The following is a 57671-nucleotide window of genomic DNA, read 5'->3' on the forward strand; positions in this document are numbered from 1 at the left end:
GGGGCGCATCGGCCATAGGCTCGGGGAATGACCACCGAGACCCCCGAAACCGACGGGCCCCAGGAAGGTGCCGCGCAGCGGCTTTCCTTCCCTCGGCAGCACGCCCGAACGCAGCGCTTCTCCCTCGGAGCGCCCCGAGCCTTCACCGTGGCTCCCGACGGTTCCCGCGTCGTCTTCGTACGCTCCGCCTCAGGCACCGACCGGACCGGCCGGCTGTGGGTCCTCGACCTCGCGGACGGGGACGCGGCCGAACGCGTCGCCGCCGATCCGCAGGTGCTCCTCGACGGCTCGGAGGAGCATCTGTCGGCGGCGGAGCGGGCGCGGCGCGAACGCAGCCGCGAGGGCGGCGCGGGCATCGTCGGGTACGCCACCGACGCGGCCGTGGAACTGGCCGCCTTCGCGCTGTCCGGCAAGCTGTTCGCCGCGGAGCTGCGCGCGGGCACGGCGCGCGAACTGCCCGTGCCAGGACCGGTGATCGACCCGCGGCCCTCGCCCGACGGCCGTCACATCGCGTACGTCTCCGGGGGCGCCCTGCGCGTCACGGGCGCCGACGGCGGGGACGACAGGGCGCTCGCGGCACCGGACGCGGTGGAGGCGGACACGGTGACGTACGGGCTCGCGGAGTTCATCGCGGCCGAGGAGATGCAGCGCTTCCGCGGCTTCTGGTGGTCGCCCGAGTCCGACCGGCTCCTGGTCGCGCGGGTGGACGACGCGCCCGTACAGCGCTGGTGGATCGCGGACCCCGCGCACCCGGACCGGGAGCCGACGAAGGTCGCGTATCCGGCGGCGGGCACGGCCAACGCGGACGTACGGTTCTTCGTGGTCGGTCTGGACGGCGTGCGCACGGAAGTCGCGTGGGACCGCGCCCGCTACCCGTACCTGGCGCGGGTGCACTGGTCGTCGGAGGGCGCGCCGCTGCTCCTGGTGCAGTCCCGCGACCAGCGCAGCACCCTCTACCTCGCGGTGGACCCCGAGATCGGCTCGACGCGGATGGTGCACGCCGACGAGGACGACGACTGGCTCGAACTCTTCCCCGGCTCGCCCTGCTGGTCGCCGAGCGGGCGGCTCGTGCGGATCGCGGACGAGGGCGGCGCGCGGGTCCTCGCCTGGGGCGAGCGGCCGCTGACGAGTTCGTCGCTCCATGTGCGCGCGGTGCTCGACGTGACCGAGGACTCCGCGCTGATCTCGGCGTCCGCGGGTCCGGGGGCCGCCGATCCGGAGCTCGGCGAGGTGCACGTCTACCGCGTCAACGAACTCGGCGTGGAGCGGGTCTCGCAGGAGCCCGGGGTGCATTCGGCCGTGCGGGCGGGCGATGTCACCGTGCTGGTTTCGGCCACTCTCGACCGTCCCGGCTCACGGGTGTCCGTGCTGCGCGACGGCAAGCAGGTGGCCACCGTCGCCTCGCACGCCCAACGGCCGGGGCTCACCCCGCGCGTGACGCTCACCGAAGGGGGCGCGCGGCAGATTCCGTGCGCCGTGCTGCTCCCCACGGGGTACGACCCGGCGGACGGGCCGCTTCCGGTACTCATGGATCCGTATGGCGGTCCGCACGCGCAGCGCGTCCTCAAGGCGCAGAACGTCTACCTCACCTCGCAGTGGTTCGCCGACCAGGGCTTCGCCGTCGTGGTCGCCGACGGGCGGGGCACCCCAGGCCGTTCCCCCGCCTGGGAGAAGTCGATCAACGGAGACCTGACCCGCACCCTCGACGACCAGGTCGAGGCGCTGCACGCCCTCGCCGGGCGCTTCCCCCTCGACCTGAACCGCGTCGCCATGCGCGGCTGGTCCTTCGGCGGCTATCTCTCCGCCATGGCCGTCCTGCGCCGTCCCGACGTCTTCCACGCGGCGGTGGCCGGCGCGCCCGTGACGGACCTCCGCCTCTACGACACCCACTATCAGGAGCGGTACCTGGGCGACCCGTCCACCTCCCCCGACGCCTACCGCAACAGCTCCCTCGTCACCGACGACGGGCTCGTCGACCCCGGCGAACCGCACCGGCCGATGCTGATCATCCACGGCCTCGCCGACGACAACGTGGTCGTCGCGCACGCGTTGCGGCTGTCCTCGGCGCTGCTCGCCGCGGGGCGCCCCCACGAAGTCCTGCCCTTGTCCGGGGTCACGCACATGACCCCCCAGGAACAGGTCGCCGAAAACCTGCTCCTCCTCCAAGTCGACTTCCTCAACCGGGCGTTGCGGCTTACCTAGCCGCGCCGTCGCCCTCACAGCACGACCGGCCGGGGTGATATGGCGCACCCCGGCCGGTCCAACGGCACCCGCACGGCCGTACGCCCCCAGGATGGCGCGCCCTCATATCAGCCCCGGGTCGCCGAGGTTGCCGCCCTGTTTCCTGCACGCCGCCGCGCACCGCCTCCTCACGGCACCACGTGCTTCTCCTCCGCGAAATGGCAAGCCGAATCATGCGCCGCAGGCCCACTCACGCCCCGGAACTCCGCCGGAACGGCAAGCGCCGGGACCTCAAGGGCGCACCGCTCCCGCGCCTTCCAGCAGCGGGTCCGAAACCGGCACCCCGAGGGCGGATTCGCGGGCGAGGGCACATCCCCGCTCAGAATGATCCGTTCGCGGTGCTCCCGCGCCCCGGGATCGGGCACCGGCACGGCCGACAGCAGCGCCTGCGTGTACGGATGCGTCGGATGCTCGTAGATCTCCGCGTCCGACCCGGTCTCGACGATCCGCCCGAGGTACATGACCCCCACGCGGTCGGAGATGTGCCGGACGATCGACAGATCGTGGGCGATGAAGACGTACGACAGCTCGAATTCGCTCTGCAGCCGCTCCAGCAGGTTCACGACCTGCGCCTGCACCGACACATCGAGCGCGGACACCGGCTCGTCCGCGACGATGACCTCGGGCCGCAGCGCGAGCCCCCGCGCGATGCCGATGCGCTGCCGCTGCCCGCCGGAGAACTGGTGGGGATAGCGGTTGATGTATTCGGGGTTGAGGCCCACCACGTCCAGGAGGTCCTGGACCTTCTGGCGGCGCGAGCCCTTCGGGGCCACCTCGGGGTGGATCTCGTACGGCTCCCCGATGATGTCCCCGACCGTCATACGGGGGTTCAACGACGTGTACGGGTCCTGGAACACCATCTGGATGTTCCGGCGGACGGCCTTCAGGGCGCGCCCGGACAGCCTGGTGATGTCCTCTCCCTTGTAGCGGATTTCGCCGGCGGTCGGCCGCTCCAGGTTGACCAGCATCTTCGCGACCGTGGACTTCCCGCAGCCGGACTCCCCGACGATGCCGAGCGTCTCGCCGGTGCCGAGGTCGAAGTCCACGCCGTCGACGGCCTTCACCGCACCGATCTGACGCTTGATCAGGATCCCCTGCGTGAGCGGGTAGTGCTTCACGAGCCCGCGCACTTGAAGGATGGGCTCAGCCACGGAGGGTCTCCTTCCAGAAGTGGCAGGCGCTGCGCCGCTCGGCCGTCAGTCCCTCGTACGTGACCTTGGCCAGCGGCGGGACGTCGGTGCGGCACACGTCCTGGGCCATCGGGCAGCGCGGGTGGAAGGCGCAGCCTGACGGGATGTTCATGAGGTTGGGCGGCAGGCCCTTGATGGCGAAGAGGTCCTGGCCCTTCTGGTCGACGCGCGGGATCGATTCGAGCAGGGCCTTGGTGTACGGGTGCGCGGGGGCCTTGTAGATCTCGTGGACGGGGGCCTTCTCGACGATGCGGCCGGCGTACATGACGGCGATGGTGTCGGCCACGTCGGCGACCACGCCCAGGTCGTGGGTGATCAGGATGAGGCCCATGTTCAGCTCGCGCTGGAGCTCGGCGAGCAGGTCCATGACCTGGGCCTGGACCGTGACGTCCAGGGCGGTCGTCGGCTCGTCGGCGATGATCAGGGACGGTTCGAGCGCCATCGCCATCGCGATCATGATGCGCTGGCGCATGCCGCCGCTGAACTGGTGCGGGTACTGGGTGACGCGCTCCCTGGCGGCCGGGATGCGCACCCGGTCCATCAGCTCGATCGCCTGGGCCCGCGCGTCCTTGCGGGACATCCCCCGGTGCACGGTGAACATCTCGCCGAGCTGGTCGCCGACGCTGAGCACCGGGTTCAGGGAGCTCAGCGCGTCCTGGAAGATCATGGCCATCTCGGCGCCGCGGATCTTGCGCCGCTCGTCCTCCTTGAGCTTCAGCAGGTCCTGGCCCTGGAAGAGGATCTGACCGGAGGTGATGCGGCCGGGCGGGACGTCGAGGATGCCCATGATCGCCTGGGCGGTGACGGACTTGCCCGACCCGGACTCGCCGAGCACGGCGAGCGTCTCGCCCGCCCGCACGCCGTAGTCGACGCCGTTCACGGCCTTGGCGACGCCGTCGCGGGTCCTGAACTCCACGTGCAGGTCCCGCACTTCGAGCAGCATGGGGGCCGGGGTTGCCGTGGGTGCCTCGGTTGCCATGGGCGCCTACCTCAGCTTCGGGTCGAGGGCGTCGCGCACCGCGTCGCCGAGCATGATGAACGCGAGGACGGTGATCGCCAGGGCGCCGGCGGGCCAGAGCAGCATGTGCGGGGCGTTGCGGATGTACTGGGACGCGGCGGAGATGTCGATGCCCCAGCTCACCGTCGGGGGTTTCAGGCCGACGCCGAGGTACGACAGGGTCGCTTCGAGCGCGATGTACGTACCGAGCGCGATGGTCGCGACGACGATGACCGGCGCGACGGCGTTGGGCGCGATGTGCCGGAGCAGCATCCGCGAGTTGGAGGCGCCGAGGGCGCGGGCGGCCTGCACGTAGTCGTTCTGTTTCGCGGTGATCACCGAGCCGCGGGCGATGCGGGAGATCTGCGGCCAGCCGAGCAGCACCATGAAGCCGATCACCGGCCAGACGGTGTTGCTGGTGACGACCGAGAGCAGCACCAGACCGCCGAGGACGACCGGGATCGCGAAGAAGACGTCGGTGATGCGGGAGAGGATCGCGTCCCACACCCCGCCGAAGAACCCGGCGAGCCCGCCGAGCACGCTGCCGAGCACGGCGACGCCGAGGGTGGCGCACACGCCGACGGTGACGGAGGCGCGGGCGCCGTGCACGGTCCTCGTGTAGACGTCGCAGCCCTGCCCGTCGTAGCCGAAGGGATGACCGGGCGAGGAGCCCTTCTGGGCGTTGGCGAGGTCGCAGTCCAGCGGGTCGCCGGAGGCGATCGCGGAGGGCCACAGCGCGATGAACACCAGAAACAGAATGATCAGGCCCGAGATGATGAAGATCGGGTTGCGGCGCAGGTCGCGCCAGGCGTCGGACCACAGGCTGCGGGCGGGGGTGCCGGGTCCGGTGCCGCCCGGGCCGCCGGGGGCGGCGGGCTCCGCCGGCGCCAGCGTCGTCGCCTCGCTCGCGGCGAGATCCATCGCGCCGCCCGCGCCGGTCCCGGCGATGACCCCCTCGGTGGGCTCATGGGGTTCAGGCATAGCGGATCCTCGGGTCGAGTACGGCGTACAGCAGGTCGACGATCAGGTTCGCCACCAGGAAGACCAGGACGAGCACCGTCACGAACCCGACCACGGTCTGGGTGCTCTGCCGCAGAATCCCCTGGTAGAGCTGGAAGCCGACGCCGTGGATGTTGAAGATCCGCTCGGTGACGATGGCGCCGCCCATCAGCGCGCCGACGTCCGTGCCGATGAAGGTGACCACCGGGATGAGTGAATTCCGCAGCAGGTGCTTGGTGATGACGCGCCGCCGCGGCAGCCCCTTGGCCACGGCGGTGCGTACGTAGTCGGCGCGCCGGTTCTCGGCGATGGACGTCCGCGTGAGCCGCGTGACGTACGCGAGCGAGACGGAGGCGAGCACGAGCCCCGGCACGATCAGCTCGTCGACGGTCGCCTCGGAGGACACCGACGGCTTGATGACGTCCCACTTCACGCCGAGCAGCAGCTGGAGCAGCAGACCGGTCACGAACGTCGGTACGGAGATGACGATCAGGGTGAGGAGCAGCACCCCCGTGTCGATGGGCTTGCCGCGCCGCAGCCCCGTGACGACGCCGAGCGTGATGCCGATGACGATCTCGAAGACGATGGCGACGAGGGTGAGCCGGATGGTCACCGGGAACGCCGTCGACATCAGCTCGGTGACCTTCTGCCCGTTGAAGGCGGTGCCGAAGTCCCCCGTGAAGACGTTGCCCATGTACGTCGCGTATTGCTGCCACACGGGCTTGTCGAGGCCGAACTCCCTCTTGAGCTGGGCGGCCGTCGCGGGATCGCACTTGCGGTCGCCGCACAGGCCCGCGATGGGGTCACCCATCACGTTCACCATCAGGAAGATCAGCAGCGTGGCGCCGAAGAAGACCGGGATCATCTGCAGCAGACGCCGGATCACATAACGACCCATGGGGCTCGCTCCGGGAGTAGAGGGAGCGGCCGCCCGGCGCGGGGGCCGAACGGCCGCTCCACCGACGTCAGTTGACCTTGATCGCCTCGTACACCGGCACGCTGAACTGGTTCAGCGAGACGTCGGAGACCCGGTCGGAATAGCCGGCGCTGCCGTTCTGGTACCAGAGCGGGATGGCGGGCATGTCCTTGGCGAGGATCTTCTCGGCGTCCTGGAACTTGGTGACGGCCTTGGCGGTGTCCGTCTCTCCGTTGGCCTCGTTGATGAGCTTGTCGAAGTCCTCGTTGGAGTACTTGCCGTCGTTCGACGAGGCGTCCGTGAAGTAGTTCGGCTCCAGGAAGTTCTGGATCAGCGGGTAGTCCATCTGCCAGCCCGCGCGCCAGGCACCGTCCAGCTTCTGCTGCGAGGCCTGGCTCCTGAAGTCGGCGAAGGTGCCGATCGGGTTGCCGACGCACGCGTTGCCCTTGCCGAGCGCCTTGTTGATGGAGTTGCAGACGGCGTCCACCCACTCCTTGTGCGAGCCGGTGTCCGCGTTGTACGAGATCTTCAGGGTGCCGCCGGGGATGCCGCCGCCCTCCTCGACCAGCTTCTTGGCCTCGTCGGCGTCGTACTCGCACCACTCGCCGCACAGGCTGTCGCTGTAGCCGCCGTCCTTGCCGAGCACCGGCGAGGTCCAGTCCTTGGCGGGCGTGCGGGTCTTCTGGAAGATCGTGTCGGTGATCTGCTCGCGGTTGATGGCCCGGGAGAGCCCCTGCCGGACCTTCTCCGCGCCCGGCTTGTCCCACTTCTTGTCGTAGAAGGGGAAGGCGAGGGTCTGGATGATCCCGGCGGGGGTGTTGATGTACCGGTCCCCGAGGTCGCTCTTCACGTTCTTGAGCTGGGAAGCCGGAACATCATCGACAAGATCCAGATTCCCCGCCATCAGGTCCGTGTACGCGGTGTTGTTGTCGGTGTAGACCTTCAGGTCCACGCCGCCGTTCTGCGCCTTGTCGTCCCCGCTGTAGCCGTCCCACTTCCTGAGCTCCATCTTGGAGCCCTTCTGGTACGACTTCACGGTGTACGGGCCGTTGCCGATCGGCTTGGAGAGCCAGGCCGCGCGGTCGTCGAAGAAGGCCTTGGGCAGGGGGGCGAAGGACGGGTAGCCGAGGGTGTCGGGCCAGGTGGAGAACTTCTGCGTGAGCTTCACGGTGAAGGTCTTGTCGTCGACGACCTTCAGTCCGGACAGGGTCTCGGCCGTCGCGTCCCCCTTCTCCGGGTGGACCTTGTCGTATCCCTCGATGTACCCGAAGAAGTAGGCGTTCTTCTGGTTGTTCTTGAGATGCGCCCCGTAGTTCCAGGCGTCGACGAACGACTTGGCGGTGACCGGCTCTCCATTGCTGAACTTCCACCCGTCCTTGATCTTGACGGTGAAGTTCTGCGAGTCCTTCGTGTCGATCGACTCGGCGATCATGTCCTGCGCCTCGCCGGTCTTCGGGTCGTACCGCTTCAGCCCGCGCACGATCATGTCGAGGACCTTGCCGCCCTGCACCTCGTTCGTGTTCGCCGGCTCCAGCGGGTTCTGCGGATCTCCCCAGGAGGACCCCACGATCCCGGAGCCGTCGCCACCGCCGCCGTCGCTCCCACCCCCACAGGCCGTCGCCGCGAGCGCGACGGCCACCGCACATCCGGCCCACTTGGCCCGCGTGGCTCCACGCATGCCCTGCCTCCTCGAGTGCTCTGCGCGCCTGCTGTACGCGCGATACCGCCAAATATCGCGGCAGAGGGCATGAACCGCACATTTAGCCCGGCCGTATGAGGAGGAGGCCATCCGGATGTACGTACGTCGCGTGGCGCCGGGGGCGGACCCGAGCACCCGAACGGATGTGCCGACAGCCGGGCGCGCGTGGCCGGACTTCGCCGGTCCCGTCGGCAGCAGTCGTGACAGGTTCAACCTCGCACTGCGACCCTGACGGCACCTCCAAGTCGAGGACGGGAGCCGTACGTTGACCAGTTCGTCCAGCCCCACCGAACCGGCCGGTTCGGCCGCGGAGACCACCGCACCCGGCCCCGAGGACGCCATCGCCCTGATGGGGCTCGTCTTCGGCTCGGTCTTCTCCTCCGCGCTGCGCACCGTCACGGTGCACCGCGTCGCCGACCATCTCGCGCAGGGCCCGCTGCCCGTGGACGAGCTCGCCCGGCGGGCCGAGGTGCACGCGGACTCGCTGCGGCGGGTGCTGCGGCTGCTCGCGAGCCGGGGTGTCTTCCGCGAGCGGGAGCCCGGCGTGTTCGAGCTGACGCCCGCGGCGCAGGGCCTGCGGGAGGGGCCCGGTTCCCTGCGGGACGGGGTTCTCTTCGGTACGGGAGAGTCCATGACGCGTGCGTTCGGCGCGCTCGAAGACGCCATCCGGACGGGGACGCCCGGCTTCGAGGTCGCCCACGGGGCGCCCTTCTTCGAGTACCTGGCGGGTCACCCCGAGGCACAGGAGAGCTTCGACAAGGGCATGTCGTCCTTCTCCGGTCCGCTCGACGACATCATCGCCACGACCTACCCATTCCCCAACAGCGGCACCGTCGTGGACGTGGCCGGCGGCCGGGGCGGGCTCCTGCGGGCCGTGCTCCGGCACCACCCGGGGCTCTCCGGCATCCTCTTCGACCAGGAGCAGACCGTCGCCGGGCACCTGCTCGACGTCAAGGAACTCGCGGGCCGCTGGCGCGTGGAGAACGGCGACTTCTTCCGGGCCGTCCCCGAGGGCGGCGACCTCTACGTCCTCAAGCACATCCTCCACGACTGGAACGACGAGCACAGCCTGCGCATCCTGGCCTCCATCCGCGCCGTCGTCCCGCCCACCGGCCGCCTCCTGGTCGTCGACACCGTCATGCCCGAAGGCAACGACCCCGACCTCAGCAAGGTCATGGACGTCATCATGCTGAACGTCCTCACCGGCCGCGAACGCACGGAGGACGAGTTCAACTCCCTGTTCCAGCAAGCCGGTTTCACCCTGACCCGCATCATCGAGACAGGGGCGTTCCCCGCGCTCATCGAGGCCGTGCCGGTCTGACGCGGACAGGGGACAGGTACGAATGGATACGCGCATGGGGGCGCCCCCGGCCTTTTCCGGCCGGGGGCGCCCCCATGTACGTACGACGACCTCGCGGCGCTACGCCGCGTGCACCACGTTCTTCTCCTCCGCGAAGTGGCACGCCGACTCGTGGGCGGCAGGGGTGTCCTCGCCCGCGAAGCGCTCCGGGATCGCGAGCAGCGGGACCTCCTCCGCGCACTTGTCCTGCGCCTTCCAGCAGCGGGTGCGGAAGCGGCAGCCGGACGGCGGGTTCGCCGGGGACGGGACGTCGCCGGTGAGGATGATGCGCTCGCGGCCCTCGCGGGCCTCCGGGTCCGGGACGGGGACCGCGGAGAGCAGCGCCTGCGTGTACGGGTGCGTCGGGTGGTCGTAGATCTGCTCGTCGGAGCCGATCTCGGCCATCTTGCCCAGGTACATCACGCCCACGCGGTCCGAGATGTGCCGGACGATCGACAGGTCGTGCGCGATGAAGATGTAGGACAGGTTGAACTCGTCCTGGAGCTTCTCCATCAGGTTGATGACCTGGGCCTGGACGGACACGTCCAGGGCCGAGACCGGCTCGTCGCAGATGATGATCTCGGGGTTGAGCGCCAGGCCGCGCGCGATGCCGATGCGCTGGCGCTGACCGCCCGAGAACTGGTGCGGGTAGCGGTTGATGTACTCGGGGTTGAGGCCAACCACGTCCAGGAGGTCCTGGACCTTCTGGCGGCGCGAGCCCTTCGGGGCCACCTCGGGGTGGATCTCGAACGGCTCCCCGATGATGTCGCCCACCGTCATACGGGGGTTGAGCGACGTGTAGGGGTCCTGGAACACCATCTGGATGTTCCGGCGGACGGCCTTCAGGGCGCGGCCCGACAGCTTGGTGATGTCCTGGCCCTTGTAGAAGACCTCGCCCGCCGTGGCCCGTTCCAGGGTCATGAGCAGCTTCGCGACCGTCGACTTGCCGCAGCCCGACTCGCCCACGATGCCCAGCGTCTCGCCCTGGTAGAGGTCGAAGGAGATGCCGTCGACCGCCTTCACCGCGCCGATCTGGCGCTTGATGAGGACGCCCTGGGTGAGCGGGAAGTGCTTGACCAGATTGCGGACCTGGAGGATCGGCTCGCCGCGCTCGGCGGGGGCCTCGATCGCGGCCACGGCCTCTTCCGGCGTCGCGGCGTCGACCGTTTCCACCTCGGAGACGTTCGGCGTGGCGTCCGTCGGCTCGTCCGCCGCTGCGGGCTCGGCGCCCTTGTTCAGCTCAGCCATGGATCGTCTCCTTCCAGAAGTGGCACGCGCTGCCGCGGCCCGCGAGCTCCGCGCCGTCCCGCTCCGTCACGGGAACGAGCGCCGGGACGTCCGTACGGCAGATGTCCTGCGCCTTCGGGCAGCGCGGGTTGAACGCGCAACCGCCCGGGATCTTGAGCAGGTTGGGCGGCAGGCCCTTGATCGCGTAGAGCTCGTGGCCCTTCTGGTCAAGGCGCGGGATCGAGTCGAGCAGACCGCGCGTGTACGGGTGCGCCGGGCGCTTGTACAGCTCGTGCACCGGGGCCGTCTCCACGATCCGGCCCGCGTACATGACGGCGATCTTGTCCGCCACGTCCGCGACCACGCCGAGGTCGTGGGTGATGAGGATGAGCCCCATGTTGTACTCGCGCTGCAGCTCCGCGAGCAGGTCCATGACCTGGGCCTGGACCGTCACGTCGAGGGCCGTGGTCGGCTCGTCGGCGATGATCAGGTCGGGCTCCAGGGCGAGCGCCATCGCGATCATGATGCGCTGGCGCATACCGCCGGAGAACTGGTGCGGGTAGTCGTTCACCCGCTCCTTGGCGGCCGGGATCTTCACCCGCTCCATCAGCTCGATGGCCTTGGCCTTGGCCTGCTTGCGGCTCATGCCGTCGTGCACGCGGAACATCTCGCCGAGCTGGTAGCCCACGCTCAGCACCGGGTTCAGGGACGACAGCGCGTCCTGGAAGATCATCGCGATCTTGCGGCCGCGGATCTTCCTGCGCTCCTCGTTGGACATCTTCAGCATGTCCTGGCCACGGAAGAGGATCTCGCCCTGCGGGATCTTTCCGGGCGGCATGTCGAGGATGCCCATGATGGCCTGCGCGGTCACGGACTTGCCGGAGCCGGACTCGCCGAGCACGGCGAGCGTCTCCCCCGCGTCCACGCTGTAGTTGACACCGTTCACGGCCTTGACCACGCCCTCGCGGGTGTGGAACTCGACGTGCAGGTCGTTCACGTCGAGCAGTCGGCCGCTCTTTCCCTCGCCCGAGCGGGGAGCGGGAACGTCCGCGGTTTTCTCAGTGATCGTCACGTACGCCTCCCTCAGCGCAACTTCGGGTCGAGGGCTTCGCGTACGGCGTCACCCATCATGATGAACGCCAGCACGGTGAGGCTCAGCATGCCGGCCGGGAACAGCAGGACATGCGGGTTGTTCCGGATGAACTGCGTGCCGTCGGAGATGTCGCCGCCCCAGGAGATGGCGTTCTCCCCGAGCCCGAGTCCCAGGTAGGACAGGGTCGACTCGGCGACGATGTACGTACCGAGCGCGATCGTCGCGATGACGATCACCGGAGCGATGGCGTTCGGCAGGATGTGCCGGAACAGGATCCGCTTCGTCCCGGCACCGAGCGCCCGCGCCGCCACCACGTAGTCCGCGTGCTTGGTCGTGATGACCGCGCCGCGCATCACGCGGGCGATCTGCGTCCAGCCCAGGAAGGCGAGGGCGCCCATCACCACCCAGACGGTGCGGTTGGTGAAGGCGTTGAGCACGACCATCGAGCCGAGCAGGAACGGGATGCCGAAGAACACGTCGGTGATCCGGGAGAGCAGGCTGTCCCAGAAGCCGCCGAAGTAGCCGGCGAGCATGCCGACCAGGCCGCCGAAGACGGTGACCAGGATGGTCACGCCGACGCCGACCACGATGGAGTTGCGCGCGCCGTAGAGGACGCGGGCGTAGATGCTGCGGCCCGTCCCGTCGTAACCGAACCAGTCGGCCTGGAAGAAGTGGCCCAGCTCGGGCTTGCCCAGGAAGTGCTTCGCCTGGTCGCCGGTCTCCGGGTTCGCGTCGGTGAACAGGCCGGGGAAGGCCGCCACCAGGAGGAACAGCACGATCAGGAGCGCGGAGATCACGAACAGCGGGTTGCGGCGCAGGTCCCGCCAGGCGTCGCCCCAGAGGCTGCGGGGCTTGCCGGGCGCGGGCACCGCGGAGACCGCGGCTCCGGCCACGACCTCGTCCTGTGCCGCCGCCGCCCCGTCCACGGTCGAGGTCTTGGTCAGGTCAGGCATAACGGATCCTCGGGTCCAGGACCGCGTAAAGCAGGTCGACGAGCAGGCTGGCGAGGAGGTACACGAGCACCAGGACGGTCACGATGCCGACGATGACCGCGCCCTCACGGCGGGCCAGCGAGGTGAAGAGCAGGTTGCCGACGCCGGTGACGTTGAAGATGCCCTCGGTGATGACCGCGCCGCCCATCAGCGTGCCGATGTCCGTGCCCAGGTAAGTGACCACGGGGATCAGCGAGTTGCGCAGCAGGTGCCGGGTGATGATGCGCTGCTTGGGCAGCCCCTTGGCCACCGCGGTCCGCATGTAGTCCGCCGACCGGTTCTCCGCGATGGACGTGCGCGTCAGCCGGGCGACGTACGCGAGGCCGACCAGGCCGAGCACGAGCGCGGGCACCATCAACTGCCCCATGTCCTCGGAGTCCTGGACCGTGGGCGTGATCCATTGCCACTCGTTGCCCATGTAGAGCTGGAAGAGCAGACCGACCACGAAGATCGGCACGGAGATCACGAGGAGCGTGAACAGCGTCACCGCGTTGTCCACGATGCGGCCACGCCGGATACCCGCGAACACGCCCAGGGTGATACCGACTACGAGCTCGAACGTCCACGCCATGGCGGCGAGGCGCGCCGAGACCGGGAAAGCCTGCGTGATCTCGTCAAGAATGGGTCTGTTGCCCGCGATGGTGTTGCCGAAGTCCCCTTGGAACAGGCCCTTCATGTAGTGCAGATACTGCTCCCACAGCGGCAGGTCCAGGCCGCGGTCGTGCTTGATCTGCGCCACCTGCGCCGGGTCCGGCGGCTTGTCCCCCCAGAGCGCCCGCACCGGGTCGCCGGGAAGGACGTTCACCATCAGGAAGATCAGCAGGGTTGTCCCGATGAAGACCGGGATCATCTGGAGCAGTCGCCTCGCGACGTAGCGCCCCATTGGTGCCTCCGTCCATTGCGGAGAGCCGTCCGGAAGCGACGCCCGGGGTCGCCGGGCGTCGCTTCACGGGTACGGAACTCCGGCGACTGCTACTTCTCGAAGACCTCGACCTCGGAGAGGATCGGGTCACCGGCCTGGTCGAACTCCACGTTCTTCACGTTCTTCGAGTACGCGGAGTTCGTGGTGTTGTACCAGAGCGGGATGCCCGGGAAGCTGTTCTTCAGCTCCGCCTCGGCCTGGTTGTACAGGTCGGCGGACTCTTCGATGGTCTTGGCGTTGTCGGCCTTCTTGACCAGCTCGTCGAACTTCTTGTCCGAGAAGCCGCCCTTGTTGCCGTCGACGCCGGTGCCGTACAGGTCACCGAGGAAGTTGCCGTTGAACGGGTAGTCGAGCACCCAGCCCGAGCGGTAGATCGACTTGACCTTCTTCTGGTCACGGATCTCCGTGTCGGCCTGGAAGTCGGTCACCGGGTCGCCGACGCACTTCACGCCGACGTTCCGCTGGATGTCGTTGCAGACCGCGGTGACCCAGCCCTTGTGCGGCTGGTCGGCGTTGTACTGGATGGAGATCTTGTTGCCCGGGACGCCGCCGCCGTCCTTGATGAACTGCTTGGCTTTCTTCGGGTCGAACTTGCAGTACTCGCCGCAGGCGCCCGCCTTGTAGCCCTTCACGCCCTTGGCGACCCAGCCGGAGGCCGACTTGCGGGTGCCGTAGAACGTGGTCTTGGCGATGGTCTCGCGGTCGATCGCCATCGACAGGCCCTGGATGACCTTGACGTCGATGTCCTTCCACTGCTTCGTGTAGAAGGCCGGGTTGATCGTGTTGATCGCCGAGAAGTCCGAGGTGATCGCGCGGTCACCGAAGTCGTTCTTGTAGTTGGCGAGCTCGCTGTCCGGGATCAGCGGCATGGTGTCGACGTTGTCGGACCGCAGGTCCTGGTACGCGGCGTTCGGCGTCGTGTACGCCTTGAAGTTGATGCCGCCGTTCTTGGGCTTGTCCTCGCCCTTGTAGCCGGACCAGGCGGTGACCTGGATCGACTTCTTGTGCTGCCAGCTCTTGAACTTGTACGGGCCGTTGCCGACCGGCGCCTCGCCGTACTTCTTCGGGTCCTTCAGGGCCGCCGAGGGCAGCGGGAAGAAGGGCTTGTAGACCAGCTTGTACGCGTAGTACGGGATGCCGGAGTTCAGCGTGATGGTGAAGGTGTTGTCGTCGACGACCTTCAGGCCGGACATGGTCTTCGACTGGGCCTTCCCCTTCTCGGGGTGCACCTTGTCGTAGCCCACGATGTCGCGGTACCAGGAGCTGTTCTGCTGGCCGTTGGCCGGGTCGGCCGCCCAGTTCCAGGCGTCGACGTAGGACTTGGCGGTGACGGCCTCACCGTTGTGGAACTTCCAGCCCGGCTTCAGCTTGACGGTCCACACCTTGTTCGCCTTGTCGGGGGTGACCGACTCGGCGTTCTCATAGGTGATGTTGCCCTGCTTGTCGTAGTGGACAAGCCCCGTGAAGAGCGCGTCGATGACGACGCTGCCGTACGCCTCCATGGTGTTCGACGGCTGCAGGGGGTTCTGCGGCTCACCGTTGGCGTAACTGACGATCCCCTTCGGGTCGACCTTGCCGCTGCCCTTGTCGTCGTCGCCGCCACCACAGGCAGTAGCGGTCAGCGCCACAACACCGGCTATCGCGACCCACTTGGCGCTCTTGGCACCACGCATGGGGTTCCTCCTCATGAGTCCACTTGTTCACAACGAGAGGGGGTACGAGAGACCACGCCGCCACCCCTGACGGCGTTGATCGAGTACCCCAGTGTGCTCGTGAGTCGGCGCTCCCCACAGCGCGTGACCCATTGACCCGAGCGATACGCGGTCAACTATTAGCCATGAGATACGGCCCGACCACACCCTTTTGGTCTCGGTTCAATCACACCTGGCCCGTACAACTTCCAAAATCCGGACAAACCGATCCTAGATAGATGGTTGCGAAACGGACGTGTTACACATCTAACGGTCAGTGGAGTCCGTATACCGGACAGATCGGTGCCGAAAACCGGTTGCCGCGAGGGCGTTGACGACCCCCGGTGGATGTGAGCCGTCGTTCACCGTAGCGCCCCGCACCACGCAAGAGGCCGGTTTTCCCCACTCCGGAGAGTGCGGAAAACCGGCCTCGGGGCGCTACTTGAGGCGCTTAGCCGTGCTTGGCGCGCGACGCGGTGCGGCCGCGCTCCTTCTGGTCCAGGACGACCTTGCGGATGCGCACGGCCTCCGGGGTCACCTCGACGCACTCGTCGTCGCGGCAGAACTCCAGGGACTGCTCCAGGGAGAGCTTGCGCGGGGGCACCACGTTCTCGGTGTTGTCCGCGGAAGCCGCACGCATGTTGGTGAGCTTCTTCTCCTTGGTGATGTTCACGTCCATGTCGTCGGCGCGCGAGTTCTCGCCGACGATCATGCCCTCGTACACCTCGGTGCCGGGCTCGGTGAACAGGACGCCACGCTCCTGCAGGTTGATCATCGCGAACGGCGTGACCGAGCCGGCGCGGTCGGCGACCAGCGAACCGTTGTTACGGGTCGTCAGCGTGCCGAACCACGGCTCGTGGCCCTCGTGGATGGAGTGCGCGATGCCCGTACCACGCGTGTTCGTCAGGAACTCCGTACGGAAGCCGATGAGGCCGCGGGACGGGACGACGAACTCCATGCGCACCCAGCCGGAGCCGTGGTTGGACATGTTGTCCATACGGCCCTTGCGGACGCCCATGAGCTGCGTGACGGCGCCCATGTGCTCCTCGGGCACGTCGATGGTCATGCGCTCGACCGGCTCGTGCACCTTGCCGTCGATCTCCTGGGTGACCACCTGCGGCTTGCCGATGGTCAGCTCGAAGCCCTCCCGGCGCATGGTCTCGACGAGGATCGCGAGGGCCAGCTCGCCACGGCCCTGCACCTCCCAGGCGTCCGGGCGTCCCGTCTCCAGGACACGGAGGCTGACGTTACCGATCAGCTCGCGGTCCAGGCGGTCCTTGACCTGGCGGGCGGTGACCTTGCGGTCCTTGACGGCCGCCTTGGCGTCCGCGCCCTTGCCGGTGCCGCCGCGGCCGACCAGCGGCGAGGTGTTCGTACCGATGGTCATCGAGATGGCGGGCTCGTCGACCGTGATCAGCGGCAGCGCGATCGGGTTCTCGGGGTCGGCCAGGGTCTCGCCGATCATGATGTCGGGGATGCCCGCGACGGCGCAGATGTCGCCCGGGCCCGCCTTCTCGGCGGGCTTGCGGGTGAGGGCCTCGGTCATCATCAGCTCGGTGATGCGGACGTTGGCCATCGTGCCGTCACGCTTGATCCACGCGACCGTCTGGCCCTTGCGCAGCTCGCCCTGCTCGACGCGGAGCAGCGCGATGCGGCCGAGGAAGTTGTCGGCGTCCAGGTTGGTGACGTGGGCCTGGAGGGGCGCGCTCTCGTCGTACTCGGGGGCCGGGACGTGCTGCAGGAGCGTCGTGAAGAACGGCTCCAGGTTGGTGCTGTCGGCCGGGACGGTGCCGTCCTCCGGCTTGGTCAGCGAGGCCACGCCGTCACGGCCGCAGGCGTAGACGATCGGGAACTCGATCTGGTCCTCGTCGGCGTCCAGGTCGAGGAAGAGGTCGTACGTCTCGTTGACGACCTCGTCGATGCGCGAGTCCGGACGGTCCGTCTTGTTGATGCAGAGGATGACGGGCAGCCGCTGCTGGAGGGCCTTGCGCAGCACGAAGCGGGTCTGCGGGAGCGGGCCCTCGGAGGCGTCGACGAGGAGGACGACCGCGTCCACCATCGACAGACCGCGCTCGACCTCGCCGCCAAAGTCGGCGTGGCCGGGGGTGTCGATGATGTTGATGGTGATGACGTCGCCGCCATCCTTCGGGTGGTACTTGACGGCCGTGTTCTTGGCCAGGATCGTGATGCCCTTCTCACGCTCCAGGTCGTTGCTGTCCATCATGCGGTCGTCGAGGGACTCGGCGGCGTGCGCGGCGAAGGCGCCCGCCTGCTTGAGCATGGCGTCGACGATGGTCGTCTTGCCGTGGTCGACGTGGGCGACGATGGCTACGTTACGAATGTCGTGGCGCGTGGGCATGCGAGGTGCGCTTCTCCCGGGAGGCTTGGAGGCGACGCGTACGTCCATTTCGTACGCGTGCACTGCCGGGCAGACGTGCCACGGCCTTACCCCATCCTACGGTGCCTCGCCGGGGGCGGCTTGTCGGGCTCCTGGGTGCCCCCGGAACAGGAGGTTCCGCCAGGCCTCGGGCACCGTCGATCGCGGCCTCCGGCCTGGCTCGTCCTCAATCTCCCCCAAGCTCTTAAGGAGCAGGGGGGACCCCCTCGACAGGCTTCATCCCACCCGCCCGCCCATTCAGGGTTTCGGCTGCTTGCTCGGCTTTGCGCCCGGCTTCAGGTAGCCGATGTCCTGGTAGATCGGGGTCTGGAAGGCGAAGGCGCCCGCGTTGGCGAGGTTGGTGCGGGCCGCCACCAGCTGGGGGCGCTGGTAGAGGGGGATGGAGCCCGCCGCCGCCCAGATGCGCGCGTCGGCCTTCTTCACCAGGGAGCGGCTCTCGGACTCGTCCAGCTCGGCCAGTGCCTGGTCGAAGAGCTGATCGATGTGGTCGGTGCCGACGCGGGTGTAGTTCTGCTCGACGTTCAGGGAGCCGTCCGCCGCGGGCACCGGCTTGGCGAAGATCGGCCGGGCGTCGGTGGCGGGGAAGGCGGACGCGGGCCAGGAGTAGAGCGCCAGGTCGTACTGGCCGGACGCGATGTGATCCTTGAAGTAGCTCTCGTCCGCGACCTTGGCGATCTCCGTACGGACGCCGATGCGCTGCAGCATCCGCGAGATCCGGTCGGCGACCGCCCGCAGCGACTCCGAGCCCGGGCCGGAGGGGAGCACGAAGCGGAGGGTGAGCGCCTTGCCGTCCTTGGCGAGCGGGCCCGCGGCGCCGCCCTTGGCTCCACCCTTGGGGGCCGCGGTGCCCTTGGGGGCGTACGCGCCGGGGGCACCACCCTGGGCCTGCTTCTTGGTGCGCCGGTCCGTGCGCTGCCTGGCCTTCCCGCCGGGGTCCTTCTTCTGCTCGTTGTCGGCCTCGCGACGCGGGCTGAGCGCGTCGGCCTGACGGAGCACGACGGACTGCTGGTAGGCGGCGGCCGGCGCGGAGGCGAGGACGGAGGTGCCGACCTCGACGGGCTTGTGGTCGTCGCCATGGTCGGCGGGTTTCCGGGCGCGCCCGGCTGCGGAGTCGCCTGTGCCCTTGGCTGCGGCGCCCGGCTTCTCGTCGTCCTCGCCGACGATGTACGTACCATCGTCGGAGTCCGAGCCGGAGCCGGAGCCAGTGTCCGAACCGGAGCCTCTGTCCGAGCCGGAGCCGGAGTCCGAGCTCGACCCCGAGTCCGAGCCAGAGTCGGAGCCCGAGTCCGAGCGCGAGCCCGAGTCCGAGCCGTCCCCAGAGGTTTCCGCGCCCGCCTCGCCTCCCGCCGTCTCCTCTTCCTCCCCCTCCCGGTCCCGGTCCCTCCCCTTCTTCTCCTTGTCCTCGTCCTTGTCCTTCTTCTCCGTGAGCGCGCCCGGCGTCCAGCCCGCGTCCGCGAGCAGGGCGCGGGCCTCCGCCGTGTCCTGGTCGCCGAGGGCGCCGCTGTTGTCGGCGTACGCCTCCTGCCCGGCGAGCGCGAGGTGGCTGCCGACGGGCTCGGCGGGTAGCCCCAGCGGCTTCAGAACCGTTTCGGCGAGTTCGTCGCGGTCCAGGGCGCGGGCCACCGCGCGGCGGACGCGGTCGTCGGCGAGGGGGCCCGCGGAGCCGTTGAGGGCGAGCTGGGTGTAGGCGGGTTCGAGGGATTTGCGGACCACGTAGCCGCGCAGGCCGGCCTGCTGCTCGGTGTACCGCTCGACGGCCTTGCGGGCCTTCGCGCGGGCGAGCTGCTCGATCTCCGCGGCCTCCTCGTCGGAGCCGTGCGCGAGCGCCCAGGAGCGCAGCGCCCCGGCGGGGGTGAGCCGCGCGCCGGGGCCGTGCGTGAGCGGGCCCTGGCCGCCCTTGTCGCGGGCGGCGAGCGCGATGCGGCCGGCCTCGTCGGCGTCGATGTCGGCCAGGTCGACCTTGCCCTCGGCGAGGGCGGCGGCGCGCTGGTCGCGCGGCACGGAGCGCAGGACCAGCTTGTCCGCCTTGGCGGGGCTGCCCCACCAGCGCGGGCTCCGCTGGAGCGTGACCTCGCCGGCGCCGCGGTCGACGTCCTTCAGGGCGAAGGGGCCCGCGGTGACCTCGAGCTTGGTGCGCGCGCCGTCGTTGAAGGAGTCCGGGGTACCCATGACCTGCTTCGGGTACAGCGGGGAGAACAGCGAGCGCCAGTCCGCGTAGGGCTTGTCGAAGGTGACGCGCACCTCCAGATTGTTGGCGCCGCGTTCGATCTTGCCGATGCGGTCGTAGCCCGCGTTGCGGGCCGTCCAGTACGCGCTGTCCTTGCCGGACAGGGCGCGCCACTGGGCGGCGAAGTCGTCGGCGCCGATCTCGCGGCCGTCGCTCCAGACCGCCTGCTGGTTCAGCTTGTAGAGCACGACCTGCTGGGGCTCGCGCTCGACGACCTCCGCGGACTCCAGGAAGTCGGCGTTGCGCTCCGGTCTGCCCTGTGCGTCGATGCGGAACATCGACGGCAGTACGGCACCGGCGACGCGGTTGGTCGCGGTGTCGGCGTCGGACTGGAAGGAGTTGAAGGTCTCGGGCAGGTCGTCGACGGCCCACTTCACCGTGCCCCCGTCGGCGACCAGATCACGGGCCGCCGGCGCGATGTCCTGCGGGGCCGTGGGGGTGCCCGACTCGTCGCCCGAGCCGCACCCGGCGAGGGCGGGCAGCGCGAGGACTCCGGCGGCGAGGAACACGGCGGATCGGGCCGTGGCCGCCGGGCGGACCGGTCGCGGCCTGGCGCGGTCGTGGGGCATGACGGGTACCTCCGGGGGTTGCCCGGGCGCGCACCGCCCTGCCGGGCGGGGAGGGGGCGGGGGCGGCCGGATCTGGTTACTTTGCGCCTTATATGCGCTACCGCACGTTTGGCGGTAATTTGGGGAAATATGGAGTTGATCACATCTATCGCACCCACTGAAGGGGACGGTGCGCCGCACACGGCGGCGACACGACGGGTGCGGCCACGAAGCCACCCGTGCGGCCCAACGCCCGCTCCGGCGCGCGCTCGCTCTCGCCCGGCGGGACGGAAAAGCGTCGCCCTGAGCAAGTGAGAACCCCCCGGAGGGGGTGAATCCGCGCAGATGACTTCCCAATGCGGGATGTGACGCGCGACACTCGCAGGCGCATGAGCGTTGCCGCCGCACCCGCACCCGTGAAGTGAGGGCAAGTCATGGCTCTGCAGGACGACCTGACGGAAATTCAGCGTTGTGTGGACCAGTTGGTCCACACCGTGGACAAGATCGAGAAGCGGGCCGGCGCCGAGCTGGCCGGCGTCGACTTCCGCCGGGTCCGCATGGACACCGACCATCTGCGCGAAAGCGTCGCACTGCTGCGCGCCGCCGCAGGCGGCCCGACCCCGTCGTCCGCGCCCCCGCGCGGCGGCCCCGAGATGGTCCCCATCCCGGACGCGCCGTACGACCAGGCGCTGTGGACGGACTCGGACGACGAAGGCCTGGGCGCCCGCGACCGCCACGCGCCCTAGCGGGCCCGCACCCCCGCCCCGTACGCGCGCCGGCGAGCCGCCGCCCCTCCCGGGGGCGGCGCCGCCGTCATTCCCCGTCCACGAATCCACGAAGGAGTGGAGCCTCGTTGGCCACTGGCACGGAACCCCATCTGAACAAGGGCACGGCCCCCGGCGGCGTACGGCACGGCACGCGCGCCGCGATCAGCGCTGCCCATTTGCGGACGGACCGCTGGTGGCTGCAGCCCGCCGCGACCGCCGCCGGCCTTTTCGCCTTCGTCGTGTACTCGACGTGGCGCGCGTTCGCGAACGCCGACTACTACGAGGCTCCCTACGTCTCGCCGTTCTACTCGCCGTGTGTCGCGGAGAACTGCGAGCCGATGAAGAACGGCCCCAACTGGGAGATCTTCGGGAGCTGGTGGGGGCTTTCCCCGGCGCTGCTCATCCTGATCTTCCCCTTGGGCTTCCGGCTCACCTGCTACTACTACCGCAAGGCGTATTACCGCGGATTCTGGGCGTCCCCGCCCGCCTGCGCGGTAGCGGAACCGCACGCGAAGTACACGGGCGAGACGCGCTTCCCACTGATCCTGCAGAACATCCACCGGTACTTCTTCTACGCGGCGGTGCCGGTCGCGGGCATTCTCACGTACGACACCGTGCTCGCCTTCCGTGACGAGCACTACGAGTGGGGACACATGGGGCTCGGCACCCTCGTGTTCCTTGTGAACATCGCCCTCATCTGGGCGTACACGCTGTCCTGTCACTCCTGCCGGCACATTGTCGGCGGCAAGCTCAAGCATTTCTCCAAGCATCCGGTGCGCTATCGGATGTGGCGCTGGGTCGGCTGGCTGAACGGCCGTCACATGCTGCTCGCCTGGGCGTCGTTGATCAGCGTCGCGCTCGCGGACTTCTACGTGTATCTCATCGCTTCCGGCGCCTTTGACGATCCGAGGTTGTTCTGACATGGCTCAAGTGGAACGGCAGCAGTGGGACGTCGTCGTGGTGGGGGCCGGCGGTGCCGGGCTGCGGGCCGCCATCGAGGCGCGTGAGCGGGGCGCCCGCACGGCGGTGATCTGCAAGTCACTGTTCGGCAAGGCCCATACGGTGATGGCCGAGGGCGGCATCGCGGCGTCCATGGGCAATGTGAACTCCGGCGACAACTGGCAGGTGCACTTCCGCGACACCCTGCGCGGCGGGAAATTCCTCAACCAGTGGCGCATGGCGGAACTGCACGCGCGCGAGGCGCCCGACCGGGTGTGGGAACTGGAGACGTGGGGCGCGCTCTTCGACCGTACGAAGGACGGGCGGATCTCGCAGCGGAACTTCGGCGGGCACGAATATCCCCGGCTCGCGCATGTCGGCGACCGTACGGGACTGGAGCTGATCCGTACGCTCCAGCAGAAGATCGTCGCATTGCAGCAGGAGGACGAGCGCGAATTCGGGGACCACGAAGCCCGGTTGAAGGTCTTCCAGGAGTGCACGGTCACCCGGGTCCTGAAAGAGGGGGAACGGGTGAGCGGCGCGTTCTGTTACGAGCGCGAGAGCGGGCGGTTCTTCGTCATCGAGGCGCCGAGCGTGGTGCTCGCCACCGGCGGCATCGGCAAGTCCTTCAAGGTGACGTCGAATTCGTGGGAGTACACGGGCGACGGGCACGCGCTCGCGCTGCTCGCCGGAGCGCCGCTGCTGAACATGGAATTCGTGCAGTTCCATCCCACCGGAATGGTCTGGCCGCCCTCGGTGAAAGGCATCCTCGTCACCGAATCCGTCCGCGGCGACGGCGGCGTACTGCGCAATTCCGAGGGCAAGCGCTTCATGTTCGACTACATCCCGGACGTCTTCAAGGAGAAGTACGCGGAGTCGGAGCAGGAGGGCGACCGCTGGTACGAGGACCCCGACAACAACCGCCGGCCGCCCGAGCTGTTGCCCCGCGACGAGGTGGCGCGGGCCATCAACGCCGAGGTGAAGGCGGGCCGCGGTTCGCCGCACGGCGGGGTGTTCCTCGACGTGTCGACGCGCATGCCCGCCGAGGTCATCCGGCGCCGGCTGCCGTCGATGTACCACCAGTTCAAGGAGCTCGCGGACGTCGACATCACGGCCGAGGCGATGGAGGTCGGGCCGACCTGCCACTACGTGATGGGCGGCATCGCGGTCGAGTCGGACACGGCGGCGGCGCGCGGTGTGCCCGGTCTGTTCGCGGCCGGTGAGGTCGCGGGCGGCATGCACGGCTCGAACCGGCTCGGCGGCAACTCGCTCTCCGACCTGCTGGTGTTCGGGCGGCGGGCCGGTCTCTACGCGGCGCGGTACGCGAGCGAGCAGGCGGCCGCGCCCGTGGTGGACGAGGCGCTGGTGGACGCGGCGGCCGCGGAGGCGCTGCGGCCGTTCAGCGCGGAGGGCCCCGAGGCCGGCGGGACGCCCGAGAATCCGTACACCCTGCACCAGGAACTCCAGCAGACGATGAACGACCTGGTGGGCATCATCCGTCGCGAGGGCGAGATGGCCGAGGCCCTCGACAGGCTCGCGGACCTGCGGCAGCGGGCCCGCCGGGCCGGGGTCGAGGGGCACCGCCAGTTCAACCCCGGCTGGCACCTGGCACTGGACCTGCGCAACATGCTGCTGGTCAGCGAGTGCGTGGCGCGGGCGGCCCTGGAGCGGACGGAGAGCCGCGGCGGGCACACCCGCGAGGACCACCCCGGCATGAACCGCGAATGGCGCCGCGTCAACCTGCTGTGCGCGCTCGCCGATCCCACCGGAGGTCTCGCGGCGACGGACCCCGCCCGCGGCCAGATCGACCTCACCCGGGTCACCACCGACCCCATCCGCCCCGACCTGCTCGCCCTCTTCGACAAGGAGGAGCTGGTCAAGTACCTCGCCGAAGAGGAGCTCTACGAGTGAGTACGAGTACGACTTCCGGCACGGGTTCCGACACCGGCGCCGACGGGGGCGCCTACGACGCGCGCTTCCGCGTCTGGCGCGGCGACATCGACGGCGGCGACCTGAAGGACTTCACCGTCCGGGTCAACGAGGGCGAGGTGGTCCTCGACATCATCCACCGCCTCCAGGCCACCCAGGCCCCCGACCTCGCGGTGCGGTGGAACTGCAAGGCGGGCAAGTGCGGTTCGTGCTCCGCCGAGATCAACGGCCGCCCGCGCCTGCTGTGCATGACGCGCATGTCGGTCTTCACCCGCGAGGAAGTCATCACCGTGACGCCGCTGCGCGCGTTCCCGGTGGTGCGGGACCTGGTGACCGACGTCGGCTTCAACTACACCAAGGCGCGGGAGGTGCCCGCCTTCGTGCCGCCGAAGGACCTCGGCCCCGGCGAGTACCGCATGATGCAGGAGGACGTGGACCGCTCCCAGGAGTTCCGCAAGTGCATCGAGTGCTTCCTGTGCCAGGACACCTGTCATGTGGTGCGTGACCACGAGGAGAACAAGACGGCCTTCGCGGGCCCCCGCTTCCTGATGCGCGTGGCCGAACTCGACATGCACCCGCTGGACGCCGCCGCCTCCACCGGCCTCGACCGCAAGGCCTCTGCCCAGGAGGACCACGGCCTCGGCTACTGCAACATCACCAAGTGCTGCACGGAGGTGTGCCCCGAGGGCATCCACATCACCGACAACGCGCTGATCCCGCTGAAGGAGCGGGCGGTCGACCGCAAGTACGATCCGCTGGTCTGGCTGGGGAACAAGATCCGGCGGCGGCCCACATAGCGGATCCCGGCTCGGGCGGAGGATCCCGGCTCGGGCGGAGGATCCCGGCTCGGGCGGAGGATCCCGGCTCGGGCGCGCGGGGCCTGGTGGGGGTAATCCCCCACCCCGGATTCTGCTGATTGCCTCCATGGTCACGGGCGTTGAACGGGAAGAGCATGAAGGCATGAACCTTCGCGATCTTCGCTCTTCCCGTTCCGGTTCCCTTTCCCGTTCCCGCAGGGGCGCGCTCGCCCTGGGGCTCGCCGTGAGCACCGTGCTCGCCGCCGGGGCGGCCGCGCCGGTGTCCGCGCAGTCCGCACAGTCCGCACAGGACACTGACGGCGCCCCCGGGACGCACGGCGTACGGGCCGCGCTGCCCGCGCCCACCGGCCCGCACGCCATCGGTACGTTCTCGACCCGCCTGGTCGACCGCTCCCGGCACGACCCGTGGGTCACCTCGCAGCCGTACCGCGAGCTGATGGTGAGCGTCTGGTACCCGGCGCGGGCGTCCGGCGGGCACGGCGTCGCGCCGTACATGGCCGAGGGCGCCGCCGCGCGCTGGGACGCCACGGCGCCGCACGGGATCCCCAAGGGCGCCGTCGACTGGGCGGGCATGCGGACGCACGCGCGCCAGGCGGCGCCGCTCGACAAGGGAGCGGCGCGCGGCGGGCGGCTGCCCGTGCTCGTGTACAGCGCGGGCGCAGGCGACCCCCGCACCTGGGGCACGGCGCTCGTCGAGGAAATGGCGAGCCGCGGCTATGTCGTCGTCACCGTCGACCACACCTACGAGTCGCCGGGCGTGCAGTTCCCCGACGGCTCGGTGAAGGACAACAAGCCACTCCTTGACGCGCTCGCGCAGACCCGGCCCGAGACGATGTCGCCGCTCCTGAAGAAGGTGCTCGACATCCGTGTCGCCGACGACAAGTTCGTGCTCGACCGGCTCGGCACACTGCCGCACGGCATCGGCAAGGCGATCGACCAGCGGCGCATCGGCATGGTCGGGCAGTCCGCGGGCGGGATCGCCGCGGCCGAGACGATGTACGAGGACAAGCGCGTGAAGGTCGGCCTCAACATGGACGGCACGCTGGAGAACAACCCGGAGCCCAAGGGCACCGACCTCACGCCCGTCGCCAAGCACGGCCTGGACCACCGGCCGTTCCTGCTGATGGGGCGGGACGGCAGCGACCACACCACCGAGCCCTCCTGGCGTTCCTTCTGGAAGCACAGCCCCGGCTGGAAGCGGGACCTGAACCTGCGCGGCTCGAAGCACCAGACGTACACCGACCTCGCGGCGGTCCTGCCGCAGGCCGGAGTGGGCCGCGACGTGATCGAGAAGAACATCGGCACCGTCGACCCGGCGCGCGCCACGGCCGCCCAGCGCGCCTATGCGGCCTCGTTCTTCGACCGCTGGCTCGGCGGCCGGGACGACCACCTCCTGGACGGTCCTTCGGACCGCTTCCCCGAGGTCCGCTTCGTCGAGCCGTAGCAGTCGGGCCGTAGCGGTCGAGCCGTGCAGCGGCGGCGGTGCCCGCCCCGGTCGCGGGGCACCGAAGACGGCCATACGCTGCCAAATGTGACGTCGTCCTCCCGCGCCCCGTCGCACATAGCCGCGCGGGCGGCGGCCGCCGCGCTGCTCCTCTGGTGCTGGCTCCCGCTGTCCGCGCCCACGGCGTCCGCTCTGCCCACGGCGTCCGCCCTGCCCGCCGCGCCCCGGGCAGCGGCCGCGCCCGCCGACGACCCCGTTCCGCTCAACCGTGACGGCCAGATCACCGACCGCACCCGGGCCCTCGGCGACCGGCGGGAAGCCGTCACCACCGCGCTCGACCGGCTCTACGACGAGCAGCGGATCCAGTTGTTCGTCGTGTACGTACGCGACTTCTCCGGCCGTTCCGCGCAGGGCTGGGCCGACGCCACGGCCGAGCGGAACGGGCTCGGGCTCGACGACGTGCTGCTGGCGGTGGCCACCCGCGACCGGCAGTACGCGTACTCCGTGGCCGACGACTCGCGGCTCACCGATGACCAGCTTCGGGAACTCGCCGCCGACGCCGTCGAGCCCGCCCTGCGGCGGAACGACTGGGCCGGGGCCGCGGTGGGCGCCGCTGACGGGTACGCGGCGGTGCTCGACGGGCGGGCCGTGCCGACGCCGGCCATCACGCCGGGCGAGGCCGATCCGGGCGCCGGGGGCGGGGGCGGCGGTGACGAAGGCGTCGCGGGCGATCTGGTCCTTCCGGTGCTCGCCGTGGGCATCGCGGGTGCCTTCGGCCTTGCTGCGTACCGCCGCCGCAAGCGGCGCTTCACCTCCCGTACGACACCGGCCTCCGGCGCCGGTCCCGGGCTCACGCCGCTGCCCGCGCTCGACGCCCGGGCCAGGGCCCTGCTCGTGGAGACCGACGACGCCGTGCGCACCAGCGCCGAGGAACTCGGCTTCGCCACCGCGCAGTTCGGCGACGACGCCGTGCGGCCCTTCACCGACGCCCTCGCCTCCGCGCGCGACGAGCTGACGACGGCCTTCCGGCTGCGGCAGCGGCTCGACGACGCCCACCCGGAGGACGACGCGACGCGGCGCCGCATGCTCGACGAGATCGTCGCGCGCTGCACGGAGGCGGGGCGGCGCCTGGACGCCGAGGCCGCCGCCTTCGACCAGTTGCGCGCCCTCGAACGCGGGGCACCGGCCGCGCTGGACCACGCCGAGACGGTGTTCCGGCAGGTCAGCGCGCGCACCATCGACGCCGAGAACACGCTCAAGGAGCTGCGCGCCACGTACGCGCCCGGTGCGAGCGAGGCGGTCATCGGCCATGTCGAGCAGGCCAAGGACCGGCTCGTGTTCGCCGGCACCCACCTGCACCAGGCCCGCGAAGCCGTCGGGAACGCCGACCACGGCCGCGCCGCCGTCCACCTGCGCGCGGCCGAGGGCGCCGTCGACCAGGCGGACACGTTCCTGGCGGCCGTGGACCGCCTGGCCGGTGAACTCGCCCAGGCGGCACAGCGGTTGCCGGGCGCGCTCAGCGAGGCGGAGGCCGACCTCGCGGAGGCGCGCGGGCTGCTCGAAGGCGCCGGCGAGGGCGTACCGACGGCCGAGCTGCACGGGCGCGTGGCCCGGGTGGACGCCGTCACCGGCCAGGTGCGGCGGGCGCTGGCCGCGGGCCCGTACGACCCGATCGACGCCCTGCGCCGGGTCGAGGAGGCGGACGCGGCACTGGACACGGCGCTGAGCGCGGCGCTGGACGGCGCGCGCGAACGCGAGAGCGCCGAGGAGCGCGCCCGCTCCCTGCTCGGCCAGGCCCTGCTCACCGCCCGCAGCGCCGTCGCGACGGCCACGGACCACGTCACGACACACCGCGGCGCGGTGGGCAGCGAGTCCCGCACGCGCCTCGCCGAGGCGCGGCGGCGCTTGGAGCGAGCGGAGCAGCTCACGGGCCAGCCCTCCGCCGCGCTCGCCGAGGCCCAGCGCGCCGACTCGCTCGCCCGCGAGGCCCAGGCCCTCGCCGAGCGGGACGTGCGCGCCTACGGCAGTCCGTACGGGGGCCGGGGCGGCGGGACGGGCGGTGCCGTCCTCGGCGGGATCGTCCTCGGGCAGGTCCTGGGTGGGCTGGCGCGCGGGGGCCTCGGGGGTGGGGGCGGTGGTTTCGGTGGGGGCGGCGGGCCCGGGCCCGGGAGTTTCGGCGGGGGCGGGACCCGGGGGCGCAGAGGCGGAGGCGGACGGTTCTGACCCTCGTACGCACACCCGGTACGCACATCCGACACGCACACCCGGTACGCACCCTCGTACGCAAGGAGAAAGCCCTCATGGCCAAGCAGACCGTCCTCGGGCGCGTGGCGCAGTTGGCGAAGGCCAACATCAACTCGCTCCTCGACCAGGCCGAGGACCCGCAGAAGATGCTGGACCAGCTCATCCGCGACTACACGGAGAACATCCGGGAGGCCGAGCAGGCCGTGGCGGCGACGATCGGCGATCTGCGGCTCCTGGAGCAGGACCACAAGGAGGACCTGGAGGCCGCCGCCGAGTGGGGCGGCAAGGCGCTCGCGGCCAGCAAGAAGGCGGACGCGCTGCGGGCGGACGGGAACGCCGCGGAGGCCGACCGGTTCGACGGTCTCGCCAAGGTGGCGCTGGGCCGGCAGCTGCGGTCCGAGAAGGAGGCCGAGGACGCCGAGCCGTCGATCGCCGCGCAGTCCGACGTGGTCGGCAAGCTCAAGGACGGCCTGGACTCGATGAAGATCAAGCTGACAGAACTGCGGTCCAAGCGGGACCAGTTGGTGGCCCGGTCGAAGTCCGCGCAGGCGCGGAACCGGATGCTGGACGCCGCGCGGAGCGTCGACGTCCTCGATCCGACCAGTGAGCTGAGCCGGTTCGAGGAGAAGGTGCGGCGGGAGGAGGCGCGGGCGCTCGGCAGCGAGGAGCTCGCCGCCTCCTCGCTGGACGCGCAGTTCGAGCAGCTGGACAGCCTGAGCGACACGGCGGAGGTGGAAGCGCGGCTGGCCGCCTTGAAGGCGACGACCTGATCTTGAGCAGGACGGCGCTGCGCGCCGGTCCTTTTCCCACCCACCCGCCCTTACTACCTGCCCAGCACCCGTCCTCGCCGCCGCCTGCCGCATCTGCCCTGCGGTCAGAACAAGCTCATCAACGCCTCCGCCGCGTCCACCGGTGCCGCGTCCCCGTCCGGCAGCGCGAGCTCGAACCACACCGTCTTGCCGCGCGGCGTACGGCGTGAGCCCCAGGCCGCGCTCAGCAGGCCGACGAGCTGGAGCCCGCGCCCGCCCTCGTCGGTGTCGCGGGCGCGGCGGCGGCGCGGCTGGACGAGCCCAGCGTCCCAGACCTCGCAGACCAGGGTGCGGTCGAGCAGGAGCCGCAGCCGGATCTCGCCCTCGCCGTACCGCAGGGCATTGGTGACGAGTTCGCTGACCAGCAGTTCGGCGGTGTCGACGAGCGCTTCGAGGCCCCAGGCGCGCAGCCGCTCGCAGGCCAGTTCGCGGGCCCGGCCCACGGACTGCGGCTCGCGCGGCAGCGTCCAGTCGCCGACGTGCTCGGCGGGCAGCCCCTGCACCCGCGCCATCAGCAGCGCGATGTCGTCCTCGCCGTGGTGGGTGTCGAGCGTGTTCAGTACGTGGTCGCAGATGTCCTCGAGCGCCTGCGCGGGCTCGGTGAGCGCGCCGACGAACGCGTTCAGGCCCTCGTCGAGGGGGTGGTCGCGGGACTCGACGAGGCCGTCGGTGTAGAGCGCGAGCAGCGCGCCCTCCGGCAGGTCGACGTCGACCTCCTCGAAGGGCTCGCCGCCGACGCCGAGCGGCATGCCCGGGGGCACGTCGAGCATCAGCGCGGACTCGCCGGGCTCGACGAGGACCGGCGGGAGGTGGCCGGCGTTGGCGAAGGTGACGCGGCGGGTGACGGCGTCGTACACCGCGTACACGCAGGTGGCGAGGTAGACCTCGGCGAGGTCGTCGGTGTCTCTCGCGCGGGTGCCGGCGGGCGTGGCGCGCCGGGCGTGCTGCGGTCCCGGCAGATTGCCGAGGCCGCGGGCGATCTCGTCGAGCGCGGAGAGCACCTCGGCGGGCTCCAGGTCGAGCAGCGCGAGGGTGCGCACGGCGGAGCGCAGTTCGCCCATGGCGACGGCGGCGCGCAGGCCGCGGCCCATGACGTCGCCGACGACGAGGGCCGTGCGGTGCCCGGGCAGTTCGATGACGTCGAACCAGTCGCCGCCGACCTCGGTGGCGGCGTTGCCGGGCAGATAGCGGCAGGCGATGTCGAGTCCGGCGGCCTCGGGGTCACCGGGCGGGAGCAGGGACCGCTGCAGGATCAGCGCGCGCTCGTGCTCGCGGCGGTAGAGGCGGGCGTTGTCGATGCAGACGGCGGCGCGCGCGGCCAGTTCGACGGCGAGCGCGCGGTCGCGTTCGCCGAACGGCTCGCTGCCCTTCGCGCGGGAGAACTGGGCGAGGCCGACGACGGTGTCGTGCGCGACCATCGGCACGGCGAGCGTCGACTGGATCAGGCCGCTGGTGAGGCGCCGGGCCGGGCCGCAGTCGTCGCCGGCGGCGACCAGGCGGGGGCGGGCGGTGCGCAGGGCGTCCGCGCAGGGCGAGTTGAAGGCGAAGCGGTGCACGGAGCCGACCTCGACGGGTCCGGTGCCGTCGGGAAAGGGCACGTCGGAGACCGCGCTGGCGAAGGCGACCCGGCGCAGCTCGGCGCTGCCGTCGGCCAGTCCCGGCGGGGTCTCGTCGCCGTCCAGGAGGCCTTGGTAGAGGTCGACGGAGGCCAGGTCGCAGAAGCCGGGGACGGTGACGTCGAGGAGTTCGCGGGCGGTGGTCTCCAGGTCCAGGGAGTTGCCGATGCGGGCGCCGGCCTCGTTCAGGAGGGCGAGGTTGCGGCGGGCGTGGGCGGCCTCGCGGGCGGCGGCGTGGCGGCTGGTGACGTCGTTGCCGAGGCCCGCGACGCCGATGGGGCGGCCCGCACCGCTGTGCACGCGGTAGAGGTTGATCGACCAGTGGCGGCGCTCGCTGCTGCCCGGCGCCGGGCCGACGATCTGCATGTCCGTGACGGCCTCGCCGCTCTCCAGGACGTGGCGCATCGCGGCCTGCATGCGGTCGGCCTCGTGGCGGGGCAGATAGTCGTGGACGGTGCGGCCGCGGTGGTCGTCCTCGGCGCCGCCGAAGACGGCGGCGAAGCGGCGGTTGGCGCGCTGCACCTTGAGGTCGGTGCCGAACAGCAGGAAGCCGAAAGGAGATTGACCGAAAATCGCCTGCGAGGCGGCAAGGTCGGTCTCGATCTGCCGGAGGGCGCGTACGTCGACGACGATGCAGACGGCGGAGCGCTCGCCGTCGGCTGTCCTGGCCGGCATGACATAGACCTCGGCGATGCCTTCCAGGCCCGCTTCCCGGCCCGCGGCTTCCGGGGCGCCGTCGGCGGGCGGCGGCACCCGGAACGGGACCGACCCCGTCCACTCCCGCCCGTCCAGGATCTCGGCCATCTTGCGGTGGCCCCTGCGGCGCAGCTCGGGCGCGACGAACGCCTCGATCGGGTCCTTGCCGACGGCGTCCCGCGCGGCCACGCCGAACAGCCGCTCGGCACGGGCGCTCCACTGGTCGATCAGGCCGTCGGGGCCGATCGAGAAGGACGCCACCTTGATGTAGTCGTAGATGGACCCCGGGGGGCTGGTCTGCCAGACGACGTCGTCCGAGGTGAGGGGCGCGCTGTCGACGCCGCCGGGCTCCGCTCCCGTGGTGTGGTGACGCGCGTCGACGCCGTCGGCCGTCCCGGCTACGCCGCGCCGACCACCGATGTCTACCGTTCCGGGCGCGTCCGCGTGTACGTCAGCCGCGCCCGCGTCCACGTCGCTCGTGCCGTCGCCCTCGTCCTCCGCGGGGCCGGGCGCGTCGTCGCCCGCCGTGGCGGCCACGGCCGCGGCGTACCCCGCCGGCTCCGGCGAGAGAGGTCCTCCCCCAGCTCCCGGCACCGGCCGGGCGGGCAGGGCCCCACCCGCTCGCGCCACAGGCCGCGCAGAACCCGTCGCCTTCGCTGGTATCTCGCTCACGCGAACCGTCCCCTCCAGCTCACCGCGTCCGGCACCGGTCACCGGAAGTGGCTGCCCGCAGTATCCAGCACTACGGTGCCGGGCCACATGCCGTTCACGATCACAGCACGGACTCAACGCTTTTTGGCCCGTGTCAGCCTTGCGCTCGCCCCGTCCACTACGTACCGGCGCTCCCTGTCTTCTATCCGGGCAGCGCCAGCTCGAACCACACCGTCTTCCCCGTCGTGCCCGTGCGTCCCGGACGCGTGCCCCAGCGCCGGGACGACCGCGCGACCAACTGGATGCCCCGGCCGCCCTCGTCGTCGGGGGCGGCGGTGCGCTCCCGGGGCGGGTCCGGGACCGGATCGGAGACCTCGACGAGCAGGGTGCCCAGCGGATCGGCCGAGCGCACAAGGCGTACGACAATGGGGCCCGAGGCATACCGCAGGGAATTGGTCACCAATTCGCTGACGAGCAGGACCGTGACGTCGCCGAGCGCGCCGAGCCCCCACTCGCCGAGCTGCTTGCGGACGACCGCGCGGGCGGTGCGCACGGCACCCGGGTCCGCGGGAAAATCCCACTCGGCGCAGTCGCCTTCGGTGTCGATCACGCCGCTCACTTCCCAGCCCAACGGCAGAACCCCTGTCCGGTTTCATGGGGTTAATGGGCACATACCCGATATCCCGGCGGAAGTACCGCGTTCAAGGGGGCACAGTGGCACGAACGGCGTAGAGGGGCGTGCGACCTGTCCCGCCATCACCTCGCGTGCGCCCTGTTCATCGGGGGTGACGGGTCCTGGCGGCAGCGGGGGCCTCATGGCCGGGGGCGGTCGCGGTGGCCTACGCGACCTCGGTGGCCGTCAAGGCGTGGATCGCCGGGACGTCGCCGGGGAGCCAGTCGACCGTCCACAGTTCGTCGGGGCGGAGCCAGCGCAGCTCGTCGTGGTCCTCCAGGGGCCGCGGCTCCCCCGCGAGCAGCCGGGCCCGCCACACCCGCATCACATAGCCGCGGCCGAGCTCGAACTCGCCCGGCACCCGCGCGAGCGGCTCCGCCTCCACGCCCAGCTCCTCGCGGAGCTCGCGCACCAGCGCGTCCTCGCCCCGCTCGCCGGGCTCGACCTTGCCGCCCGGCAGCTCCCAGCGCCCGGCGAGCTCCGCGGGCGCGCTGCGGCGGGCGGCGAGCAGCCGTCCGCCGTCGTACAGGGCGGCGCCCACCACCACGATCCGATCGGTCATGCGCCGGAGCTTACGACCTTCACCGCGCACCGTTCTGGTTCAGCCGCTCGACCCAGTAGAGCTGCTCCTTGGCGTGGTCGTCGAGGCTGTCCGCGATCTTCTGGGCCTCGGCCTTCGTCGCATACCTTCCGACGCGGTAGCGGTTGCCGTTGTCGTCCTGACGTATCACGAGCCAGGGCAGTATGACCGTCCCGTCGTTCATGCCGTCCCTCCGCTCCCCGCCCCGGGCGCACCCCACGCCTCGATCAGTAAGGAAACCGCATTCCGCATATGCCCGAGCTTACGCCCGACCTTTACGCAGCGGATACGACTTTGCACAAAGAGATACGCAATCGGCCAGCGCGGAGGGGGCGCATCCTCCCGGACGCGCCCCCTCCGACGGCCGCCGACGAGCACGGCAAGCCCGAACTCGGCCCCCTTTACGGCTTGTTGACGAACGGCGTGTCGCCGACGCGCGCCCTGCTCACGCCGACGCCACCGGAGGCACCGTGGGCACCGGCATGAGCACCGGCCCGCTCGCGGGCGACGTACGGCAGACGTCCCCGCACCGCGCGTCCAGGGAGCAGCAGAGCGAGCAGATCGGCCCCGACTGGACGGGGCAGTCGGCGATGTCGGGGAGTTCGTACGCGGTGTCGCACACGGCACAGGTGTGGGTGGCCGTGACGTCGGGGACCTCGACGTGCGGGCCGTTCACCGGGTTCGGCCGGGCCAGGTAGTACCTGCCCCGCGTCGCCCAGGCGATCAACGGACACAGGAGCAGGGCGAGTCCGGCGGCGATGAAGGTGGAGAACGCCTCGGCGTACCGGCCGAACAGGCCGAAGAACGCGAGGATCGAGACCGTCGAGGCGATCACCATCGCGCCGAACCCGGCCGGGTTCACCGTGTACAGATAGGCCCGCTTGAACTCGATGTACGGCGGGCTCCAGCCCGCCCGCTTGTTGATGACCAGGTCGGCGGCCACCGCCACGATCCACGCGATGCCCACGTTGGAGTAGAAGCCGAGCAGCTTGTTGAGGGCCGCGAACATGTTCATCTCCATCAGCGTGAGCGCGATGGCGAGGTTGAGGAAGATGTACCAGACCCGGCCCGGGTGGCGGTGGGTGAGGCGGGAGAAGAAGTTCGACCAGGACAGCGAGCCGCTGTAGGCGTTGGTCACGTTGATCTTGATCTGCGAGACGATCACGAAGACCGCGGCGGCGGGCAGCGCGAACGAGCCCAGCCACGGGCGCAGTGCCTCGATCTGCGGAGCGATCGGCTCCAGGGCGTGTGTCTTGCCGACCGCCTCCAGGGCCACGAACGCCAGGAACGCGCCACCGAGCTGCTTGGCGGCGCCGATGATCACCCAGCCGGGTCCCGCCGCGAGAACGGCCAGATTCCATCGCCTCTTGTTCGCCTCCGTCTTGGCGGGCATGAAGCGCAAGTAGTCGGCCTGTTCACCGATCTGCGCGATGAGGGACAGCGCGACGCCGGTGCCGAGCCCGAAGCCGATCCAGGAGAAGCCGGGGCCCGCGCCCTCCGTCCCCTCGAACGACCCGAAGGCGCCCCAGGCGTCCGGCGCCTCGAAGGCGAGCACCAGGAAGGGCAGGGCCAGGCCGATGAGCCAGATCGGCTGCGTCCAGGCCTGCACCTTGGCGAGGGCGCCCATGCCGCGGAAGACGATCGGGATGACGATCAGCGTCGTCACCAAGTAGCCGATCTCGACCGGGAGTCCGACCGCCTGATGCATGGCCTGCGCCATGATCGAGCCTTCGAGGGCGAAGAAGATGAAGGTGAACGAGGCGTAGATGAGGGACGTGAGAGTGGAGCCGAAGTAGCCGAAGCCCGCGCCGCGCGTGACCAGGTCCATGTCCAGTCCGTACGTGGCGCAGGCCCGGGCGATCGGGACGCCCGTGACGAAGATGATCGTCGCGGCGCACAGGATGGACGCGAGGCCGCTGGTGAAGCCGTACGTGAAGACGATGGACGCGCCGATCGCGAAGTCCGCGAGGTAGGCGATGCCGCCGAGCGCCGTGGACGCGACCATGGTCGGCGACCAGCGGCGGAAGGAGTGCGGGGCGTAGCGCAGCGAGTAGTCCTCGCGGCTCTCGTCGGCGGCGAGCCTGGCGTAACTGCGCTGCGGCGGGCCCTCGGCCGGGGCCGCGTCGCCCATCGGGTCCGCGTCGTCGCGCGTGACCGTATCCGTCATGAGGGTTCCTGTCTTCCGACCGGACTGCGGGTACGGAGGGGGAAGTTAGGAGCCGTGCATGACGATCCGCCGCGGGGCGGCGTTGCCCGGGCGTTACGGAACCCGGGCGGGCGTTAACTCGCGATCACGTGGGTCGCACGCCGTAGCGGGGGGGGTCAGCGCACCGGCAGGTGGTAAGCGATGCGATAGCGGTCGGCGGGCACGACGATGTCGGCCGTCTCCACGGGGCGGCCCGAGGCGTAATACGTCCGCTGGATGACGAGGACGACGTGCCCGGGGACGCCGCCGAGGGCGAGCAGCTCCTCGGCGAGGCCGGGGCGGGCGCCGACCTCCTCCGCGACGTTGTCCACGATCACGTCGATGGCGGCCATGCGGTCCACGACGCCGCAGCCGCCGAGGGGGCCCTCCTCGGGGAGCATCACGGGGGTGCGGCCGGTGACGGCGAGGGGCTCCCAGGAGGTGGAGAGCATCATGGCCTCGCCCGCGTCCCGGAAGACGTACTTCGTGCACATCACGCGGTCCCCCGCGCGGATGGCGAGCCGCTCCGCGACCGCGGCGCTCGCGTCCGCCTGCTCGCTGCGGGACTCCCAGGTGCCGCGGGCGCTCTCGGCGGCCTGCTCCTGCCGGAAGGGGGTGGAGGTGCCGGGCCCGCGGAACCCCGTGCGCGCGATGCTCCGGGGGTCCGGGCGCTCGCGCACATACGTGCCGGAGCCGGAGCGCCCCTCGACCAGACCTTCGGCCATGAGCACCTTGCGGGCTTCGAGAGCGACCGTGTCCGAGACCCCGTACTCCTCGCGGATCCTGGCCTGCGAGGGGAGACGGGTGTGCGGAGGCAGCGAACCGTCGGTGATCTTCTTGCGGAGATCACCCGCGACGCGCAGATACGCCGGCTGCTCACCGAAAGTCACTGGCCACTCCCATCAGGTTGACAGACAGCGACAGCCTGGCAACCGTGGGTTGTTGGCCGCAACCCTAGGCCAAGGAATCACCCGAAGTGATGATTTCCCTCTCTGCGAGTCTTTACGCAGGGCGTTTCAATCGTTATAGCAATCAACTAACCGCTCGGTCATGCCGGTTGACGCATCGGCACACGAAGGGTGCCCCCGCCGCTCCTCGCGTTCCTCGCGGACGGAGCGGGCGGACCTGCGCGCGCGGAGCTCGCCGAGGCGGTCGGTCTGTGGCCGGACCGGGCGGCGGAAGCGGCACGGGAACTGCTGGCCGTCCTCGGCACGATCCCGGGCGTCGGCTCCGCCGTCGGGCTGTGGACGAAGCGGACCCTGACGCTGCGCGAGAAATGGGCCGAGGGGCTGCCCGCGGGGGCGCGTGGAGTGCTCACCGGAGACGTCGGCCACGACCGGGCCGCGCTCGACAGCTGGGCCGCCAAGCACACCGACGGGCAGATCGAGCGGATGCCGACCGGCGTGGCCGAGAACACCGAGCTCGTCCTGGCCGGCGCGCTCGCGCTGCGCACCACATGGCTGTCCCCCTTCGCCGAGGGCAGCATGGAGGTTGCGTCCGGCCCGTGGTACAGGCGCGTCCTGGCCTCGCTCGACCGGGTGAGCAGCCTGCCGACCGCGCGGGCGTCGTCGGCACACCCGCGGGGGCGGTCACCGAGCTGCGCGTCCTCGGCGACACCGGTGTCGACGTCCATCTGCTGCTCGGCGCGGAGCGGATGAGCCCGGGGCAGGTGCTCGCCGGGGGCGTGGGCATCCTCGGCCGCGCCTGGCCGCGAGTGCCGGGCAGCCACCTTCCGTACGGCGAACCGGGCCCCGGCCTGACCGTCCGCAAGGAGCTCTGCGCGCGCCCACTGCCCCCGCAGCCCGACGTCACGACCGTGCCGTTCACCGTCACCGCGGAGCACGATCTGCTCGCACGCCGCGGCCTGTTCGGCCTGACCACCGCCACGGACACAGACTCCGGCCACTTCCCGGGCATCGCCGTCGAACCGATCGCGGTGGACAAGGCCTCCCAGTCGGCCACCGCGACCTTCGGGGCGCTCGGCTTCCGGGCGGCGGCGGCCACCGCCGTCACCGCGCTCGCGAGCGGGGTCCCGAGACCGCGCTACACCACCACAGAGGTGTCGGCCACCTTCGACCGGCCCTTCGGGTTCCTGGCCGTCCACCGCCGTACGCGCCTCGTCCTCGCGGCCGGCTGGGTCTCGGACCCGGAGCCGTTCCGCGAGGACGAGGACGGAGAGGTGTGACGGTGAAGCCAGTTGATCAACTAGTCCCCGCGGGCGTCAGAACTGCAGACCCCAGGAGTCGATCGCGCCCTCGTCCTGCGCCGCGTTGTCGGTGACGCGCAGCTTCCAGGTGCCGTTGGCCGTCTCCGAGGAGGCGTTGACGGTGTACGAGGTGTTGATGTCGTCCGAGCTGCCGCCCGCGCCGAAGTCCTTGAGGACGTAGGCCGAGCCGTCGGGGGCGACGAGTTCGAGCTTCAGGTCACCGACGTACGTGTGCTTGATGGCGACCGGGACGCCGAGCGCCGAGGGGGCGTTGCCGGGGACGCCGGTGACGGTCAGCGAGGACTCGACAGTGGCGTTGTCGGTGATGGCGACGTCCGCGCCGTTCTCGAACTTCGGTCCGGGCGGGTTGGTGCCGCCGGCGCCGACGTAGAGGAGACGGTTGGGCGAGCCGGTGCCGGGGTTGCCGACGACGTTCGGGGTCGCGGCGGTCGTCAGGGCCGTGGAGACCTGGGCCGGGGTGGCCGACGGGTTCTCGGCTACGTACAGCGCCGCGGCGCCCGCGACGTGCGGGGAGGCCATCGACGTACCGGAGATGGTGCTGGTCGCCGTGTCGTTGGTGTTCCACGCCGACGTGATGCCCGAGCCCGGGGCGAACAGGTCGAGGACGGTGCCGTAGTTGGAGTAGGCGGCCTTCGCGTCGGTGCTGGTGGTGGCGCCGACGGTGATCGCCTCGGTGACGCGCGCGGGTGAGCGCGTGGAGGCGTTGGTCGTCTCGTTGCCGGCGGCGACGGCGTAGGTGATGCCGGCGGCTATGGAGTTGCGTACGGCGGTGTCGAGCGCGCTGTCGGCCGGGCCGCCGAGGCTCATGTTGGCGACGGCGGGCTTGACCGCGTTGCGGGTGACCCAGTCGATGCCCGCGACGACCTGGGCCGTCGTGCCGGATCCCGAGTTGTTGAGCACGCGGACGCCGACGATCCTGGCCTTCTTGGCGACGCCGTGCGCGATGCCGCCGACCGTGCCCGCGACGTGCGTGCCGTGGCCGTGGCCGTCCTGCGCGGTGTTGTCGTTGTCGATGGCGTCGTAGCCGTCGACGGCGCGGCCGCCGAAGTCCTGGTGGGTCTTACGGACGCCGGTGTCGATGACGTAGACGGTGGCGCCTTCCCCGGCCTTGTCGGGGTAGGTGTAGCTCCGGTCCAGCGGGAGGTTGCGCTGGTCGATGCGGTCCAGGCCCCACGACGGCGGGTTGGGCTGGGTGGCGGCGACCGTGTACGTGCGGTTCTGCACGACGGAGGCGACGGCCGGGTCGGCGGCGAACTTCTTCGCCTCGGACTCGGAGGCCTCGACCTCGTAGCCGTTGAGCACCTTCTTGTACGTGCGCTCGATGTCGGCGCCGTGCTTCTTCGCCAGGGCCCGGCCCTCGGCCGAGTCCGCCTTCGCGGCGTCCTTGTGCAGCGTGACGATGTAGCTGTTCGCGACCGCGCCGGGGGCGCCCGCGTACTGAATCCGGCCCTCCGCGTCCTGCGGCTGCGCGCCCGCGGGGAGCGCGGACACGACGCCGAGGGCGACGGCGGTGGCGGCGGTCAGGGCAACCGTGCCCAGGCCGGCCAGTCTTCGGCGGGAATGACGCATCACTGCCATCTGAGGGGTCCTCCTCAATCGGTGGTGCGCTGGTGGGGGATGCGACAGGGGCATGACAGACATGACGGTGCAGTGGCGCCATGATCACGCCGAGTTGATCAATGTTCAACTCTCTGTCGCCGACGAAAGATTGACGGATCCATAGGAATCCCACAAGGGCGTTGTTCGGACGTAACACGACTGCCGCGCACCCGCCATGACATGGCATCAATAATCCGTGCATTCCGCCCGCCAGGGTGATGAGCGGCCCGAGGTCCGGGCGTATTGCCGGACTTCGCCGGACCGCGGCTTCCACGGAGCGGAGGGCGCGGGGGCGCGGCGATGGCGGGATTTCAGCCACCACCGATCTCGCGTACGGCGGCCGCGGGACTCCGACTCACGCGATCGATGTGTCGCCGTGCAACTCGAGGAGCTTGCGGAGCAGTTCGGCGGCGCGCTCGATCTCCTCGCGGTCGAGGCCGTCGAGGAGGCGGGCGTAGTTGCTCAGGTGGTCGGTCATGAGCGTGTCCGTGAGCTCCTTGCCGTGCTCGGTGAGCCTGATCTTCACGGTCCGCCGGTCGGCGCCGTCCCTGACCCGCTCGACCAGGCCCTTGGCCTCCATGCGGTCGATGCGGTTGGTGATGGCTCCCGAGGTCACCATGGCCGCCTTGAGGAAGGCGCCGGCGGTCAGGGCGTAGGGCGGGCCCGAGCGGCGCAGGGTCGTCAGGACGTCGAACTCGCCCGACTCCACGCCGTGTTCGGCGCAGAAGGCCTTCAGCTCCCGGTCCACGAACCGGTGCGCGCGCTGCACCCGGGCGACGAGCTGGACCGGCCAGAGGTCGTCCACCAGCTCGGGCCGTTCCTTCTCCCACTGCCCGACGATCGCGTCCACGGCGTCGCTCATGACGGTCACTCCCTCTCTCGTTCTTCAGCGCTGACCTTCTCAAGGTTAAGACACTTGACGCTGAAAGAACCCACATGCTTTTATCTCAACGTTGAAACTTTCAGCCTTCAGAAAACGAAGACAGAGACAACGAAGGAGCCCCGCCATGTCCCCGCTCGCCCTCGCCCCCGCCGCCCAGAACCTCCTCTTCCGCGAGGCCCGCACCGCGAACACCTTCACCGACGAGCCCGTCACCGACGAGCAGATCCAGGCCATCTACGACCTGGTCAAGTACGGCCCCACCGCCTTCAACCAGTCCCCGCTGCGCGTGATACTCGTGCGCACCCCCGAAGGCCGCGAGCGCCTGCTCACGCACATGGCCGAGGGCAACCGCGCCAAGACGGCGACGGCCCCGCTGGTCGCGATCCTCGCCACGGACCACGAGTTCCACGAGGAGATGCCGCGGCTGCTGCCGCACGCGCCGCAGACCGGTGAGACGTTCTTCTCCGAGCGCGCGGTCCGCGAGGAGTCCGCCCTGCTCAACGGGGCGCTGCAGGCGGCGTACTTCATCGTCGGCGTCCGCGCGGCGGGGCTCGCCGCCGGGCCGATGACGGGGTACGACCCCGAGGGCCTGCGCAAGGAGTTCCTGGACGCGGACCACGAGCCGCTGATGGTCGTCAACATCGGGCGGCCGGGCGAGGACGCGTGGTTCCCGCGGTCGCCGCGGCTGCCGTACGGGGACGTTGTGACGACGGTCTGAGCACGGGGCCGTCCGTTCTGGGCGCACCTGTCCGCACCACCCGCGCCGGCCCCACGGGCCACCTCACTCACCGAGCCTGTCCTGCTCCGCCGCTTCCGCTTCACTTCAGGGGGACCCATGTCCAGCACCGCCGCACCCGCCCGCACCGCCGAGCCGACACCCGGCCCCCGCCTCCACCCCCGAACCCGAACCGGAATCGGAACGGGAACCCGCCCCCGAACCGGCTCTCGAACCGGCCAAGTCCCCATCTTCTGGCTGGCGTTGCTCGCCGCGCCGGTGGCCGCCGGGGCCAACGCGCCCGTACTGATCCTGCCGGACATGGCGCGCTCGTTCGGGGTCGCGACCGCGACGGCGACGTGGATGGTGACCGCCTTCGCGTGGGCCATGGCGGCGGGCACACCGCTGCTCGCGGCCCTGCTGCGGCGCCGCGGGCTGACGCCGCTGCTGCGCCTGAGCACGGCGTTCGTGCTCGGCGGCACTGTGCTGGTCGCGGCCGCGCCCTGGCTGCCCGTCGCCCTCGCGGGCCGCGTCGCGCAGTCGCTCGGCGGCGCGGGCCTGGTCGCGGCGGCGATGAACCTCGCGGGCAGCGCACGCAGGATGGGTGTGATCAGCTCCGGCTTCGGGGTGCTCGGCGCGGCGGGCCCGCTGCTCGGCGCGACGCTCACGGACGCGGTGTCGTGGCGGCTGGCGTTCGCGGTGTCGGCGGTGGCGGTGCTCGCCGTACCGGCGGTGGCGCGGTACGCGCGGCAGACACCGCCCGGCGAGGGCCGCTTCGACGCCCGCGGCGCGGCCCTGCTCATCGCGCTCGCCACGTCCCTGATCCTGCTGCCGAGCACCCCGCTGCCGGCGCTGGCCGCCGCCCTGGTCGCGGGCCTGCTCCTGGCCCTGCACATCCGCCGCCGCCCGGAGGGCTTCGTACCGGTACGGCTGCTGCGCTCGCCGCTGTTCCTCGTCTCGGCGGCGCTCGGCGTGACCCTCTCGACCACGTACTTCACGCTGCTGTTCACGGTGCCGAGCCTGCTTCAGGACCGGGCGGGCTGGTCGAAGGGCGCGATCGGCACCGGGCAGCTGCTGACCCTGCTGACCGCGTCGGCGCTGTCCTGGCTGCTGGCCGCGGGCTCGGCGCGGCTCGGCCGGACGGCGGTCCGCGCGACGCTGGTCGCGGTGGGCGCGGCGGCGGTGGCCACGGCGGTCGTCGCCGACTCCGGCCCCCTGCTCCTGCTCGCGGCGGGCGCGGCGGCCTTCACGGCGACGGGCGCCAACGCCACCCTCTCCGTCCACGCGGCCGCGGCCGGCCCCGACTCCCACCGCCCCACCGCCATCGGCCTCTTCGCCCTCAGCTACCAACTGGGCGGCGCCTTCGGCCCGGGCATCGCGACGCTGCTGGTCCTGGGCTAGCCCTTGCCCGACCAGGACACGCTGCGGCCCCCATCCGGCCCACCCGGACGGGGGCCGCACCGCACGTTGACCGCCTCCGGCACGTGCCTCCCGCCAGCGCCTCCCGTACGGACTCGGCCACGGCCACCCCGGCGCGCGTCTGTGCCTCGTCGAGGGCCGCACCCGCGACCCGGCCCTTCTTGAGCGCGGCGTACAGCTCGGCCTCGTCCACGATCCCGCCCCTGGCCGCGTTGACCAGCCGGACTCCGGGCTTGACCCGATGCAGGGCGTCGAACCCGATCAGGCCCGCCGTCTCGGCCGTCTTCGGCAGATGGGCCGTCAGGAAGTCGGACTCGGCGAGGAGTTCGTCGAGGCCGGTGACGCGCACGCCGGCCTGGGACGCGTGTCCCGGCTCGACGTACGGGTCGTACGCGAGCGCCGCATGCCGAAGGCCCGCATGCGCTGGGCCACCAGGGACCCGATGCGGCCCAGGCCGATGATGCCCAGGTCTTGCCGGACAGCTCGACGCCGGTGAACCGGCTCCGCTGCCACTGGCCTTCCTTGAGCGTGGCGGTGGCCTGCGGGATGTTCCGTGCCACCGCGAGCAGCAGGCCGACGGTGAGTTCGGCGGCGCTGACGACGCTGGCCGTGGGCGCGTTGACCACCATGACGCCCGCGCGGGTGGCCGCGGGCACGTCCACGTTGTCGAGGCCCACCCCGGCCCGTCCGGTGACCTGGAGCCGAGTCCCGGCCGCGATGGCCTCGGCGTCCATCCGCGTGGCGCTGCGGACGAGTACGGCTCGGCCTCGGGCAGCCGCCCGAGCCGATCCGGCAGCTGCGCGACCTGACCCGGTATCGCACCGAGGTGGCCCGGGACCGGACCCGGGATGCCCAGCGGTTGGAGAAGCTTCTGGAGGATGCGGGCATCAAGCTCTCCAGCGTGGTCTCCGACATCTTCGGTGTCTCCGGCCGGGCCATGCTGAAGGCCCTCATCAACGGAGAACGCGACCCGCAGGTGCCGGCCGAGCTTGCCCGGCGGCGCATGCGGGAGAAGATCCCTGTCCTGGTGGAGGCGTTCGCGTACGAGGGCATGGTCGACGGTGTGTCCCGGTGCCGCAACGATGGCGGCGTGCGCCTCCTCGGCGTCGTCGGGGCGGCGTACGCCGAAGACCATGCACTGCTCGATCGCCGGGTGGGTGAGCAGGACAGGACGGGCCCGAACACCTCACCGGCCCGGTCGAGCCGGCTGGGCGCGAGCAGGTGTCCGCCGTAGCTGACCCGGCGCAGGCTGGCGGTGTCGGTGCTGCCCGCGGCGGGTGGTCGAGGAGCCGGCCCAGCATCGGGGACAACATCCATACGTCGGTGATCCCCGCTCGATCGCCGCGTCCACCTCGGCGGGCGTGAACTGCCGCTGGAGCACGACGTGTCCGCCCGCGAGCAGTGTGGCGTCGCTGGTGGTGCCCGCAGAGTGCGCGATGGACGCGCAGGCCAGGAAGCGGGGCGGGGTGGTGGTGTCGGTCCAGTGCGGGACGGGTGTGGTGAGCAGGGCGGCGCGGTCGGTGAGGACGTCCTGGTAGTTCGCATACGTCATGACGACGCTCTTGGGGATGCCGGTGCTGCCGCCGGTGAGGCGGATGCACCAGTGGTCGTCCGGGCGCGCCGCGCTCCGGGGCCGCCGGTCGCCGTGACGCGCGGCCAGTGCCGTCAGGTCCTCGCCCAGCGGGCTCGGGCCGAGGAAGAGCACCGGTGCCGACTGCTGTTGGGACAGCAGGTTCTTGGCCGTTGCTTCCAGCGCCGGGTCGACGAGCAGGTTCGCCGCGTACCGTGCGCCAAGTGCCTGGGGCCGGTTGCCGCTCAGGAGCGAGACAGTGCCGCCGCGCCCGACGCCGAGCCCGGCCAGTTCCGCCGCCATCCGCAGTACGCCGTGGCGCAAGGCGCCCGCGGACTCGGGCGCCGCCGCGGCCACCACGACGACCGCCGGCGCATATGCCGTGCCTCGGGTGCTGCGGCCGGGCAGCCGCTGACGGCGTGCTGACGGCGTGCTGACAGTTCGGCACCCGGGCAGGGAGAAGTGGCCGCACGCAGAGGCATCGGCCCTGCTCGCGCGGCACTTTCACCGGATGCTGAATAAGATGGTTCGCGCCCTCGAGCCTCTCTACCGTTTTGCTATTGCGGTGCCGGGAGAGGAGGGACAGCGCGTGGACGTGGGGGTCAGCCGCCCGTGGCGTGCTTTGCGGCCACCGAGGTCCAGTGCTCGAGCACGGCCGCGGCGGCGCCCGAGTCCACTGCCTGTGCGGCCTGCTGCACCGCCTGGCCCAGGCGCTCGGTGACACCGCGCCGGCTCGGCTGCAGGGCCGCCAGGCCGGCCGCGGCCGACAGCAGCACCGCGTCCCTGACGGGCCCCCTGGCCCCGGCGAACACCTCATGGGCCACCCGCGCGTTGTGCGCGCTGTCCCCGCCGCGCAGCGCGGCCGCGGGGGCCGGGCCGATCCCGATGTCGCGCGGGTCGAAGTGCTCGGTGCGTACCTCGCCGCCGTCGACCGACCAGATTGTGGAGGTAGTGGTGACCGTGAGTTCGTCCATTCCGTCGTCGCCGCGGAAGACCAGCGCGGACACGCCGCGGCGGGCCAGCACGTGTGCGATCAGCGGTGCCAGGCGCGGGTTGGCGACGCCCACCGCCTGTGCCGTGGGCGATGCCGGGTTGCTCAGCGGGCCCAGCGCGTTGAAGACGGTGCGGATGCCCAGTTCGCGGCGCGGGCCAGCCGCGTGGCGCATCGCCGGATGGAAGGCGGGGGCGAAGCAGAAGGTGATGCCGGACTCCTCGAGCACCGCGCGCACCTGGGGCGGCGTCAGAGTGAGGGCAAGTCCCAGCTCCTCGAGCACGTCCGCCGATCCGCAGGCCGAGGACGCCGAGCGGTTGCCGTGTTTGACGACCCGGGCCCCCGCCGCGGCCGCCACGACCGCCGACATCGTGGAGACGTTCACGCTGTGGGTGCCGTCGCCCCCGGTGCCCACGATGTCCAGGGTGGGGCCGGGGACGTTCAGGCGCACGGCGTGTTCGTACAGGGCGCGCGCCATGCCCTCGATCTCGTCGGCGCTCTCGCCCTTGGCCCGCAGCGCGACAAGGAAGCCGGCCAGCCGGGCGTCCCCGGCGCTGCCCGACATCACCTGGTCCATGGCCCAGGCCGACTCCTCAGCCGTGAGGTTCTGGCCCCGCAGCAGCGTGGTGAGGACATCGGGCCAGGTGGGCACCTTCGGCTCGGCGGCCATGAGGAGTCTCCTTCAGCGGCGCTGACGGTGTGTTCGATCTCATTCTGTGAAGGGAGAAAAGTGCGTTCCAGACCACTGTCCGTAGAAGTGTGCGGTCCACTTCAGAAGAAGGTAGATGGCATGGCCCTGCACATCGCGCTCGAAGTGGTGAGGGATTCTTCGGTTTCCCTGACATCGCAGATTCAGGAATTCATCAGGAGGGAGATAGCCGAAGGCGCCCTGCACCCGGGCACCCGGCTTCCCTCCAGCCGCCGGCTCGCGGGCGATCTCGACGTCTCCCGCAGCGTGGTGGTGGAGGCGTACGGACAGCTCGTGGCCGAGGGATATCTGGAGACCGCCCACGGCTCGGGGACCAAGGTGGTCGGGCACCTCGACACCGGCCCGGTCGTGCCCGCGCTGCTGGACGAGCAGAAGGACGAGCAGAAGGCGGAGCCGGTCCGCTGGGACCTGCGGCCCGGCGGCGGCAACACGCCCGCCTTCCCCCGGCGCGAGTGGCTGCGCTGCTACCAGCGGGTGCTGCAGGCAGCCGACCTGCCGCTGCACCGCTACCCGCCGCTGGCCGGCGAGGGCGCTCTGCGCCACGAACTGTCGCGGTATCTGGGCCGGGTCAGGGGCGTGCGCGCGCGCCCCGACCACATCGCTGTGGTGGCCGGATTCGCCGAGGCGCTCGGTCTGCTGTGCACGGTGCTGCCGGGGCTGGGCATCGACACGCTGGCCATCGAGGACCCGGGGCATCCCGGCCAGCGCCAGTTCATCCGGGAGACCGGTCTTGGCGTGCTGCCGGTGGCGGTCGACGGCGAGGGGGTGGACGTGGAGGCGCTGGCGCGGTCGGGGGCGCGGGCCGTCCTGGTCACCGCCACCCACCAGTTCCCCACCGGTGCGACCCTGTCCGAGCGGCGTCGCGCGGCCCTGGCCCGCTGGGCTGAGGCCGTCGACGGCTGGGTGATCGAGGACGACTACGACGGTGGCCTGTGGTACGAGCGCGGCACCCGGCCGCTGGCCCTGCAGCGGTCGATGCCCGACCGGGTCGTCTACGCGGGGACCGCCAGCAAGGCGCTCTCCCCCAGTCTGCGCCTGGGCTGGCTGACCGCGCCGGCGCCGATGCTCGAACTGCTGCTGCGGGCCCGTGCCCGGCACGACCTGGGCACCGACGCCTTCACCCAGCTGACGATGGCCGAGATGCTGCGCACCGGCCTGTTCGACCGTCATCTGCGGCGCCTGAACGTCCTGGCGCACAGCAGGCGGGACACCCTGGACGAAGCCGTGCGCAGACATCTGCCCGGCGCCTCGGTGACCGGGGCCAGGGCGGGTCTGCACGCGTATGTGCGGCTGCCCCGGCCGACCGACGAGGCGGCCCTGGTGGCGGCGGTGCTGCGCCGCTCCGTGCTGGTGCGCGGCAGCGCCGCCTTCCACATGCGGCCGCAGCCGGACGCGCCGGCCCTGGTGGTGGGCCATGCGCACCTGCCGGGCTCCGGCATCACGGACGCCCTGCGCACGGTGGGCGCGGTCAGGCGCGGGTGAGAACGGGACGGGTGCATGCCCGGGGGCGTGCCCGGGGGCGGGACGGTGTGTGGCAGGGCCGCGCCGGCGGTCGTCGGGAAACGCTGCGGTCTGCGCGGGATGGCACCGGCTCTGCCGGGGGGATGGCACCGGCCCGGTGGGCAGGGTCCGGTGCCGCATGCCCCGCACCTGGCTGTGGCCGGGGGCGACGGCCGGGGGGAAGGATGTCGCCGGCCGGCATGCTCCTGCCTCAGCTGCGCGTTGTGCGGGCGGATCGTGCGGCGGCGGTCAGGGGCCGCTCACGGTGACAGTGATCATGCCGAGGGCTGTCGGCAGGCCGGCAGCCCTCCTTGTGTCCGCCCCCGGGGGGCGGCACATCAGTGGCCCGGATTCGGTGGCCAGTCCACTGTGCGGCCGTGCACGCGGACCACTCCCCCTTTGCTTGACGCCGTTGCGGCCCGTCGACTGAGCTCCTGGGTGCGAGCGGTTCTTTTCCCTGTCTGTGGCCTTGCGGGAAGGCGAGTCATGACCAACGCCTCGAAGGAATCCGAAGCGAGACATCACGCGGCCGAGAGCTGGCGCGGCTTCCCGGCGGCGCAGCAGCCCACCTGGCCCGATGAGAGCGAACTGCAGGCTGTGGCCGGGTAGTTGGCCGCGGCTCCGCCCCTGGTTTTCGCGGCCGAGTGCGAGCGGCTGCGCGAGCGGATCGCGGCGGTCGCGCGCGGCGAGGCCGTGCTCCTGCAGGGCGGCGACTGCGCGGAGACCTTCCGGCAGGCGACGGCCGAGTCCGTCCACGGCAAGCTGAAGACCCTGCTGCAGATGGCCGTCGTCCTCACCTGCGCGTCCGCCTTGCTGGTGGTGAAGATCGGGCGGATGGCCGGCCAGTACGCCAAACCCCGTTCCAGCGGCGAGGAGCGGCGCGGCAAGACCGTGCTGCCCTCCTACCGGGGCGACGCGGTCAACGGGCCGGAGTTCACCGCCGAGGCCAGACGGCCCGACCCCAGCGCCTGCGCCTGCGCCTGCGCCTGCGCCTGCGCAGGATGTACGAGTGCTCGGCCACCACGCTCAATCTCGTCCGGGCCCTGACCACCGGCGGATTCGCGGATCTGCGGCAGGTGCACACCTGGAACCAGGGCTTCGTGGCCAGTTCACGCTCCGGCGAGCGCTACGAGCGGCTGGCCGACGAGATCGACCACACGCCGGCCTTCATGCACTCCTGCGGCGTCGACACCGGGAACTGAACACCGCGGAGTTCTTCGTCAGCCATGAGGGCCTGCTGCTCGAGTACGAGGCCGCCCTGACCCGGACCGAACCCGCCACCGGCCGGTCGTACGCCACCAGCGGGCACCTGCTGTGGATCGGCGAGCGGACCCGGGACCTGGACGGGGCGCACGTGGAGTTCTTCTCCCGTGTGGCCAACCCATCGCGGTCAAGATCGGCCCCACCGTCGCCGCAGACTTCGTGATGGGCCTGCTGGGTGAGCGATCCGATGCACGGCAACACCATCACCGCGGCCAGTGGCCACAAGACCCGCCGCTTCGATGCGATCCTCTACGAGGTGCGCGGCTTCTTCGAGGTGCACCGCGCACTGGGCTCCCACCCCGGCGGCATCCACGTGGAGCTCACCGGGGACGACGTCACCGAGTGCGTCGGCGGCGGCGACGCGGTCCTTCCCGAGCACCTGCACCACCGCTACGAGACGGCCTGCGACCCGCGCCTGAAACCACACGCAGTCCCTGGACCTGGCCTTCCTGCCGGCCGAGAGGTACCGCGACCGGGCGGCCGGGAGCTGATGTCAGCGTGTTGTCAGAGCTGCTGTTAACCATGTCCTCAAGGGCCGCCGGGCGCATCCGGCTGCACCCGGCCACTGCAAGGGAGTCGTGGATGACCAAGAAAGATCTCGTTCCGCCGTTCGCCGTGGTGCCCGGCTCCCAGGTGCACGGCGTGCTGAGCGGGCAGGAGCGGCACACGGTGGACCTGGTCGAGGCGGCCTACCGCGTGCACGGCCGGGGCGACACGGTCAACCCGCCCTCGTACTTCCTGCGCTTCCCCGACCGCCCCTCGTCCCGCATCATCGCGCTGCCGTCGTCCATCGGCGGCGACACGCGGGTCGACGGCCTGAAGTGGATCTCCAGCTTCCCCGAGAACGTGGCGGCGGGCATACCGCGGGCTTCCGCGGTGCTCGTGCTCAACGACCACGACACGGGATATCCCCTGGCCTGCCTGGAGAGCTCGATCATCAGCGCGGCCCGCACCGCGGCCTCCGCGGTGCTCGCGGCGGACTGGCTGTCGCGGGCCAAGGGGCGCGAGCGCCCCCGGCGGGTCGGGTTCATCGGGGCGGGGTTCATCGCCCGCCACATCCACACCTATCTCGCCGGGACCGGCTGGACCTTCGACGAGGTGGGCGTCCATGACCTGTCCGCCGAGTTCGCGGCGGACTTCAGCACGTATCTGCACAGCTCGCCCGAGACCGGCCGGATCACCGTGCACGAGAGCGCCGAGGCGCTGATCCGCTCCTCGGACCTGATCGTCTTCGCGACCGTCGCGGCAGCTCCCCATGTGCACGAGCCAGGCTGGTTCGCGCACCACCCGATCGTGCTGAACGTGTCGCTGCGCGACCTGGCCCCCGAGGTCCTGCTCGCCTCGGCGAACGTGGTCGACGACGTCGAGCACTGCCTGAAGGCCGACACCTCCCCGCACCTGACCGAACAGCTCACCGGAAGCCGGGACTTCCTCGACGGCACCTTGTACGAGGTGATGACCGGGCAGGTGGTGGTGCCGGCGGACCGCCCCGTGGTGTTCTCGCCGTTCGGCCTGGGGGTCCTGGACCTGGCGGTGGGCAAGTTCGTCCACGACGAGGTGCGCCGCCAGGGCCAGGCGCAGGTCATCGAGGGCTTCTTCCACGAGATGGACCGCTACGGGCGCGCCACCACGCCCGCCGCCCGCCCGTGAACCGTCCATGAGCCGCCCGTGAGGGGCCGCGGGCGGGGTGGTGTCAGTGCGCGGTCACCAATGTGTCATCGAGTCTTCGTAGTCTTCCGCTGGATTTACGGGCATGGTCTGCGGCGCAACCGGAGGGTGGATGGAGTTCCGAATTCTGGGGCAGGTCGAAGTGCACCACGCGGGGCGGCAGATACCGCTGCGCGGCGCCAAGCAGCGCACCGTGCTCGGCGCTCTGCTGCTGGCCGAGGACCTGGTGGTGTACGACTCGCAGCTGGGTGATTTCCTGTGGGGCGAGAAGCCGCCCGCCACCGTGAATGCCCAGATCTACACCTACGTTTCCCGGTTGCGGAAAGCCCTTGGTCCGCATGCCCGGATCATGCGCCGCTCGCCGGGTTATCTGATGCAGATCGGTTCCTCCTGGTTCGATCTCGCCGAGTTCACCGACCGGGCGCACCGCGGGCATGAGGCGCTGGAGTCAGGCGCGTACGAGACGGCGTTCTCGCTGCTTTCCTCGGCGCTGTCGCTGTGGCGCGGGCCCGCGCTCGCGGATGTTACCTGCCACCTCGCCGAGGCGGTCCGGCCGCGCCTGGAGGAACTGCGGATCACGGCGCTCACCGACCAGTTCGAGGCCGAGCTCGCGCTCGGCGGGCACGCCGCCCTGGTGCCAAGGCTGACGCAGCTGGTCGGCCAGTACCCGCTCCAGGAGCGCTTCCGCGCGCAGCTGATGACGGCCCTGTACCGCTGCGACCGCCAGGCGGAGGCCCTGGCCCTGTACGAGCAGGGCCGGAGCATGCTGGCGGGCTCGCTCGGCATCGATCCCGGTGCGCGGCTGCACCAGGTCATGCTCGCCATTTTGAATTCCGACCCGAAGCTGCTCGGCCCCGTGCGCGAGCGGCTGGCAGCCGGTCTCGGCCGCTCGGCGGCGCCCCGTTTCGCGGTGCTGTGAGCGGCACCGGCCCCACCACCGGTGGCGCGGGCTGTCGCCCGTGCCACGACCGACATCACCCAAGGAGACACCATGACCGCACCGCTGCCCGGGTCCGCCCTGGCGGACGAGGACCGGGCCCGTATCAAGGACGTCGTGCTGGAGGTCCTGGACGTCGAGGAGGAGCACCTGACGCCGGACGCGTCCTTCAGGAACGATCTCGGTGCCGACTCGATGGGGCTCGTGGCGCTCAGTGCGTCCCTGGAGCGCACCTTCGACATCGAGATCGAGGACTCGAAGGTGGACCAGCTCGACAGCCTCGAGAACGTGTTCGCGGTGGTGGACGAGGCGCTCGCCGCGCATCGCTGAGCGGGCTTTCACGACTCGAGGAGGGTGAAGTGAGCGCGGACGCGGAGCAGGAGCGCGTGGTGATCACGGGTCTTGGCGTGGTCAGCAGCATAGGGAACGGAGTGGATGATTTCTGCGCCGGTCTGCGGGCGGGACGCAGTGGGGCGAAGCCGATCACAGCGTTCGACACCACCGGCTTCGCGCACGCGATCGGGTGCGAGGTGAGCGGCTTCAACCCGCAGGAGTGGCTTGAACACCTGGAGCCGGAGGGTCTTGGCCGGGCCACCCAGTTCGCGGTCGCGGGCGCCCGGATGGCGCTCGTGGACGCCGGGCTCGGCCTGCAGGAGCTGCGGCGCCGTCGCGCGCTGGTGTCCATCGGCACCAGCGACGGCGAGACGCGCGACCTGGACACGCTGACGGAACAGCAGTTGGCACACGGCGCGCTCGATCCCGTCCTGGCCGGGCGTCTTGACGCCAGCCGGCTCGCCTCGGGCGTGGTCAGGGAACTGGGGCTGCGCGATGTGGAGACCATGACGACCGCGACGGCCTGCGCGGCCGGCAACTACGCGATCGGCAGCGCGTTCGACGCGTTGCGGGTGGGCGATGTCGATGTCGCGCTGTGCGGCGGCGCGGATGCCGTGTGCCGCAAGACGTTCACCGGGTTCTACCGGTTCGGCACGATCGCGCCGGAGATGTGCCAGCCCTTCGACCGGGACCGCAAGGGCCTGCTCGCCAGCGAGGGCAGTGGCGTCCTGGTCCTGGAGACCCTGCGCTCGGCGCGGGCCCGCGGGGCGCGGATCTATGCGGAGGTGCTCGGTTACGGGCTCAACTGCGATGCGGGGCACGCGGTCGCGCCGGACCAGGACAGCCTGGCCCGGTGCATGCGGCTCGCGCAGGCCCATGCCGGCGTCAAGCCCGAGGACGTGGATCTGATCTCGGCGCACGGCACCGGCACCCCGACCAACGACGTGGTCGAGACCAGCGCGATCCGGCAGGTGTTCGACGTGCCGCCGCCGACGGTGTCGGTGAAGAGCATGATCGGGCACGCCATGGGGGCGGCGAGCGCCCTGGCCGCGGTCGCGTGCGCGCTCGCCATCCGCGAGGGCTTCATCCCTCCCACCATCAACCACATGAACACCGACCCGGACTGCGGGCTTGACTGCGTACCCAACCAGGCGCGCGAGGCCGTGCTGAACGTGGTGCAGAACAACGCGCTCGCGTTCGCGGGCAACAACGTGGTGCTGCTGCTCGGCCGGCACCAGGAGGTGTCATGACGACGATCGAGGCGAGCGGATCGCCGCACCTTGCGCACCGTGACGGCGCGGCGCAGGGCGGCGGGACGCTGGTGCTGTCGGGATGGTCCGCCGTGAGCGCCTACGGCGTGGGCCGTGACGTGCTGCGCGAGGGCCTGCTGTCGGGCCGTGCGGCACAAGTGGAGGAGGCCGGGGCCGGCGGGCCCGTCCCCTGCGTGGTGGTGCCGGGCTTCAGGGCGGCCGACCATCTGGGGCGCAAGGGGACGCGCACGATGAGCCGCTCCACGGCGTTCGCCGCGACGGCCATCGACGTCCTGCTGCGCGAGCTGGGGCCCGAGGTCACCGGGGACCCGCAGCGCATCGGGCTCGTCCTGGGGGTCGGCCAGGGCACCGTGCAGACCGCCATGGACTTCACCCGGGAGGCGCTCACCGCGTCCAAGCCGTATCACGTGGATGCGCTGCGTTTTCCCGACACGTTCCTCAACCGCGCCGCCGGGCAGAGCGCGATCTGGCACGGCCTCAAGGGCCCGAACACCACCATCGCCGCAGGCCGGCTGTCCGCGCTCCTGGCCATCGGCTACGCGGCCCGCCTGAGCCGGGGCGGCCACTGCCGGCGCCTGCTGGTCGGTGCCACCGAGGAGTGTTCGCCGACGCGGGCCCTGCTGGCCGACGCGGCGAGCGCGGGCCGCGATCTGCCCGCGCCGCTGGGCGAGGGCTGTGTGGTCGCGCTGCTCGAGCCGGCCGCCGAGGCGGCGGCGGCCGGACGGGTGCCGGTGGCCACGGTGGCGGCGACGCACTTCCGGGCGGCGGCGGAGCCGGCCGTGGAGGGCGGCGCCGAACTCGCCGTGTGTGTGCGGGCCGCGCTCGCCAAGGCGGGCGCCGGCGCCGACCGGATCCGCCTGGTGGTGCCGCTGGGCGAGTACGCGCAGCAGGAGGAGGCGGGCATCCGCGCGGTGATGGGCGATGCGGACCCGCGGTGGCTGCACTGCCGTCCGCTGCTGGGCGATGCGTTCGCCGCATCCGCCGGACTGCAGCTGTCCGCGGCGCTGTCCGCCGCGGCGCACTGGTCCCAGCCGGGAGACCTGGCCCTGCTCACGGGCATCGACCGGGACGGCACGGTCGGCTGCGCCCTGTTCGGCCGGCCCGACTGAGCCGGCAACACGACGCACGACGGCCTGCGGCCCCTGCCCCCTTCCGGCCGGAAGGGGGCAGGGGCCGCAGGCCGTCGTGCCGACTCACTTCGCTGCGTGACCGGCGCCTTCCTGGTCCCGCGCGGCCCCGGCCGCCGGTTTCGGCACGGCTCCCGGCGGGGCCAGGGCCTGTGCGCGACGGTTGACCAGGTGCAGCAGCGGCCCCGTCATGAAGGTGGTGACCAGGGCCATGATGACGAAGACGGTGAAGAGCTCGGGACCGATGAGACCGGTGTCCAAAGCCGCGTTGAGCACGATCAGTTCCGTCAGGCCGCGGGTGTTGACCAGGGCCGCCACCAGCGCCGACTGATGCGGGTCCAGTCCGCCGATCCGGGCGCCCGCGTAGCCGGGCAGCAGCTTGCCGACGATCGCGATGGCCAGGATCAGGGCCAGCAGGACGGCCCCGTCGCCGTTCATGGATCCGATGTCGAACGACAGGCCCGTCGTGACGAAGAACAGGGGCAGCAGCACCCCCGCGGTCTGCTCCAGTGTCTGGCGGAGCTCGGGGTCGGGCCGGTTGCCGACGCGGGGCATGGTCAGGCCCGCGAGGAAGCCGCCGAAGACCGGGTGCAGCCCCAGTGAGGCGGTGACCCAGGCGCTGCCCAGGGCGAGCCCCAGCGCGAGGGGCACCCGGTTCATCAGCAGCGCCGACGGCCTGGACAGCAGCCGGCCCAGCAACGGCCGCACACCGAGCAGCATCACCGCCACGAACCCGGTGATCAGCAGCAGCGTCACCGGCCAGGAGTATCCGCTCTGGTGCCCGGTGCCGACGAACGCGGCGGCCAGGACCAGCCAGGCCGCCACGTCCATGAACCCGGCCGACGCCAGCGCCACCGTGCCCGCCGGGCTGCCCGCCATGCCGCGCTCGCGCACGATCGCCGCGAGCACCGGCAGGGCGGTCACCGCGGGGGCCACCGCCATGAACAAGGTGAACGACCCGCCCTCGGCGTGCCCGTGGCCGACGGCGTCGAAGGCGCCGCCGAACAGTTCCAGCGAGCCGACCCCGAGCCCCATGGGCACCAGGAGCGCGAGCGTCGCCACGCAGACCACCGCGCGGCTGCCGCGGCGCAGCTGGCCGAAGTCGGTCTCGTATCCCGCCAGGAACATGAAGATGACGACCGCGACCTGCGCCAGGACCGTGAGGAACGGCTTGACCTCCGGCGGGAAGAGGTGCCCTGTGGGGTTGCCCGGCAGCTGGCCGAGCAGGGTCGGGCCCAGGGCGATACCGGCCACGATCTGCCCGATCACCGTCGGCTGGCCGCAGCGCCGAGCCAGTGCCCCCAGCAGCCACGAGGCGACGACGATGATCGCAACGTCCGCTATCACCAGCGCGGTTATCGCTTCGGTGTCCACCGGCCCCTCTTCCCTCGCTCCCTCGCCCGGGTGTGTCCGTGCCGTTGCCGCGGTGGCGGGTCAGCCGGTCTTGCCGTGCAGCTTGCGCAGGTACTCGTAGGTGGAGGGCAGGGTGGCGACCAGTTCCTTCTGCTTGGCCTTGATCCCGTCGAAGACGGCCTGGGAGCGGTCCAGCATGTCCGGGCGGGCCGCGAGGATCGGCAGGGTGTGCTCGGGCATGTGGTCCAGGCCGGCAAAGATGCAGTAGTAGTTGCTGTTGTTCCAGAAGTTGCGGAACTCGGCGTCGAAGTTCCCGTAGTAGGTGGTCTCGTCGGTGATGGGCATGTTCACCGGGAGCCCGGCCCGGTACATGGCCATCTTCTCCTTGATGTCGTCGGCCAGTTCGAGGTCCTTGCAGGCCCGCCAGAACGCCGTGTCGTTGCGCGGCGCGAAGCTGAAGTGGGCCTGCAGGAAGTCCCGGGTGTCGTCGAACATGGTCTCGATCTCGGCGTTGAACCGGCTCTGCAGGATCGGGTCGAACCGCTTGTCGGGGAAGTGCTTGGCGAGCTGGTAGAGCGCCGCGTAGGTGAAGTAGATCCCGGTGGACTCCAGCGGCTCGAGGAAGCAGGAGGCGAGGCCGATGCTGACGCAGTTGCGCACCCAGGCGCGGCGGTTGCGGCCCACCCGGAACTTGATCTGGTTCAGCGGCTGGGTCTCGGGGTCCAGGCCCCACATCTTGCAGAACTCGAGGGTGGCGTCGTCGCGGGACTGGAAGCGGCTGGAGAACACATACCCGGTGCCGAACCGGCCGAGCATCGGGATCTTCCACGTCCAGCCGGAGGACATGGCGATCGCGCCGGTGTACGGCTCGACGCCCTCCGCCTCGTCGTCGTGCTGCACGGCGGTGGCCACGGCGCTGTCGTTGAGCAGGTGGTCGCTCATGTCCAGGAACGGCTCGCGCATCACACCGTTGATCAGCAGGGCGCGGAAGCCCGAGCAGTCGATGAACAGATCACCCTCGATGACCCGCCCGGTCTCGGTCTTGACGCAGGTGATGAAGCCCCGCTCGTCGACGTCGGCGCCGGTCATCTTGTCCTGGATGTGGATCGCGCCCTGCTTCTGCACGGCGAACCGGCACAGGAAGTCGGCGACCAAGTTCGCGTCGAAGTGCCAGGCGTAGTTGGTCCACTTGGTGCCGTCCATGTACCGGGGCGACAGGTTCAGGTCCATGACCGGAGGCTCGCGGTAACAGGCGTAGTCGAACGGCTCGTCCGTCTGCCCGGTCAGCTTCTGGTGCGTCCAGTGGTGCGAGATCGGCAGGTTGTCCGAGTTCGCGAGCAGCCCGAACAGGTGGTAGAAGGAGTCCTCCCCCTGTCCCAGGGGGCGCGCGGCGGCCTCACCGGTGCCCGGGGTGCGCCAGTTGGTGAACTTGATGCCCATCTTGAAGCTGGCGTTGCACTCGCGCATCCACTCTTCCTCGGTGAAACCGAGGTAATCGAAGAACGTCTTGTGCAGGTTGGGCACCGTCGCCTCGCCGACACCGATGCGGCCCACCTGCGGTGCCTCGATCACCGTGATGGACACGTCCGGACCGAGAGCCTTGCCGAGGTACGAGGCGGACATCCATCCGGCCGTACCGCCACCGAGGACGACGACCCGCTTGATCCGATGATCCTCCACCGCTGCTCACCCTTTCTTCTCGGCACCGCGCCTGCGGTGCCGGTTGGTTCGATCGCCAGAATCCAGAATTTCGAAATCCGCTTTTCTGAGGTGTTTGCCGAATTTCCCACGGGGAGCTGCCGGAAGTCAACGAATCACTGGAACTGCTCTGTGCGAGAACCTTGCAGAATTCTATATTCACAGGTCAGGGCGGCTTGTCACTGGCTCGTCATCGCCTTGTCAGCGACGCCCGTAATCATTGCCGAATATCGCGAGTCGGGGAGTGTCGGAGTAGGGGTTTGGAGAAGATGTCGATTACGGAGTCGCGGCCCGATTTCTCTAATCCGGCCCGCTGGGAGACACGATGACGGTGATCACCCGGCCCGAGGAGTTCAACGTCGGGGACCTCTATGTCTCCCTGGAGCCGGCCTTCGGGAAGTCGCTCTACCTCAAGTGCGAGGGCTTCAACTTCGCCGGCTCGGTGAAGCTGAAGGCGGCCCTGGAGATGGTCGGCGCCGCCGAGCGTGCGGGCGTGCTGCGCCCGGACACCACCATCGTGGAGAGCTCCTCGGGCAACCTCGGCGTCGCCCTGAGCATCGTCGCGGCCAGCTACGGCT

The 57671-nt window shown here is 70.8% G+C and carries 43 protein-coding genes and 4 pseudogenes (1 of these 47 only partly in view); 21 read left to right on the plus strand and 26 right to left on the minus strand.

Going from position 1 to position 57671, the window contains the following annotated elements; genetic code table 11:
- The first annotated feature begins 27 nt into the window (after positions 1 to 27).
- Complete coding sequence (locus AC0KTA_RS12805; RefSeq protein ID WP_481055242.1) at positions 28 to 2202, plus strand: S9 family peptidase; 2175 nt, start codon at positions 28 to 30, stop codon at positions 2200 to 2202.
- 167 nt (positions 2203 to 2369) lie between these two features.
- Here the strand turns inward: AC0KTA_RS12805 and AC0KTA_RS12810 are convergent, their stop codons facing one another.
- The 5 genes from AC0KTA_RS12810 to AC0KTA_RS12830 form a co-directional block, all read right to left on the minus strand.
- Positions 2370 to 3392: an ABC transporter ATP-binding protein gene (locus AC0KTA_RS12810; RefSeq protein ID WP_481055243.1), complete on the minus strand. Its 1023-nt coding sequence runs from the start codon at positions 3390 to 3392 to the stop codon at positions 2370 to 2372.
- A complete protein-coding gene (locus AC0KTA_RS12815) occupies positions 3385 to 4374 on the minus strand; it encodes an ABC transporter ATP-binding protein (RefSeq protein ID WP_481056406.1) in 990 nt (329 codons plus the stop codon). The genes AC0KTA_RS12810 and AC0KTA_RS12815 overlap by 8 nt, the downstream gene beginning before the upstream one ends.
- Before the next feature lie 42 nt (positions 4375 to 4416).
- Entirely contained in the window at positions 4417 to 5409 is a 993-nt protein-coding gene (locus tag AC0KTA_RS12820; protein WP_481055244.1) for an ABC transporter permease, read from the minus strand.
- Positions 5402 to 6325, minus strand: a complete 924-nt coding sequence (locus AC0KTA_RS12825; protein ID WP_481055245.1) for an ABC transporter permease — start codon at positions 6323 to 6325, stop codon at positions 5402 to 5404. The genes AC0KTA_RS12820 and AC0KTA_RS12825 overlap by 8 nt, the downstream gene beginning before the upstream one ends.
- A 67-nt stretch (positions 6326 to 6392) precedes the next feature.
- Positions 6393 to 8021 (minus strand): peptide ABC transporter substrate-binding protein, encoded by a 1629-nt coding sequence (locus AC0KTA_RS12830; RefSeq protein WP_481055246.1) that lies wholly within the window; start codon positions 8019 to 8021, stop codon positions 6393 to 6395.
- Between the two features lie 286 nt (positions 8022 to 8307).
- On the opposite strand from AC0KTA_RS12830, the gene AC0KTA_RS12835 reads away from it, so the two are divergent.
- Entirely contained in the window at positions 8308 to 9363 is a 1056-nt protein-coding gene (locus tag AC0KTA_RS12835; protein ID WP_481055247.1) for a methyltransferase, read from the plus strand.
- Between the two features lie 99 nt (positions 9364 to 9462).
- Here the strand turns inward: AC0KTA_RS12835 and AC0KTA_RS12840 are convergent, their stop codons facing one another.
- The 7 genes from AC0KTA_RS12840 to AC0KTA_RS12870 all read right to left on the minus strand — a co-directional run bounded on the left by AC0KTA_RS12840 (position 9463) and on the right by AC0KTA_RS12870 (position 20500).
- Positions 9463 to 10629, minus strand: coding sequence for an ABC transporter ATP-binding protein (locus AC0KTA_RS12840; protein WP_481055248.1), 1167 nt, complete (start codon positions 10627 to 10629; stop codon positions 9463 to 9465).
- On the minus strand, positions 10622 to 11680 hold the full coding sequence (locus AC0KTA_RS12845; RefSeq protein ID WP_481055249.1) for an ABC transporter ATP-binding protein: 1059 nt from the start codon (positions 11678 to 11680) through the stop codon (positions 10622 to 10624). The genes AC0KTA_RS12840 and AC0KTA_RS12845 overlap by 8 nt, the downstream gene beginning before the upstream one ends.
- Before the next feature lie 11 nt (positions 11681 to 11691).
- Positions 11692 to 12654, minus strand: a complete 963-nt coding sequence (locus tag AC0KTA_RS12850; RefSeq protein WP_481055250.1) for an ABC transporter permease — start codon at positions 12652 to 12654, stop codon at positions 11692 to 11694.
- Positions 12647 to 13576 carry an ABC transporter permease gene (locus AC0KTA_RS12855; RefSeq protein ID WP_481055251.1) on the minus strand — a complete coding sequence of 310 codons (930 nt, stop codon included), beginning with the start codon at positions 13574 to 13576 and terminating at the stop codon, positions 12647 to 12649. The genes AC0KTA_RS12850 and AC0KTA_RS12855 overlap by 8 nt, the downstream gene beginning before the upstream one ends.
- Before the next feature lie 89 nt (positions 13577 to 13665).
- Positions 13666 to 15288 carry a peptide ABC transporter substrate-binding protein gene (locus tag AC0KTA_RS12860; RefSeq protein ID WP_481055252.1) on the minus strand — a complete coding sequence of 541 codons (1623 nt, stop codon included), beginning with the start codon at positions 15286 to 15288 and terminating at the stop codon, positions 13666 to 13668.
- Positions 15289 to 15757: 469 nt separating this feature from the next.
- A complete protein-coding gene (gene typA / locus AC0KTA_RS12865) occupies positions 15758 to 17665 on the minus strand; it encodes a translational GTPase TypA (RefSeq protein ID WP_481055253.1) in 1908 nt (635 codons plus the stop codon).
- A 276-nt stretch (positions 17666 to 17941) separates the two neighbouring features.
- A complete protein-coding gene (locus tag AC0KTA_RS12870) occupies positions 17942 to 20500 on the minus strand; it encodes an ABC transporter family substrate-binding protein (RefSeq protein ID WP_481055254.1) in 2559 nt (852 codons plus the stop codon).
- A 413-nt stretch (positions 20501 to 20913) separates the two neighbouring features.
- On the opposite strand from AC0KTA_RS12870, the gene AC0KTA_RS12875 reads away from it, so the two are divergent.
- The 7 genes from AC0KTA_RS12875 (at position 20914) to AC0KTA_RS12905 (ending at position 29390) form a co-directional block, all read left to right on the plus strand.
- Entirely contained in the window at positions 20914 to 21225 is a 312-nt protein-coding gene (locus AC0KTA_RS12875) for a hypothetical protein (RefSeq protein WP_481055255.1), read from the plus strand.
- Between the two features lie 107 nt (positions 21226 to 21332).
- Positions 21333 to 22166: a hypothetical protein gene (locus tag AC0KTA_RS12880; RefSeq protein WP_481055256.1), complete on the plus strand. Its 834-nt coding sequence runs from the start codon at positions 21333 to 21335 to the stop codon at positions 22164 to 22166.
- 1 nt (position 22167) lies between these two features.
- Entirely contained in the window at positions 22168 to 24096 is a 1929-nt protein-coding gene (locus AC0KTA_RS12885; RefSeq protein ID WP_481055257.1) for a fumarate reductase/succinate dehydrogenase flavoprotein subunit, read from the plus strand.
- Positions 24093 to 24911: a succinate dehydrogenase/fumarate reductase iron-sulfur subunit gene (locus AC0KTA_RS12890; RefSeq protein WP_481055258.1), complete on the plus strand. Its 819-nt coding sequence runs from the start codon at positions 24093 to 24095 to the stop codon at positions 24909 to 24911. The genes AC0KTA_RS12885 and AC0KTA_RS12890 overlap by 4 nt, the downstream gene beginning before the upstream one ends.
- A 244-nt stretch (positions 24912 to 25155) precedes the next feature.
- Positions 25156 to 26376, plus strand: coding sequence for an alpha/beta hydrolase (locus AC0KTA_RS12895; RefSeq protein WP_481055259.1), 1221 nt, complete (start codon positions 25156 to 25158; stop codon positions 26374 to 26376).
- Positions 26377 to 26463: 87 nt separating this feature from the next.
- On the plus strand, positions 26464 to 28599 hold the full coding sequence (locus tag AC0KTA_RS12900) for a TPM domain-containing protein (protein WP_481055260.1): 2136 nt from the start codon (positions 26464 to 26466) through the stop codon (positions 28597 to 28599).
- 77 nt (positions 28600 to 28676) lie between these two features.
- Positions 28677 to 29390 (plus strand): PspA/IM30 family protein, encoded by a 714-nt coding sequence (locus AC0KTA_RS12905; RefSeq protein WP_481055261.1) that lies wholly within the window; start codon positions 28677 to 28679, stop codon positions 29388 to 29390.
- A gap of 104 nt (positions 29391 to 29494) precedes the next feature.
- Here AC0KTA_RS12905 and AC0KTA_RS12910 read toward each other — a convergent pair whose 3' ends face one another.
- The 6 genes from AC0KTA_RS12910 to AC0KTA_RS12935 form a co-directional block, all read right to left on the minus strand.
- Positions 29495 to 32455 carry a SpoIIE family protein phosphatase gene (locus AC0KTA_RS12910; RefSeq protein ID WP_481055262.1) on the minus strand — a complete coding sequence of 987 codons (2961 nt, stop codon included), beginning with the start codon at positions 32453 to 32455 and terminating at the stop codon, positions 29495 to 29497.
- A gap of 139 nt (positions 32456 to 32594) precedes the next feature.
- Positions 32595 to 33011: an ATP-binding protein gene (locus tag AC0KTA_RS12915; RefSeq protein WP_481056407.1), complete on the minus strand. Its 417-nt coding sequence runs from the start codon at positions 33009 to 33011 to the stop codon at positions 32595 to 32597.
- Positions 33012 to 33231: 220 nt separating this feature from the next.
- Positions 33232 to 33627 carry a (deoxy)nucleoside triphosphate pyrophosphohydrolase gene (locus AC0KTA_RS12920; protein WP_481055263.1) on the minus strand — a complete coding sequence of 132 codons (396 nt, stop codon included), beginning with the start codon at positions 33625 to 33627 and terminating at the stop codon, positions 33232 to 33234.
- Between the two features lie 19 nt (positions 33628 to 33646).
- On the minus strand, positions 33647 to 33829 hold the full coding sequence (locus AC0KTA_RS12925; protein ID WP_481055264.1) for an SPOR domain-containing protein: 183 nt from the start codon (positions 33827 to 33829) through the stop codon (positions 33647 to 33649).
- Positions 33830 to 34090: 261 nt separating this feature from the next.
- Positions 34091 to 35812, minus strand: coding sequence for a purine-cytosine permease family protein (locus AC0KTA_RS12930; protein WP_481055265.1), 1722 nt, complete (start codon positions 35810 to 35812; stop codon positions 34091 to 34093).
- A 155-nt stretch (positions 35813 to 35967) separates the two neighbouring features.
- A complete protein-coding gene (locus AC0KTA_RS12935) occupies positions 35968 to 36720 on the minus strand; it encodes a GntR family transcriptional regulator (RefSeq protein WP_481055266.1) in 753 nt (250 codons plus the stop codon).
- A 189-nt stretch (positions 36721 to 36909) separates the two neighbouring features.
- On the opposite strand from AC0KTA_RS12935, the gene AC0KTA_RS12940 reads away from it, so the two are divergent.
- Positions 36910 to 37488 carry a serpin family protein gene (locus AC0KTA_RS12940; RefSeq protein ID WP_481055267.1) on the plus strand — a complete coding sequence of 193 codons (579 nt, stop codon included), beginning with the start codon at positions 36910 to 36912 and terminating at the stop codon, positions 37486 to 37488.
- A 563-nt stretch (positions 37489 to 38051) separates the two neighbouring features.
- On the opposite strand, the gene AC0KTA_RS12945 is transcribed toward AC0KTA_RS12940, so the two are convergent.
- Both AC0KTA_RS12945 and AC0KTA_RS12950 read right to left on the minus strand, forming a co-directional pair.
- A complete protein-coding gene (locus tag AC0KTA_RS12945) occupies positions 38052 to 39635 on the minus strand; it encodes a S8 family peptidase (protein WP_481055268.1) in 1584 nt (527 codons plus the stop codon).
- 376 nt (positions 39636 to 40011) lie between these two features.
- Complete coding sequence (locus AC0KTA_RS12950) at positions 40012 to 40518, minus strand: MarR family winged helix-turn-helix transcriptional regulator (protein WP_481055269.1); 507 nt, start codon at positions 40516 to 40518, stop codon at positions 40012 to 40014.
- A gap of 145 nt (positions 40519 to 40663) precedes the next feature.
- Between AC0KTA_RS12950 and AC0KTA_RS12955 the strand changes: the two genes are divergently transcribed.
- Entirely contained in the window at positions 40664 to 41257 is a 594-nt protein-coding gene (locus AC0KTA_RS12955; protein WP_481055270.1) for a malonic semialdehyde reductase, read from the plus strand.
- Between the two features lie 261 nt (positions 41258 to 41518).
- Positions 41519 to 42655, plus strand: coding sequence for an MFS transporter (locus AC0KTA_RS12960; RefSeq protein ID WP_481055271.1), 1137 nt, complete (start codon positions 41519 to 41521; stop codon positions 42653 to 42655).
- On the opposite strand, the pseudogene AC0KTA_RS12965 reads toward AC0KTA_RS12960, so the two are convergent.
- A pseudogene (locus AC0KTA_RS12965) lies at positions 42594 to 43186 on the minus strand (NAD(P)-dependent oxidoreductase). The gene AC0KTA_RS12960 and the pseudogene AC0KTA_RS12965 overlap by 62 nt on opposite strands.
- Before the next feature lie 11 nt (positions 43187 to 43197).
- Positions 43198 to 43407, minus strand: a pseudogene (locus AC0KTA_RS12970) (phosphoglycerate dehydrogenase); the annotation flags it as partial.
- Between the two features lie 41 nt (positions 43408 to 43448).
- Between AC0KTA_RS12970 and AC0KTA_RS12975 the strand changes: the two are divergent.
- Positions 43449 to 43709: pseudogene (locus AC0KTA_RS12975) on the plus strand (IS110 family transposase); the annotation flags it as partial.
- A 150-nt stretch (positions 43710 to 43859) separates the two neighbouring features.
- Here AC0KTA_RS12975 and AC0KTA_RS12980 read toward each other — a convergent pair.
- Together AC0KTA_RS12980 and trpD are read right to left on the minus strand one after the other, a co-directional pair.
- Complete coding sequence (locus tag AC0KTA_RS12980; RefSeq protein WP_481055272.1) at positions 43860 to 44603, minus strand: AMP-binding protein; 744 nt, start codon at positions 44601 to 44603, stop codon at positions 43860 to 43862.
- 242 nt (positions 44604 to 44845) lie between these two features.
- Positions 44846 to 45904, minus strand: a complete 1059-nt coding sequence (gene trpD / locus AC0KTA_RS12985; RefSeq protein WP_481055273.1) for an anthranilate phosphoribosyltransferase — start codon at positions 45902 to 45904, stop codon at positions 44846 to 44848.
- Between the two features lie 120 nt (positions 45905 to 46024).
- Between trpD and pdxR the strand changes: the two genes are divergently transcribed.
- The 7 genes and pseudogenes from pdxR (at position 46025) to AC0KTA_RS13020 (ending at position 54024) form a co-directional block, all read left to right on the plus strand.
- Positions 46025 to 47425 carry a MocR-like pyridoxine biosynthesis transcription factor PdxR gene (gene pdxR / locus AC0KTA_RS12990; RefSeq protein WP_481055274.1) on the plus strand — a complete coding sequence of 467 codons (1401 nt, stop codon included), beginning with the start codon at positions 46025 to 46027 and terminating at the stop codon, positions 47423 to 47425.
- 504 nt (positions 47426 to 47929) lie between these two features.
- Positions 47930 to 49197: pseudogene (locus tag AC0KTA_RS12995) on the plus strand (3-deoxy-7-phosphoheptulonate synthase).
- A 91-nt stretch (positions 49198 to 49288) separates the two neighbouring features.
- Positions 49289 to 50356 carry a 2,3-diaminopropionate biosynthesis protein SbnB gene (sbnB, locus tag AC0KTA_RS13000; protein ID WP_481055275.1) on the plus strand — a complete coding sequence of 356 codons (1068 nt, stop codon included), beginning with the start codon at positions 49289 to 49291 and terminating at the stop codon, positions 50354 to 50356.
- Positions 50357 to 50486: 130 nt separating this feature from the next.
- Positions 50487 to 51293, plus strand: a complete 807-nt coding sequence (locus AC0KTA_RS13005; RefSeq protein ID WP_481055276.1) for an AfsR/SARP family transcriptional regulator — start codon at positions 50487 to 50489, stop codon at positions 51291 to 51293.
- 72 nt (positions 51294 to 51365) lie between these two features.
- On the plus strand, positions 51366 to 51641 hold the full coding sequence (locus tag AC0KTA_RS13010) for an acyl carrier protein (protein WP_481055277.1): 276 nt from the start codon (positions 51366 to 51368) through the stop codon (positions 51639 to 51641).
- Positions 51642 to 51670: 29 nt separating this feature from the next.
- Positions 51671 to 52894 (plus strand): beta-ketoacyl-[acyl-carrier-protein] synthase family protein, encoded by a 1224-nt coding sequence (locus AC0KTA_RS13015; protein ID WP_481055278.1) that lies wholly within the window; start codon positions 51671 to 51673, stop codon positions 52892 to 52894.
- Positions 52891 to 54024 carry a beta-ketoacyl synthase N-terminal-like domain-containing protein gene (locus AC0KTA_RS13020; protein ID WP_481055279.1) on the plus strand — a complete coding sequence of 378 codons (1134 nt, stop codon included), beginning with the start codon at positions 52891 to 52893 and terminating at the stop codon, positions 54022 to 54024. The genes AC0KTA_RS13015 and AC0KTA_RS13020 overlap by 4 nt, the downstream gene beginning before the upstream one ends.
- Before the next feature lie 84 nt (positions 54025 to 54108).
- Here AC0KTA_RS13020 and AC0KTA_RS13025 read toward each other — a convergent pair whose 3' ends face one another.
- The gene (locus tag AC0KTA_RS13025; protein WP_481055280.1) at positions 54109 to 55416 is read right to left on the minus strand and encodes a cation:proton antiporter; all 1308 of its coding nucleotides are present in this window, start codon (positions 55414 to 55416) and stop codon (positions 54109 to 54111) included.
- Between the two features lie 60 nt (positions 55417 to 55476).
- Positions 55477 to 57075, minus strand: a complete 1599-nt coding sequence (locus AC0KTA_RS13030) for a tryptophan halogenase family protein (RefSeq protein ID WP_481055281.1) — start codon at positions 57073 to 57075, stop codon at positions 55477 to 55479.
- Between the two features lie 343 nt (positions 57076 to 57418).
- Here AC0KTA_RS13030 and sbnA point away from each other — a divergent pair, with 343 nt between their 5' ends.
- Positions 57419 to 57671: the 5' portion of a 2,3-diaminopropionate biosynthesis protein SbnA gene (gene sbnA / locus AC0KTA_RS13035; RefSeq protein ID WP_481055282.1), read on the plus strand. Its footprint extends 740 nt past the window's final position; 253 of the gene's 993 nt are visible here — the first part of the coding sequence; it begins with the start codon at positions 57419 to 57421; the stop codon falls past the right edge of the window.

The sequence above is a fragment of the Streptomyces sp. Y309 genome (genome assembly GCF_056712025.1).

Coding starts and splice junctions, on each gene's coding strand:
- AC0KTA_RS12805 (WP_481055242.1), top strand. CDS start 28: ATGACCACCGAGACCCCCGAAACCGACGGGCCCCAGGAAGGTGCCGCG.
- AC0KTA_RS12815 (WP_481056406.1), bottom strand. CDS start 4,374: ATGCTGCTCGAAGTGCGGGACCTGCACGTGGAGTTCAGGACCCGCGAC.
- AC0KTA_RS12820 (WP_481055244.1), bottom strand. CDS start 5,409: ATGCCTGAACCCCATGAGCCCACCGAGGGGGTCATCGCCGGGACCGGC.
- AC0KTA_RS12825 (WP_481055245.1), bottom strand. CDS start 6,325: ATGGGTCGTTATGTGATCCGGCGTCTGCTGCAGATGATCCCGGTCTTC.
- AC0KTA_RS12830 (WP_481055246.1), bottom strand. CDS start 8,021: ATGCGTGGAGCCACGCGGGCCAAGTGGGCCGGATGTGCGGTGGCCGTC.
- AC0KTA_RS12840 (WP_481055248.1), bottom strand. CDS start 10,629: ATGGCTGAGCTGAACAAGGGCGCCGAGCCCGCAGCGGCGGACGAGCCG.
- AC0KTA_RS12850 (WP_481055250.1), bottom strand. CDS start 12,654: ATGCCTGACCTGACCAAGACCTCGACCGTGGACGGGGCGGCGGCGGCA.
- AC0KTA_RS12855 (WP_481055251.1), bottom strand. CDS start 13,576: ATGGGGCGCTACGTCGCGAGGCGACTGCTCCAGATGATCCCGGTCTTC.
- AC0KTA_RS12860 (WP_481055252.1), bottom strand. CDS start 15,288: ATGCGTGGTGCCAAGAGCGCCAAGTGGGTCGCGATAGCCGGTGTTGTG.
- typA (WP_481055253.1), bottom strand. CDS start 17,665: ATGCCCACGCGCCACGACATTCGTAACGTAGCCATCGTCGCCCACGTC.
- AC0KTA_RS12870 (WP_481055254.1), bottom strand. CDS start 20,500: ATGCCCCACGACCGCGCCAGGCCGCGACCGGTCCGCCCGGCGGCCACG.
- AC0KTA_RS12875 (WP_481055255.1), top strand. CDS start 20,914: ATGGCTCTGCAGGACGACCTGACGGAAATTCAGCGTTGTGTGGACCAG.
- AC0KTA_RS12885 (WP_481055257.1), top strand. CDS start 22,168: ATGGCTCAAGTGGAACGGCAGCAGTGGGACGTCGTCGTGGTGGGGGCC.
- AC0KTA_RS12905 (WP_481055261.1), top strand. CDS start 28,677: ATGGCCAAGCAGACCGTCCTCGGGCGCGTGGCGCAGTTGGCGAAGGCC.
- AC0KTA_RS12920 (WP_481055263.1), bottom strand. CDS start 33,627: ATGACCGATCGGATCGTGGTGGTGGGCGCCGCCCTGTACGACGGCGGA.
- AC0KTA_RS12925 (WP_481055264.1), bottom strand. CDS start 33,829: ATGAACGACGGGACGGTCATACTGCCCTGGCTCGTGATACGTCAGGAC.
- AC0KTA_RS12930 (WP_481055265.1), bottom strand. CDS start 35,812: ATGACGGATACGGTCACGCGCGACGACGCGGACCCGATGGGCGACGCG.
- AC0KTA_RS12945 (WP_481055268.1), bottom strand. CDS start 39,635: ATGGCAGTGATGCGTCATTCCCGCCGAAGACTGGCCGGCCTGGGCACG.
- AC0KTA_RS12950 (WP_481055269.1), bottom strand. CDS start 40,518: ATGAGCGACGCCGTGGACGCGATCGTCGGGCAGTGGGAGAAGGAACGG.
- AC0KTA_RS12955 (WP_481055270.1), top strand. CDS start 40,664: ATGTCCCCGCTCGCCCTCGCCCCCGCCGCCCAGAACCTCCTCTTCCGC.
- trpD (WP_481055273.1), bottom strand. CDS start 45,904: ATGGCCGCCGAGCCGAAGGTGCCCACCTGGCCCGATGTCCTCACCACG.
- pdxR (WP_481055274.1), top strand. CDS start 46,025: ATGGCCCTGCACATCGCGCTCGAAGTGGTGAGGGATTCTTCGGTTTCC.
- sbnB (WP_481055275.1), top strand. CDS start 49,289: ATGACCAAGAAAGATCTCGTTCCGCCGTTCGCCGTGGTGCCCGGCTCC.
- AC0KTA_RS13005 (WP_481055276.1), top strand. CDS start 50,487: ATGGAGTTCCGAATTCTGGGGCAGGTCGAAGTGCACCACGCGGGGCGG.
- AC0KTA_RS13010 (WP_481055277.1), top strand. CDS start 51,366: ATGACCGCACCGCTGCCCGGGTCCGCCCTGGCGGACGAGGACCGGGCC.
- AC0KTA_RS13020 (WP_481055279.1), top strand. CDS start 52,891: ATGACGACGATCGAGGCGAGCGGATCGCCGCACCTTGCGCACCGTGAC.